This is a genomic window from Pseudomonas putida, assembly GCF_028682395.1.
GTDB classification, from domain to species: Bacteria; Pseudomonadota; Gammaproteobacteria; order Pseudomonadales; family Pseudomonadaceae; genus Aquipseudomonas; species Aquipseudomonas putida_AB.
The window spans coordinates 1-48,086 of the sequence record NZ_JANHLC010000016.1 but is presented as its reverse complement, the minus strand read 5'-3'; the positions used below and the strand labels follow the sequence as shown (position 1 = coordinate 48,086).

Below are 48,086 nucleotides of genomic sequence, written 5' to 3'. Positions count from 1 at the left end.
AGTCTCCACGGTCACGGCGGTGAACGTGTTTGCCGCCAGGCCCAGCTGGGTCAGACCAGTGCCCGAACTGCCGTTGGCCACGGTGAAGCTCTTGTTGGAGAACAGCGCCAGGGTGTTGTCAGCATTCTTGCTGGCGGTGACGCCAGTGCTCGCGCTGTTGATCGAGGAAACGATCGAGTCAGCAGTGTCGCCCTTCTTGAACTTCACTTCCACGCCATTGAGGATCACCGAGGTATCGGTGGTCAGCTTGGCCTGGGTGGTGCCCGATTGCAGACCCAGACGCGACAGCGCGCCCGGACCGTCAGTGGCGTCGGAACCGTTATCCAGCTTGATGGCTTTGCCGTCAGCGGAAGTCAGGACCAGACGACCGTCTTTCTCCGAAGCAGTCACGCCGGTGGCGGTGACGGTGGCCGGAGTGTTGATAGTGGTGACGGCCTGCGCCAGGGTCTGGCCGGCAGCGATGGTGATCTCAGTGCCATTGATGCTGACCTGAGAAGCCTTGGTCAGACCGGAGAACGCGGTCGCCGCGGTAGCGGTAGTCGGTGCAACTTCAACGTTGTCACCTTGTACCGAGAACGCCGTAGCCGACGTCATTTTGAGATTGCCACCAACGACTTCAGCCTTGACGCCAGTCGTGGCAGTCTGCCCGTTGATCAGGCCAGCAGCGGCCGTGATGTCGATGCCGGTACCGATGTTGATACCTGTGCCATTGACCGTCAGAACGCGAGCCGCGGTGGTGGTGGTATAGGCAGTAGTAGTGGCAAAGCCATTGACGAAGCTGCCTTCGCTACCGGTAACGTTCGCCGCCAGGGCTGTGGTGGTGCCAGCAGCCTTGGCTTCGCCATAGGAACCTTTCAGGCCAGTGGCGCTGATGTCGCTCATGCCGAACGAAATGGTTTCGTTGGCGTTGGCGCCGATCTGGAAGCCGACGTTATCGAACGAACCGTCCAGCAGTTTACGACCACCGAAGTTGGTGGTTTGCGAGATACGGGTCAGCTCGCCGGTCAGCGCGGTGAATTCCTGTTGCAGGGAGGTACGGTCGTCATCGCTGTTCGAGCCGTTCGCCGATTGCAGGGCCAGCTCACGCATACGCTGCAGGATGTTGGTCGATTCTTGCATCGCGCCTTCAGCGGTCTGGGCAATCGACACGCCGTTGTTGGCGTTGGCCACTGCAACAGTCAGGCCTTTGACCTGGCTGGTCAGACGGTTGGCGATCTGCATGCCAGCCGCGTCGTCTTTGGCGCTGTTGATTTTCAGGCCCGAAGACAGGCGGCTCATCGAGGTGCTGAGCGCATCGGAAGCCTTGTTCAGGTTCTTCTGCACGCCCAGGGACGTAATGTTGGTATTAACGGACAAAGCCATGACGAATCCCTCGTGGGTGGGTGCTGCGGCTTCCGGCTGGAGGGCAAACCCGACACATCCAGAAAACCTTCGTCACCTATATCGCCTAGAAAAAGCCTTTCTTGAGAGTTATCCCACTATCTTTTTTATGGCTACTCGCCATCAGCCTCCAAAAGCAGCCGTCGGGCCAAGCAAAACGCCCAGGTTTTCAAAGACCTGGGCGTTTTGGGACCGCTGTACGATGAGCCTGGGCTCAAGGCCGATAAATGACCGCCGAGCCCCACGACAGGCCGACCCCGAAACCGCTCAGCGCCACGCGCTGCCATTTCGAGTCGAGGACGTGGTGTTGCAACAACAGCGGAATACTCGAAGACACCGTGTTGCCGGTTTCGAGCATGTCCTTGATGAATTTCTCCGGCTCGCCCTCAAAACGCCGCGCCACCGCGTCGACAATGGCCGCACTGCCCTGGTGGATGCAGAAGGCGTCGATATCTTGCGGCTTGAGGTCGGATTCATCGAGTAACTGATGCAGATGCGCCGGCACCTTGAGCAAGGCAAAGTTGAAGACCTGGCGGCCATTCATGAAGAACACGCCGTCGCTGACCTTCAGGTATGGCGCACCAGAGCCGTCGGTGCCGAACTTGGCCTTGCCCAACTGCCAGGGGGCGTCTTCGCCCATCCAGGTGGCGGTAGCCGCATCACCAAAGAGCATGGTGGTGTTGCGATCCTCTGGATCGACGATCTTCGAATACGGATCGGCGGTGACCAACAGGCCGTTTTTCAACCCTGCGGCTTCCATAAAGCCCTTGAGGGCGTAGATGCCGTAGACATAGCCGGAACAACCCAGGGAAATATCGAACGCAGCGACATGCGTCGCCAAGCCCAGCTTGTCCTGAACAATCGCCGATGTGTGGGGCAAGCCCTCTTCATCGCCGTTTTGCGTGACCACGATCAGCGCATCGATGGACTCGCGCTTGAGTTCGGGGTTGTTGGCAAACAAGGCATTGACCGCCTCGACGCACAGATCGGAGGTTTCCTGGACCGCTTCCTTGCGCGGCAGGAACGCCGAGCCGATCTTGCCGAGAATAAACTCTTCATCCTTGGCGAACTTCGCACCCTGGGCGTAATTGTCCAGCCCGCCTTCTGGCACGTAGCTGGCGATGCTTTTTATGCCAATCATTGTGGCTTCCCAATACTGAATAACCGGAGGTCACCGCTCGCAAGATCGAGTGGTGCTGACAATGGGTGGATTGCGCCGCGTCAAAATGCGTCGCAGGCTCTTGCGCACACGCCGCAAAACGCCTGGCCGGGGCACCCGCCCGGCCATCCTTTTTCGCACGATACAGTGAAGATGCCCGTTGTGACTCATAGGTCACGCATTATGCGTCGCCCGCAAGAAACAATCAGCCATAAAGGCACGATCAAGCACTTATTGGATAACGAGGCAGACGGGCCGCAATCAAGCCCTGGAGGAAAAAATCGGTACTGCGAGGGGGCCTAGCGAGGAAAAACCGCCGGCACCTGGGTGCCGGCAGTCCAAACGGGCTTACATTTTGTTGAACAGGCTCAACTGGGAGATTTTGACAAAGGCCAGTTGCGAGGCCTGCAACAGCGATTGCTGGAACGCCAGGTCGATGGACGCCGTTGCGACATCGGTGTTGCCGATGGCGGCCTGGATGCTGCCATTGGCCAGGTCCAGACTGCTGTTCTCAACGCTCTGGATATCGATCGAGTTCAACCGCGCACCAATGGCGCCCTGCACACTCAGCACCTGCTCGCTGGCGTTGCTCAGATTGCCGATGGCCGAATTCAGCGCATCCTTGAGCTGGATCTGCGCCATCACATCGTTATCGGACGGGGTTTCCAGAGCCTTGCGCAGCTGGCTCAAGGTATCCAGGGCACTTTGGGTCTTGTGGCTGGAGGAGCCGATCACGAACTGATCACCGCCTTGCAGCGCCGCACCAAAATCGACTTTGACACCGTTGAAGGTCGCGGTCATGGAACCGGCTGGAGCCGGCGCCGGAGCCGCCGTAGCCGCGCCGCCGCCAATCGACTTGCTGGTGTCCGAATACGGCTGGGCATAGACCTTGTAGTCGGTGCCATTGGCGTCGAACTTGATCACCACGCCGCTGCTGGGGAAACCGTTGGTGTAGTCAGCCTTATTGGTGATCGTGGTGCTGGTGATCTGGGTGCTGGACGGGTTGCTTGGCGTGCGCGAGCTGTTGAAGCTTTCAGGCTTGGTCGCCAGGTTGAAGGTATAGCCGGCAACCTGCTCGTCGTTGGTCATCAGAACCGGATCGCCATTCGCATCAACCTTGGGCTGGTTCGTTACGGTATCGAACGCCTGGGGTGCAGGTGTCTTGAGCCGCAGCGTGATATCGAACTCGACACCGCGCAGGCTGATCTTGGAACCGCCTTCCTTGGTCGCATCGAACTTGCCGTTGCCAGAGACCTGGGAAGTGACGTCCTGGTTGTTCTTGTCAAAAATCTTGTATTCGGTGCTGCTGGTAAACGCCAGCTTATAGGGCTCGCCCTCTGCAAAGCTTTTGGTGTAAGCCGAGTTCGACGTCATCAAACCGGCCGACACCGATACCGTGCCATCGTTGGCCTTGGTAAGACCGGCAGGCGTGGCCGGCGTTGTATCGAATGCCGCCTGGGTCCGGCCCGAGTTGATCGCCGATTCCATCACGCTCTTGCCCGTGTCGTTGCTGGCCAGCGACAGGGTGTCGGACACCTGCAGGTTCAGCTGCATGTCGTCACCCTGGTAGGTGTAGGTGCCATCGTTATTGCGCACATACGGCGGCGTCGATGTCTTCGAGCCGGAAAACATGTACTGCCCCGAAGCATCTTTGCTGTTGAGCAGGCTGAGGATATTGCCTTCGATGTTGGACAGCTCTTCGGCAATCGACTTGCGGTCAGCATCGCTCTTGCTGCCGTCACCGGCGCCCAGTGCCAGCTCGCGGGCGCGCTGCAGGGCAGTATTAATGCTATCGAGCACGCTTTCTTCGTTGGCCAGGGAGTTCTTGAGGCTGCCCATATTGCCGCTGTACTGAGTCAGCATTTCTTTCTGCTGTTGCAGCATCAGCAGCTTGGCGGCGCCGACCGGGTCATCACCAGCGGTCTGGATCCGCACGCCAGAGGTGATCTGCTCGTTGGTCTTGACGATCGAGGAGAAATTGCTCTGGTACTTAGCCGCACTCGTATCGTAATACTGGGCTGTGGAAATACGCATCGTCGAAAACTCCCTTAAAGACTGTTGATCAGCGTGCTGAAGGTTTCTTGCGCGGCCTTGATGATCTGCGACGACGCGGTGTAGTACTGCTGGAACTTGATCAGGTTGGACGCTTCTTCATCCAGGTTGACCTGGGAGACCGCCCCTACCTCGGACTTGGCCCGCGCCAGAATGGCGCCGCTGGCCGTGCTGTCACCAATGGCCTGACTGGCCTTGGCGCCCACCTGCTCGACCAGGCGGCTATAGGCACCGCCCATGCTCATCCCGGCATTGCCATCGATCAGGCCCACCGTGGACTTGGTCTGCAAGCCGAGCAATTCATTGGCATTGCGGTTGTCTTTCTGGCCGTTGACGTTGAAGCCAACCTCGAACTTGTCGTTCTTGGACGGCGCACCACTGATGGTGGTGTCAAAACTGAAGCTCTGGGCTGGGGTCAACACCGCGCCATTGGCATCGCGCATCGGCACCTGGATACTCAGGTCGTTGCTCTGGCCCGGCACGATGGTCCCGGCCGCCGTAGCGATCTCGGTGCCGTTGTAATACACCTTGTACGGCTGGGTGCCGTCGGCGGCGACATCACCAAACACCAGGCTGACCGGCATCGAGTTCTTGATGCCCGCCTGCTGGGCAGCCAGCCCCGTACCGCCATAGATATCCAGCGGCACCGACAGGGACGGCTGGGTCATGGCCCCTGTACCACCATTGCCGGTGTTGGTGTTGGAAACCAGCGCGCCGGCAAAAGCGATCTTGTTCGAATCGGTCATCACCGTGTTGATGCTGCTCGCACCGGTGCGGGTCGGGACCACCTTGAAGGTGTCGCCGGCCGCCACGCCGCCGGGATTGCCTTTACCGTCCAGGGCAATCTTGAAACCGTCGATTTCGACCGGGTTGGCCGTGTCGTAAGGCCCCGTGAACACCTTGCCATCGGAACGCTTGACGCTGTATTCGGTGCCCGACGTAAAGGTCACTTCGTAGTCATAGGTGGTCAGCGCGCCGGTGTTGCTGATGGAGACGCTCAGGTTGTCGGAACCTGTACTGTTATTGGACGACGCCAGGCTGCGCTGGCTGATCGCCGAGGCGCTGTTGATGCTGGCGAACATCGCCGAGCCAAACTCGCCATTGGCATCGAGGCCCTGGCCCAACTGTTTGTTGATCTGGTCGGCCACCACCAAGGCGGTACGGCCCAGATCGTTGATGGCCGGGGTCAACACGTCTTCGCGATAGCGCAGCAGACCGCCAATCTGGCCACCGGAAATCACCGAGGTCACATCGGAGGAGTAATTGCCGGAGCTGACATGGATATTGTATTGGCTCTTATCGATCCCCGACGGGACTGCCGACATTTTGCTGGCGGTGCCGCCCAGGACCAGGGACTGGCCCGTCCCCAGGGACACATCGTAGCTGCCATTACGCTCCTGCACGGTCACACCGACCAGCTCATTGAGCGAGCGGACGGCCTCGTTACGCGCATCGAGCAGGTTATTCGGGCCGCTGCCGGCCGAGGTGGTGACCTGGGCGATCTGCTTGTTCAGGTCGGCGATGGACGCCGTCAACTGATTGACCTTGCCGGTCAGCGTGGTCAGCTGGCTGTTGATGCCCTCGTTCTGCTGTTGCATTTGCGAGGACAGCGAATTGAAACGGTTGCTCAGGGTCTGGGCATTGGTCAGCAGCAATTGGCGCGAGGCACTGTTGGTCGGGTCCGCCGCCGCTGTCTGGACCGAGGTGAAGAAACTGCTCAGGACCGCGCTGATACCGGTGGTACGGTCGGAAAACAGCTTGTCCAGCGGGTTGATCTGATCGAGGTACGCATTGGCATCGCTGCTCAGCGACGTGGTGGTCTGCAACTGGCTATCGAGAAAGGAGTTGTACACCCGACGCACGTCAGCCAGGGTCGTACCGCTGCCGATAAACACGCCGCCAGTGAGGTTCGAGGCATTGCTGCCTTGAATCGTTTGCTGGCGCGAGTAGCCCGCGGTATTGGCGTTGGCAATGTTATTACCGACCGTAGCCAACGACGCCGAACTGGCGTTGATACCCGACATCCCGATATTGAGCAGACTCATGATTCAGACCTTATAAATTCGTGGTAACGCTGGCCGCGGCGAAGTTCTCGTAACTCTTCATTTGCTTGGCAATCTGCGAAATCTTGCTGGCGTAATCCGGGTCCGTGGCATAACCGGCTTTCTGCAACTCGCGTACAAACTGCTCCGGTTTATCGGCCGACTTCAGTACATCTTTATAGCGATTGTTGCTCTGCAACAGCGTCACCAAGTCATGGAAGCTGTCCTGGTAGGAATCGTAGGAACGGAAGTCCGCGGTTTCCTTGACCATCTGCCCATTCTTGAACTCACTGGTAATCGCTCGGGCCTGGGCGCCCTGCCAACTGCCCGTGGCCTTGATGCCAAACAGGTTGTGGCTGCTGCTGCCGTCCTGCTGGCGCATGACCGATTTGCCCCAACCGGTTTCCAGGGCGGCCTGGGCCACCAGGTAATGCGCATCGATGCCAATACGGTCGGCGGCCTGCTGGGCCATCGGCAGCATGGTCGCGACAAATTCGTCCGGCGAACCAAATGCCTGCTTGGCCGGCGCCAGCGGCGGCTGGGCCATGGCGCGGCCGTAGATCTGCATCCGCCCGGCAGGGGCAGCAAAACTGCGTGCCGCCGGCCAGTCACCCTTGACCAGGCTATCGGCACCTCGACCCGGCACAGTGGCGCCCTTGAGCGCAGCCTGGCTGCCATCGGTCGACGGAACGATCCCGGCCAGCAGGCGATCCGTCAGCTTGCTGGGCAGCGACAAGCGCCGCTGATTGAGCAGCGCACGGTCGTTATGCAGCGCACCCTCGCCCGCCCCCACCGGCGCTTCCACCCGCGCCGCCCACAATGGCCGCTGGCCATTGGCACGCACAAACGGCGTGCCAGGTTCTGAACCGGTCACCGCCGCAACGCCGCTCACGGCGCTATCGGTGGTCGGCAACGCACTCTTGTGGCTGGAACCGTCAGCCGGCGTGCCTTTGTTTTTCGCCATCTGGCGCATCAACACATCGGCCAGGCCGATACCGCCACCCTGGCGCGACATCGTCACCGCCAGTTGCTGATCGTACATTTCCTGGTAGTGCTTGGCCGCCGGGGTATTGAGCGGGTTGTCCTTGCCCAGCACTTCGTTGGCAGAGCGCATGGACTTGAGCATTTCATTGAGAAACAGCGACTCGAATTCCTGGGCGACCTTGCGCATATTGGCGTCGCCGTCGCGATCACCGATCTTCAGGCTGTTGAGCCGATTGAGGTCGGTAAAGGCCCCCGAGTCGCCGCTGGTGGTCAGGCCACTTTTACGAATATCCATAGCGCTGGCCTCAGATCACGATCAGGTCGGCTTGCAACGCGCCGGCCTGCTTCAGGGCTTCGAGAATCGCCATCAAGTCGCCTGGCGCGGCCCCCACCTGGTTGACCGCCCGCACGATCTCGTCGAGCGTGGTGCCAGGGCCGAACTTGAACATCGGCTTGGCTTCCTGCTCGGCATTGACCCGCGAGCGCGGCACCACGGCGGTCTGGCCATTGGAGAACGGGCCCGGCTGGCTGACGATCGGGTCTTCGGTAATGGTCACCGTCAGGCTGCCGTGGGTCACCGCTGCCGGCGACACCTTGACGTTCTGACCGATCACGATGGTGCCGGTCCGCGAATTGATGATGACTTTGGCCACGGCCTGACCCGGATCGATCTCCAGGTTCTCCAGGATCGACAGATAGTCGACACGCTGGCTCGGGTCCAGTGGCGCGGTAACGCGAATCGAACCGCCATCGATGGCCTGGGCCACGCCCGGACCCAGCAGGTCATTGATTTTATCGACCACGCGCTTGGCGGTGGTGAAGTCGGAGCGATTGAGGTTCAGGGTCAGGCTATTGCCCTGGTTGAAACCACTCGGCACCGCTCGCTCAACCGAGGCACCACCGGGAATCCGCCCGGCCGACGGAACGTTGACGGTGATCTTGGAACCATCGCGCCCCTCGGCATCGAAACCGCCGACCACCAGGTTGCCCTGGGCGACGGCATAGACGTTGCCGTCGATCCCCTTGAGCGGTGTGAGCAGCAAGGTACCGCCGCGCAGGCTCTTGGAGTTACCGATGGACGACACGGTGATATCCACCAACTGGCCAGGCTTGGCGAAAGCCGGCAGATCGGCGCTGATCGACACCGCCGCGACGTTCTTCAACTGCACGTTGCCCGAACCCGGCGGCACCTTGATGCCGAACTGCGAGAGCATATTGTTGAAGGTCTGCAGGGTGAACGGGGTCTGCGTCGTCTGGTCGCCCGTGCCGTTAAGCCCGACCACCAGGCCATAGCCGATCAATTGGTTGGAACGTACACCGGAAATACTGGCGATATCCTTCAACCGCTCGGCCTGGGCGCCCAGGGCCGTCGACATCAGAAGCACGGCCGCCATCAGCTGCTTGAATTTCAACGTAATCACCTAGAAAGGGAACAGCGGGCTGAGGAAGAAACGGTCGAACCAGCCCGGCTGGCTCGCATCGGCAAACGAGCCGGTGCCGGAGTAGGTAATGCGCGCATCGGCGACCCGGGTCGAAGAGACGGTGTTGTCCGTAGCGATATCGTCGGCACGCACCAGCCCGGCGATACGCACCAGTTCATCACCGGTATTGAGGGTCATCCATTTCTCACCCCGCACGGCAATAATGCCGTTGGGCAACACATCGGCCACGGTCACGGTGATCGAACCGGTCAGGCTATTGCCCTGCCCTGCCTTGCTATCGCCCTTGGTCGCGCGCGAGCCACTGTAGCCGGCGTCCAAGGTCAGGTCGCCACTGCCCAGCGGGTTGTTGGTATTGACGCCGGCGCCGAACAGGGAAGTCAGGCCGATATTGGCATTGCTGTTCTTGCCGATGGCCGAGTTGGCGTTCTTGCTGGCCTGGGTTTTTTCGTTGAGCGTGATAGTGATGATGTCCCCGACCCGGAACGCCTTGCGGTCGCTGTACAGGTTCTGTTCGAAGCCGGCCTGGTAAATCGAACCATTGTTCGCCGCGGCGGGCAGCGGGGTGCGCGGCAACACCGGCGCGTAGTACGGGTCATTGGGCTTGGGCGGCGGCGCAACGCAGCCCGCGAGCACGGTAATCCCACTCAGTGCAAGAACAGAAAACAACCGATTCATGACCCTAACCTCACGGTGTTGCAGGCGCCCCAGAGAGCGCCCCATAGACTTGATTACAGATTCTGCGTAACGAACGAGAGCATCTGGTCGGCGGTGGAGATCACCTTGGAGTTCATTTCGTAGGCACGCTGGGTGGTGATCATATTGACCATCTCTTCCACAGTGCTGACGTTGGACGTTTCCAGGGTGTTCTGCAGCGTGGTTCCGAAACCATTGAGGCCCGGGGTGCCGATCTGCGGCGCGCCGCTGGCGGCGGTTTCCAGGAACAGGTTGTTGCCTGCAGCCTGCAGGCCCGCCGGATTGATGAAGTCGACGGTTTGCAGATTGCCGATGATCTGGGCGGCCGGGTTGCCGGCCACGGTAATGGAGACCGTGCCGTCCTGGCCGACGGTAAAGGTCTGCGCATCATTGGGCACGACAATCGCCGGCTCCAGGGTGTAGCCGTTGGCCGTCACGACCTGGCCTTCGGAGCTCAGATGGAAAGTGCCGTCACGGGTATAAGACGTCGTGCCATCGGGCTGCAGGATCTGGAAGAAGCCGCGACCGTTGATGGCCAGGTCCAACGGCTGCTCGGTGGTCTGCAGACTACCGGCACTGAAGTTCTTCTGGGTGCCGACAACGCGCACCCCGGTGCCCACTTGCAGGCCCGAAGGCAGCTCGCTGTCCTGGGTCGACTGACCGCCAGGCTGGCGTTTGATCTGGTACAGCAAGTCCTGGAATTCGGCACGATCACGTTTGAAACCCGTGGTCGAGACGTTCGCCAGGTTGTTGGAAATAACGGTCAGGTTAGTGTCCTGGGCAGACAGGCCTGTTTTGGCAACCCATAGAGCCGGAAGCATTCTGTTCTCCTCGAGCGCCTGTTTTACGGCGCTGGATGCTGGTAATTAGCTGATCTGCAAGACCCGAGCCATGGCCTGGTCGTCTTCTTTGGCGGTGTTCATCATCTTGATGTGGAGTTCGAACTGCTTGGACAAAGCCAGTACCGCGGTCATTTCTTCCACGGCATTGACGTTGCTGGCCTCCAGGAAACCGGAGACCACCTGCACACTGGCATCGGCCGGGGCGGGCTGGCCGTCCTTGGTATGGATCATGCCGTCGAGGCCCTTGGTCATATTCTTCAGGTCCGGCTTGACCAACTTGATGCGGTCGACCTCGGCCATGACACGCGGGCCTTCACCCATCGCGCGAATACTGATGGTGCCGTCCTGGCCAACTTCGATCTTCTGCTCCGGCGGCACGGCAATCGGCCCGCCATTGCCCATGATCGGCATGCCGTTGCCGGCACGGAGCATGCCCAGGGCGTCGACGTTCATGCTCGCGGTGCGCACATAGGCCTCACCGCCATCGGGAGTCTGTACCGCCAGCCAACCGTCACCGCCGACGGCGACATCGAGGTCGCGGCCGGTTTCGACCATGGCGCCAGGAGTGAAGTCAGTGGCCGGACGCTCCGACATGGCAAAGGCCCGCGCCGGAAAGCTGTCGCCGAACACTGGCATCGAGCGCGCCTGCTCGAGGTCACGCTGAAAGCCATTGGTGGAAATGTTCGCCAGATTGTTGGCATGAGCCCGCTGGGCCAGAGCATTCTGGCTGGCGCCGGTCATTGCCACATACAGGTACTTGTCCACGTTCCTTCCTCTTTCTGACGGACGTTTGCCGCCCAACGCTATGCTGGCAATGCCAGTAGCAATTTCTGCACCAACTCTTGAGAACCGCGTTTGCGCCCAGCAAATACGCGGGGTTCTGGGTGCCATAGAGGAATCGAGGAGGCAGGCAAGACGAAAAAACGGCGCACTTCTGCCGCTTGCGGCAAAAGCGTCCCCGCCGTCGCCGCTGGCTAGTGGTAATTGCTAAGGCCGACCGGCCGTTTTACTGGCGCTACGCCTGGCTCTTGCCCAGTTCGTATTCGCGTAGCTTATTGGCGATGGTGGTATGGGAGACGCCCAGGCGCTTGCCCAACTGCCGACTGCTCGGGTGCTCGGCGTACAAGCGCTCCAGCACGGCCTTTTCGAAGCGCCCGACAATCTTCTCCAGACTGCCCTCCAGGGAGAACTCCCCCAGCGGCTGGCGCACGCCGTAATCAGGCAGCCGGATGTGCTCGACCTTGACCGTCCCGCCGTCACACAAGGAAACCGCCTGGAACAGCACGTTCTCCAGTTGCCGCACATTGCCCGGCCAGTGGTAATGCCTTAGCCGCTCCAGCGCCGCCCCGGCCAGTTGGGGCAAAGGGCAACCGATCTGCCGGCTGGCCTGGTCGAGAAAGTGCTCGACCAGCGGCTCCAACCCATCCAGGCACTCGCGCAACGGCGGAATATGCAGCGACAGCACATTGAGACGGTGATACAGGTCCTGGCGGAACTCACCACGGGCACACAGTTCGGAGAGATCGACCTGGGTCGCACAGATCACCCGCACATCGAGATACACCTCCTCGTCGCTGCCGACCCGGCGAAAGCAGCCATCCTGCAGAAAGCGCAGTAACTTGACCTGCAAGCGCGGGCTCATTTCCCCGACACCGTCGAGAAACAAGGTGCCGCCTGCGGTCAGCTCCAACAGCCCCAACTTGCCTTCCGCCCGAGCCCCCTCGAACGCCCCCGGGCCATAGCCGAACAACTCGGTTTCGGCCATGGACTCGGGCAATCCGGCACAATTGAGCGCCATCAACGGCGACTGTCCACGCGGGCTGGCCAGATGGCAGGCGCGCGCCAACAGTTCCTTGCCCGTGCCGGTTTCGCCTTCGATCAGCAGCGGCGCATCGAGCGGGGCCATCCGCCGGGCTTCGCGCACCACGGCGGCCATCACCCGCGAACTCTGGAAAATACTGTCGAAGCCGCGCAACTCCTGCTTGCGCACGTTGTAGATCCGCTCGCCCACGCGGTCGGCACGATGCAGCGTCAGCACTGCGCCGGCCATCGCCTCGCTGTCGTCATGTTCAGATTGCAGTGGGGCAATATCCGCCAGAAATACGTCGCCCCTGACCTTGACCCGCAAACCATTGATCCGCGACTTGCTAGCCCGCACCAGCTCCGGCAAGTCGAAGCCCTCGGCATAGCGCGACAACGGGATACCCGGCACCTCGTCGACCCGTACCCCGAGCAACTGGGCCGCAGCCCGGTTGGCGGCAACAATGGAGCCGCCCATATCGATGGAGAGCACGGGGAACTCCAGCGCCCCCAACAAGGCATTGAGTTCCATATGCCGACGCTCGCTGGGCATCAGCCCGACACGTTTAACGCCAAACACGCCGGCGATGGTTTCGAACTTCGGCCGTAGAGCCTGGAACTGCAGGTTGATCAGGTTCGGGCAGTGTAGATAGATCGCATTGCCCTGATCGCCCCCCACTTCGCCACGCGCTACGTTGATCCCGTAGTCGACCAGCAGATTGAGGATGTCGCGAAGAATACCGATACGGTTCTGGCAGAGAACTTTGATGCGCATGGCAAGGATTCCGGGATAACGGACGCTACACACCTTGCCAATACCTTCTAGGAGCAAGCGTGCTCGCAAGCCCTGGTGCTCAGGTAAAGGGGGAATGTGGTCGGTACTTTTTTGTGCAGACGAGAGATTTCCGTAAACAATATGTTACGAACGGCGTCATATACAACCCCATCAACACGCCTTAGCGGCCCTTGCGTAACGTTTTATTTACAAATACCCACCTCTTTCACCGGCCTTTTGTGCCAGTACCTAGCTGCAACCGCGTGCGCCTCGGGTTATCACTTAAGCCATTGCAGCGCAGAACAAGAACGAGTTTCTCCAAAGGAGAGCAGCATGAAAAAGACCCACTACGTGGCCCGCGAGCCCGACGCGCAGGGGTTTATCGACTACCCGCCTGCCGAGCATGCGGTATGGAACACCCTGATCACTCGCCAATTGAAAGTGATCGAGAACCGCGCATGCCAGGAATACCTGGACGGTATCGAGCAATTGGGTCTGCCCCACGACCGCATTCCCCAACTCGGCGAAATCAACCAGGTGCTGGGCGCTACCACCGGTTGGCAAGTCGCCCGAGTGCCTGCACTGATTCCTTTCCAGACGTTCTTCGAGCTGCTGGCCAACAAGCAGTTTCCGGTCGCGACTTTTATTCGCACCGAACAGGAGCTGGACTACCTGCAGGAGCCGGATATCTTTCATGAAATCTTTGGCCACTGCCCGCTGCTGACCAACCCCTGGTTCGCCGAATTCACCCATACCTACGGCAAGCTCGGCCTGAGTGCGACCAAGGAGCAGCGGGTCTACCTCGCGCGCCTGTATTGGATGACCATCGAATTCGGTCTGGTGGATACTCCAAAGGGCCGGCGTATCTACGGTGGCGGCATTCTGTCCTCACCCAAGGAAACGGTGTACAGCCTCAGCCAGGAGCCGGAGCATCAGGCCTTCGACCCACTGGAAGCGATGCGTACACCGTATCGCATCGATATCCTGCAGCCGTTGTATTTTGTCCTGCCGGACCTGAAACGGCTGTTCGACCTGGCCCATGAAGACATCATGAGCCTGGTCGAGCGCGGTATGCAGTTGGGCCTGCACAGCCCGAAATTCCCACCGAAAGCCGCCTGAAGCGCCGCTTTCGAACGTCCCTGGAACCTTGTCGGAAGCTTTTTTATGAACACATTGAACCAAGCCCATTGCGAAGCCTGCCGCGCTGACGCCCCCCAGGTCAGCGACGAAGAACTGCCGGTGCTGCTCAAGCAGATCCCGGACTGGAACATCGAGGTGCGCGACGGCGTGATGCAGCTGGAAAAATGCTACCTATTCAAGAATTTCAAAACCGCCCTGGCCTTTACCAATGCCGTGGGCGACATCTCCGAAGCCGAAGGCCATCACCCAGGCCTGCTGACCGAGTGGGGCAAAGTCACCGTGACCTGGTGGAGCCACTCGATCAAGGGTCTGCACCGCAACGACTTCATCATGGCCGCGCGTACCGACGAGGTCGCCAAGACTGCCGAAGGCCGCAAGTGATGCATTTTCAAGCCATTACCCGGGTTCCGGGCGATCCGATCCTCGGCCTGATGGAGGCCTACGCCCAGGACCCCAACCCGAACAAGTTCGATTTGGGGGTCGGGGTCTTCAAGGATGCCCAGGGCCTGACCTCGATCCCGCGCGCGGTCAAGCTGGCCGAGCAATTGCTGGTCGACCAGCAGCCCACCAAAACCTATATCGGCGGCCACGGCGACAGCCGCTTTGGCACCTTGCTCAGCGAACTGGTGCTGGGCAACGACGCGCCGGCGCTCGCGGCCCGTCGCGCTGGTGCAACCCAGACCCCGGGCGGCACCGGCGCCCTGCGCCTGAGTGCCGACTTTATTGCCCAGTGCCTGCCCGGTCGCGGCATCTGGCTCAGCGATCCAACCTGGCCGATCCATGAAAGCATCTTTGCCGCCGCCGGCCTCAAGGTCGGTCACTACCCTTATGTGGGACGCGACAATCGCCTGAATGTCGAGGCCATGCTGGCTGCCCTCGAACAGATACCCCAGGGCGATGTGGTCCTGCTGCACGCGTGCTGCCACAACCCGACCGGCTTCGATCTGGCCCAGGCCGACTGGCTCAAGGTCCTGGACATTGTCCGCCGGCGCGAGCTGCTGCCACTGATCGACTTTGCCTACCAGGGCTTTGGCGATGGCCTGGAGCAGGATGCCTGGGCGGTCCGGCTATTCGCCGCGACACTGCCGGAACTGCTGATTACCAGTTCCTGCTCGAAGAACTTCGGTCTGTACCGCGAGCGCACCGGGGCGCTGATCGTCTGCGCGGCCGAGCATGAAAAGCTGCTGGATATCCGCAGCCAACTGGCCTCGATTGCCCGCAACCTATGGTCCAACCCACCGGATCATGGTGCCGCGGTGGTGGCGACCATCCTTGGCGATGCCGATCTGCGCGCCTTGTGGGTGAGCGAAGTCGACGCCATGCGCGCGCGCATCGCCCAACTGCGCACGGGGCTGGTCGAAGCCCTGGGGCCTTTTGGCCTGGCCGAGCATTTCAGCCATATCGGTGTGCAGCGCGGGATGTTTTCCTACACCGGGCTCACGCCGGGTCAGGTCCAGCGCCTGCGCGATACCCATAGCGTCTATATGGTCGGAACGGGCCGGGCGAACATCGCCGGTATCGACGCCAGCCGCCTGCCCCTGCTGGCCAAGGCGATTGCTGAAGTCTGCGTCAGCTAGCTGGCGGCACGGCGCCTGGAGGACCGCACCGCGACGCGTGCCCAACGCGGCGCGTGCGGCCCCAACCGCCCGGCAACAGCCCTAAGCGCGATAAAAAGTCTGTTTGTCATTTGCAGTGCTGTATCCTGCCCAAGCTTTTTAAAAGCGCAGAGCCATACCCGCTATTTAAAAACGACCTTGCGAGGAGCGAAGACGATGCACGAGATCCCCAACTTCCCCTATCCGAACCTGCAATCCACAGAGCAGGCAAACGCGCAACAAGCCAGCGCACAACCGGCAGAACCCAGCGAAAGCGCAGACAGCCAAACAGCCGACAGCGAAGACTGAAGGCCTCGTATCAGGCCATGGGAAAGCCGTGTTATGGCCGTTTTCCCATAGCCTGACAAAAACCGGACAGCCCATGACTGACACCTTCAGCCAGACCCAGGCCAGCGTTCTGATCGGCACCGCCGAAAAAATGATCGACATCTGGAACCGTCTCAGCCCGCAAAAGCAGGCCCTCTTGCTCGAACGCTTTGGCAGCCAGGAAAACGCCCTCGCCGCCCTGGTCACCACGCAGTTGCTGGCACCCGCCGCAGACTGACTGCCGCCACCTCGACCTGACGCGTCGTTACCCTCCCGCCGTTGCTCAAGCGCGGCTATCATAAGCCCCCTATCTTTCTTCGCGGCCGTGTTACCCATGCCTGAAACCCAGCGCCCCGCAGCCGTCACGCTGCAAGTCGTGTCGATCGTGCTCTTCACCTTTATCGGCTACCTGAATATCGGCATCCCGCTCGCCGTCCTGCCCGGCTACGTGCATAGCCAACTGGGCTTCGGTGCCGTGATCGCGGGCCTGGTGATCAGCGTGCAATACCTGGCGACGCTGCTCAGTCGCCCGTATGCCAGCAAGATCATCGACAACCTGGGCAGCAAGCGCGCGGTAATGTATGGCCTGGCCGGCTGCGGCCTGAGCGGGGTTTTCATGCTGGCGGCCGGCTTCTTACAGGCCACGCCACTGACCAGCCTGATCTGCCTGCTGGTGGGCCGCCTGGTGCTGGGCAGCGCCGAAAGTCTGGTCGGCTCGGGCTCGATCAGTTGGGGCATCGGCCGGGTCGGCGCACCGAACACCGCCAAGGTGATTTCCTGGAACGGCATCGCCAGCTATGGCGCTCTGGCCATTGGCGCACCGCTCGGTGTCTGGATGGTCGGCCAGTTGGGCCTATGGAGCATGGGCGTGAGCATTGTGTTGCTCGCGCTGGTCGGCCTGCTGCTGGCCTGGCCAAAACGTGCCGCGCCGATTGTCGCCGGCGAGCGCCTGCCCTTCATGCATGTACTTGGGCGTGTGCTGCCCCACGGCACCGGCCTGGCCCTGGGTTCCATCGGCTTTGGCACCATCGCCACCTTTATCACCCTGTACTACGCCACCCAGCAATGGTCGAACGCCGCACTGTGCCTGAGCCTGTTCGGCGCCAGTTTTATCGGCGCGCGGTTGCTGTTCGGTAACCTGATCAACCGCCTGGGCGGCTTTCGCGTGGCCATTGTCTGCTTGTCCGTGGAAACCCTCGGCCTGCTGCTGTTATGGCTCGCACCCACGGCCGAACTGGCACTGGCCGGCGCAGCCCTCAGCGGCTTCGGCTTTTCCCTGGTATTCCCCGCACTGGGCGTGGAGGCGGTCAATCTGGTCCCGGCTTCCAGTCGAGGCGCTGCGGTGGGCGCCTATTCGCTGTTTATCGACCTGTCCCTGGGCATTACCGGACCCCTGGCCGGCGCCATTGCCGCCGGTTTCGGCTTTGCCTCGATCTTTCTCTTTGCCGCGATCGCCGCCTTCTGCGGGCTGCTGCTGACCCTCTACCTGTATCGCCAGGCACCGCGCAACCGGCAGTTACGCGAGGGTTAGAAGTCGACCCGCCCGCGCCCGGCCTTGATATCGCCGCGCTTGCTCTTGCTCTCCAGCCGGCGCTTCTTCGACCCCAAGGTCGGCTTGGTCGGACGTCGAGCCTTTTCGACTTTGGCGGCGGCAATGATCAACTCGCTCAAGCGCTGTAGCGCATCCGTGCGGTTCTGCTCCTGGGTGCGATACTGCTGGGCCTTGATCACCACCACCCCGTCGCTGGTGATCCGGCTGTCGCGCAGGGCCAACAGGCGCTCCTTATAAAAAGGCGGCAGCGAGGAAGCCTGGATATCGAAACGCAAATGCAGGGCGCTCGACACCTTGTTGACGTTCTGCCCACCGGCGCCCTGGGCGCGGATGGCCGTCAATTCGATCTCGCTATCGGGCAGGTGCACGTTGTTGGAAATCACCAGCATTGAGGGGATCCACTGTCGGGGGCGTACAGGATACGCCGGTCAGCACCGGGTAAAAACAGAAAACCCGGCACAAGGCCGGGTTCTCTGTGGATTCGCCGTGACCTATTTGGCCAGGGCGAGTTGGGCGCTACGTTTGTTCTTGAGGGTATAGCAGACCCACATAAACACCAGCCAGACCGGAATCGCGTAGACCGAGATCTGGATCCCCGGAATCATTAGCATGATGCCCAGGATAAACACCACGAACGCCAGGCAGATCAGGTTGCCGTAGGGGTACCACAGCGCCTTGAACAGCGGCGTTTGCCCGGTGCGGTTCAGGTGCTGGCGGAACTTGAAGTGCGAGAAACTGATCATCGCCCAGTTGATCACCAGGGTCGCGACCACCAGCGACATCAGCAACTCCAGGGCATGTTGCGGCATCAGGAAGTTGAGCAATACCGCGATCAGTGTCACCACCGCCGATGCCAGGATCGAACGGACCGGCACGCCACGCTTGTCGATCTTGGCCAGTGCACGCGGGGCATCACCCTGCTCGGCCATGCCCAGCAGCATACGGCTGTTGCAGTAGGTGCCACTGTTGTAGACCGACAGGGCCGCCGTCAGGACCACAAAGTTGAGCACATGGGCCGCGGTATTGCTGCCCAGGATCGCGAAGACCTGAACGAACGGGCTACCGCTGTAGGCATCACCGGAGGCATTGAGCGTCACCAGCAGGGTGTCCCATGGCGTCAGGGACAGCAGGACCACCAGGGCACCGATATAGAAAATCAGGATGCGGTAGATCACCTGATTGATCGCCTTGGGGATCACGGTTTTCGGCTTGTCGGCCTCGGCTGCGGTGAAACCGAGCATCTCCAGGCCGCCAAAGGAAAACATGATGATTGCCATGGCCATGACCAGGCCGCCGACACCATTGGGGAAGAATCCGCCGTGCTCCCACAGGTTGCTCACCGACGCCTGCGGGCCGCCGCTACCGCTGACCAGCAGATAACTGCCCAGGGCGATCATGCCGATAATGGCCACGACCTTGATGATCGCGAACCAGAACTCCGCCTCGCCGAAGACCTTGACGTTGGCCAGGTTGATCACGTTGATCAAGACGAAAAAGGCGGCGGCCGATACCCAGGTCGGGATCTCCGGCCACCAGTAGTGCACGTACTTGCCGACCGCCGTCAGCTCGGACATGCCCACGAGGATATACAGGATCCAGCAGTTCCAACCCGACAGAAAACCGGCAAAGCCGCCCCAGTATTTATGGGCAAAGTGGCTGAAGGAACCGGCCACCGGCTCCTCGACAATCATCTCGCCCAACTGGCGCATGATCATGAACGCGATAAAGCCGCAGATGGCATAACCGAGGATCATCGATGGGCCGGCCGACTTCAGCACCCCGGCCGAGCCGAGGAAAAGACCGGTACCGATGGCGCCACCAAGGGCGATCAACTGGATATGGCGATTTTTCAGGCCGCGCTTAAGCTCGCCCGAATGGGAGGTTGGTCCACTCATTGAAAGGGTCTCACGCAAGGTTCGAAGATGTTCGTTCAGCGGCGCAGCTCAAGCACCTGGCAGTGCTTGTCAGCTCTTGAGCGCCGATCAACTCCCAGCGCGGGCACAGTGGTGTTTCAAGGATCATGCGTCACCTGCTTGTTTTTGTCCGTGACGAAATCGAACCCGCCACGCTTATGGCGCAACGGAGTTTACAAGGCGGATAGCCTTGAATTCATGGGGCGCAGGCGCCGGCTCTGGGTTGCCCGAAGGCAAGCGAAGATCACACTGCAGCCTGCGACCGACACGGGAATACGCGGATACGTACTCGAGTCACAGTCAAATCGCGGCGCATTGTACACCTGTGGCCAGCAACGGCCAGACACGGCGAAGCGCTCGATCCCGGTTACGAGGGCGAGGAAAAGAGAGGGGTAGAGCTTTCGGCGTACATTGCGCCTCCTTTTTTGTTGTCAGCCCGGCACGTCGGGCAGGCCCCATCACACCCCGGCAAGCGGCGTAAAACAAGCCTTCTGCGACATCGGGCAGGGATGCGCACCCGGTTTTTTGGAAGTATTTTTTTACACGCGCTCGAAGGCGCTTCATCACGCCGAATTGACTGACTTCAATGTAAAAATTTTCTTACAAGGCGGAAAGAATTCCTTCCAGACCGCCGCCATTCGTTGATCTCGTCAGTCACACCTGCCAGGCCGGCCATACGCCAGGCCAAAAAAAACGCCAACCCGCAGGTTGGCGTTTCTTGTCACGAGCGTACCGCGAAGCTTACTCCGGCTTGCGCCGTCCGAAGCCCGGGCGTTGACCCGCACCGGCCGGGGCGCCACGGCGCTTGCCCGACGGTGCGTCCTTGTCGACCAGCACAATACCCGGACGGGTTGCCTTGGGCTTGGCCGGACGCTTGGCTGTATCGGCCGGGCGATCGGCGACCGGCGTGCCGCGCGTCGAATCGCTGCGACCATTGGCCGGGCGCGGTGTACGCGGGGCACGGCTGCCGTCCTTGCCTGGCGCCGGCTTGCGCGAACCACGCTCGCCTTCTACCCGCGGCTCGCGGCTTGGACGCGGCGCGTCAGCCGAGGCACCGTTGGCCGGACGCAGGGTCCGCACGCGCTCGGTACGGGCCATTGGCCGCGACGATTTACGCTGCATACGCTCCAGCTTGTCTTTGCTCTTGGCATTGAGCTGGGGCATGGCGACCGGCGTCAGGCCCACTTCGGCGCTGAGGATATCCACTTCGTACTGGCTCATTTCGCGCCAGCGCCCCATCGGCAGGTCGGAGTTGAGGAATACCGGACCGAAACGCACGCGCTTCAGGCGGCTGACCACCAGGCCCTGGGACTCCCACAAACGACGCACCTCACGGTTACGTCCTTCCATGACCACGCAGTGGTACCAGTGGTTGAAGCCTTCGCCACCGGGTGCTTGCTGGATATCGGTAAAGCGCGCCGGACCGTCTTCCAGCACCACGCCCGCTTTGAGCCGCTCGATCATTTCATCGTCGACTTCACCGCGTACACGCACGGCGTACTCGCGATCCATCTCGTAGGAAGGGTGCATCAAGCGGTTGGCCAGCTCACCATCGGTGGTGAACATCAGCAGCCCGGTGGTGTTGATGTCCAGACGACCGATATTGATCCAACGCCCTTCTTTAGGCTTTGGCAGCTTGTCGAACACGGTCGGACGGCCTTCTGGGTCGTCACGGGTGCAGATCTCGCCGTCGGGTTTGTTGTACATGATCACGCGGCGAACCGATTCGGCTGCCTCTTCGCGCTTGATGACCTTGCCATCAATGGTAATGGCGTCATGCAGGTCGACACGCAGGCCCAAGGTGGCCTCCTTGCCGTTGACCTTGATACGGCCCTGGCTGATCCAGGACTCGACATCGCGGCGCGAGCCGACGCCGATACGGGCGAGAACCTTCTGCAGTTTTTCGCCTGCTGGGCCGATTTCCTGGCTGTCTTTCTGATCGTGGTCACTCATCTGGGCACCTCCCGGTGTGTCGATTCAGGCAATGGCCTGAGGGTCTGAAAACGGTTCCTGTGGCGAATGGATCGCCAAGGGGTCGCGAATCATACGCGCATGCGCGCACGAACGCATCAGAGACTAGACGCTGGCAGGGCGATCAGCGCTTTTTCCGCCGGCCGGTGGCCGCCAGTTGCAGCAGGCGTAGCTCGGCTTCAGCCAATACCGCACGCTTGTCCGCCTTGTCGAGTTTCTTCCAGGCCTTGATCTCGCGCTTGCTGCGCCCGCAGCCCAGGCAGATATCGTCCGCAAACTTGCACACGCTGATGCAGGGGTCCTTGCTCGACATATACAGACCTCGGTTTTTTGCCGATAACGACCGGATCAGTCGTCCAGCAGGCGCCGCTCATTTTCGATGGCCTCAGCCAGGGCCTGCGCTTCGGCCTCTTCATCACTGAGCTCGGGCTCCTTGGCGGCGGCATCCAGAGCCGCGACGGCCGCCAGCAACTGCGCCCGGGCCCGGGCGGCCTCGTCAAAAGTAGCCTGTGCGTCGGCGTAGGATAGCGCGCCTAGCTCCGATTCAGGTTCAGGTTCAAGCTCAGGTTCCGGTTCTAACTCTGGCTCCGGCTCCGGCTCCGGCTCCGGCTCCGGCTCCGGCTCCGAAAGCCTATCGACCGTTTCCGCGAACGGGCCCTCGCGCAACAAATCATCGAAATCGGTCTTGAGCCCCTCCTCCATCGAATCCAATTCAACCAACAGGGTATGGAAACTGGTTTCGTCTTTCGCCTCTTCCGGCTCGCCACTGGCATCGGCCAGGGCCTGCAGGCTGGCCGGGACCGGCGCATCATCGAAATCGAGCACTGGATCGGGCTCCAACTCGCGCAATTCGGCCAGTGGCGGCAGGTCGTCAAGGTTCTTCAAATTGAAGTGGTCGAGAAAACCCTTGGTCGTGGCAAACATCGCCGGCTTGCCGGGCACATCGCGGTAACCGACCACCCGGATCCACTCGCGCTCCAGCAGGGTCTTGACGATATGGCTATTGACCGCCACACCGCGCACGTCCTCGATCTCGCCCCGGGTAATGGGCTGGCGATAGGCGATCAGTGCCATGGTCTCCAGCATGGCCCTGGAGTAACGCTGGGGGCGCTCTTCCCAGAGTCGGCCGACCCAGGGCGAAAAGCGCTCGCGAATCTGCAGGCGATAACCCGAGGCCACTTCCTTGAGTTCGAACGCACGGCCTTCACAGGACTTGCCCAGTAGCGTCAGGGCTTTCTTGAAGACCGCCGGCTCAGGGCGCTCGCCTTCCTCGAAGAGCTCGAACAGGCGCTCCATCGACTGTGGCTTTCCGCTGGCCAGCAGAAAGGCTTCGAGCAGGGGTGCCAGCTCGCGGGGTTCGTTCAGATTCATTGATTCGGCTCGTTATTCGGCTCGCGCCCGCACATGGATCGCAGTAAAGGGCTCATTCTGCACCAGCTCGACCAGGGATTCCTTGACCAGTTCGAGAATCGCCATAAAGGTCACCACGACCCCCAAACGCCCCTCCTCTGCCGTAAACAGCTCGACAAAGGGCACAAAGCCACCACCTTTGAGACGCTCCAGCACATCGCTCATGCGCTCACGGGTGGACAGTTGCTCGCGACTGATTTGATGACTCTCGAACATATCGCCTCGGCGCAGCACCTCGGCCATCGACATCAGCAACTCGTCAAGGCTGACTTCGGGCAACAGCTTGCGGGCCCGCGCCTCGGGGGCGTCGAGCTTGGGCACCTGGACGTCGCGGCCAACCCGACTCAAGCCATCGATACCTTCGGCAGCCGCCTTGAAACGCTCGTACTCCTGCAGCCGCCGGATCAGTTCGGCGCGGGGGTCTTCTTCCTCTTCCTCGACGGTGCTCGAGCGCGGCAGCAACATCCGCGACTTGATCTCCGCGAGCATGGCGGCCATCACCAGGTATTCGGCGGCCAGTTCCAGGCGCACCGTCTTCATCAACTCGACATAGCCCATGTACTGGCGGGTAATTTCCGCCACCGGGATATCGAGAATGTCGATGTTCTGCTTGCGGATCAGGTACAGCAGCAGGTCGAGGGGCCCTTCGAAAGCTTCGAGAAAGACTTCCAGGGCATCCGGCGGAATGTACAGGTCCACCGGCATCTGCGTGACGGCCTGCCCATAGACCAGGGCAAAGGGCAGCTCCTGTTGCGCGCCGGCCTGCTCGTCGACGGTTTCGACCGCGGACATCTAGGCCTCGACCATAAAGGGCGCCGGGTCGCCACAACCGACCCGCACCACTTGCGGCTCGTCATCGGCCAGATTGATCACCGTGGACGCCTTGATCCCGCCAAAACCGCCGTCGATGATCAGGTCCACATGGTGTTCGAGCAATTGGCGAATTTCATAGGGGTCGCTCAGCGGCTCGCTGTCGCCGGGCATGATCAGACTCACGCTCATCAGCGGCTCGCCCAGTTCTGCAAGCAGGGCCAGGGCAATCGGATGGCTGGGAATCCGCAGGCCGATGGTCCGGCGCTTGGGATGCAGCAACAGCCGCGGGACTTCCCGCGTGGCGTTGAGGATAAAGGTATAAGGGCCCGGAGTATGGGCCTTGAGCAGACGAAACAGACCGGTATCGACCTTGGCAAACAGGCCCAACTGCGACAGATCGCTGCAGATCAGCGCGAAGTTGTGCTTATCGTCCAACTGACGCAAGCGTCGCACGCGCTCGATGGCGCTCTTGTCGCCGATCTGGCAACCGATGGCATAGGACGAGTCGGTCGGGTAAATCACCACCCCGCCCTTGCGGATGATCTCCACCGCCTGCTTGATCAGGCGCGCCTGGGGGTTTTCCGGATGAATCTGGAAAAATTGGCTCACATTTTCTACCTGTTCAGACGCATGCGGTTGGCTGGTCATGTGCGAAGCGACACCAAAGCGGCGGCAGGTCTTCGGGTAACGGACGGTATTCGCCGATCTCGGACCAGCCTCCAGGGCCATGAAAGTCACTGCCGGCGGTGACCAGCAGGCCAAACTCACGGGCCAGAATCGCCAGACTGCCCACTTGTTCGGCTGGCTGGTGCCCGTTGACCACCTCGATAGCGTGGCCTCCCGCTTGAATATAGTCGCCAATCAGGCGGCGGCGCTTGCTGCGCGTGAAATCATAATGCCATGGGTGCGCCAGACTCACCCAGGCCCCGGCCTCGCGCAGGGTCGCCACGGTGTCTTCGAGGCTCGGCCAATGCTGCTTGACGTCGCCCAGCTTGCCGGCACCCAGCCACTTGCGAAACGCTTCGGCGCGGTCTTTGACGAAACCGGCCCGTACCAGGTAGTCGGCAAAGTGCGGACGCGCGGGGGCGTTGCCGCTGTCGCCCAGTTCCTGCTGGATCGCTCGCGCACCTTCCAGCGCATCGGGCATGCCCTTGAGGGCCAGCTTGCGGCTGATTTCCTCGGCACGCAGCCAGCGACCCTCGTGCAACTTGGCGATGGCCTCGACCAGCGCCGGGGCCTCGATGTCGAACCCGTAGCCCAGGACGTGAATCGTCGCGCCGCCCCAGGTGCACGAAAGCTCGACCCCGTTCACCAGGCGCACGCCCAGGGCATTGGCCGCGGTACGGGCCTCTTCCAGGCCCTCGACGGTATCGTGATCGGTCAGGGCCAGTACCCGCACGCCGTGTTCGTAGGCACGCGCAACCAGTACCGCGGGCGCAAGGGCGCCGTCGGAGGCCGTGCTATGGCAGTGCAGGTCGATTTCCACGCAGACTATTACCTTTCGCTGTCATTGATGTTTGTTATTATGCCGCCACATCCTGCTTCTGGCTGCCACTGTGAAACAATTCATCGATTTCATCCCGCTCCTGCTGTTTTTCATCGTCTATAAAATCGAACCGCGGGTCATGGAGATCGCCGGCCACAGCCTCACCGTCGGCGGCATCTATAGCGCCACGGCCATGCTGATCATCAGTTCCGTGGTGGTCTACGGCATCCTCTTCATCAACCAGCGCAAACTGGAAAAAAGCCAGTGGCTGACCCTGATCGCGTGCCTGGTCTTCGGCAGCCTGACCCTGGCCTTCCACAGCGAAACCTTCCTTAAATGGAAAGCCCCGGTCGTCAACTGGCTGTTCGCCCTGGCGTTTGCCGGCAGCCATTTCATCGGCGACCGCCTGCTGATCAAGCGCATCATGGGGCACGCCCTGACGTTGCCAGACCCGATCTGGACCCGGCTGAACATTGCCTGGATCGTGTTCTTCCTGTTCTGCGGTGCGGCCAACCTGTTCGTCGCGTTTACCTTCCAGAGCATCTGGGTCGACTTCAAGGTCTTCGGTAGCCTGGGCATGACCGTACTCTTCCTGGTCGGCCAGGGCGTGTACCTGTCCCGTCACCTGCATGACGCCGACCCCACCACCCCGAAAACCGAGGACTGACATGCTTTACGCAATCATTGCCACCGACGTTGCCAACTCCCTGGAAAAACGCCTGACCGCACGCCCGGCGCATATCGAGCGCCTGCAACAGTTGCAGGCCGAAGGCCGTATCGTGCTGGCCGGTCCGCACCCGGCAGTCGACAGCAATGACCCCGGCGCCGCCGGTTTTACCGGGAGCCTGATCGTTGCCGAATTCGACTCCCTGAGCGCTGCCCAGGCCTGGGCCGAAGCGGACCCCTACGTCGCGGCAGGCGTCTACGCCGGGGTCCTGGTCAAGCCGTTCAAGCAAGTCCTGCCCTAAGCTCACCTCGCCCCCTCGCCACTGCGCGGGGGTGCGACGTTTCAGTTGCTCATTATTCTCGTTTGACGGCCGATAACCTGCAGAACAATCGATTGGAATCAGGAGTTCCGATGCGCCAAGGTCCGTTGTGTCTGCTGTTGGTTATGTTATCGATCGGGGCCACTGCCCAGGCCGAAGAAACGCCGCTCTCCCTGAGCGCGGGTAGCCAGATCACCGAATTGCAACAGCGCTTGAAGGAAAGCGAGCGTGTGCGCGAGGAGTTGAGCAAACAAATGCAAACCGCCGATGCCGAACGCGAAAGCGCCCAGCTCAGCCGGCTGCGCCAGGAAAACCAGCGCCTCAAGCTGCAGCTCAAGGAAGCCCAGGCGAGCCCCGTGCCGCGCCTGCTGACGGACCAGCAGCAATGGTTCATCATCGGCGGCGGCGTAGCGCTATTGGCACTGCTGTGCGGTATCTTCGCCAGTGGCGGACGTAAACAACGTCGGCAATGGCTAAATTGAGTGAGTCATGAGCGACCTGTTACTGATTGATGATGACCAGGAATTGTGCGAACTGCTCAGCAGTTGGCTAAGCCAGGAAGGCTTTCAGGTTCGCGCCTGCCATGACGGATCCAGCGCCCGCAAGGCGTTGGCCGACACCCCGCCGGCGGCGGTCGTGCTGGATGTGATGCTGCCCGACGGCAGCGGCCTGGAATTGCTCAAGCAACTGCGCCAGGACCATCCGGAACTGCCCGTGCTGATGCTTTCGGCCCGTGGCGAGCCGCTGGACCGCATCCTCGGCCTGGAACTGGGTGCCGACGATTATCTGGCCAAGCCCTGCGACCCCCGTGAATTGACTGCACGCCTGCGCGCCGTACTGCGGCGCAGTCACCCGGCCGCCGTCGCCAGCCAGATCGAGCTGGGCGACCTGGTCTTCAGCCCGGCACGTGGCGTGGTCAGCATCGATGAGCACGAATTCACCCTGACCATTTCCGAAAGCCGCCTGCTCGAAGCCCTGCTGCGCCAACCCGGCGAACCGCTGGACAAGCAGGAACTGGCGCAAATCGCCCTGGGCCGCAAGCTGACCCTCTATGATCGCAGCCTCGACATGCATGTCAGCAATCTGCGCAAAAAGATCGGCCCGCACCCCGATGGCCGCCCGCGCATTGTCGCCCTGCGCAGCCGTGGTTACTTCTACAGCCTCTAGCCTGCGTGCTCTACAACACCGTGAGTGTAAAGTCGGCGCAAGCACCTCTTTACCCAAGCTTTACCCTCGCTTGACCGCCGTTGACCTTGATCTCCCTAGACTGTGCTCATCCGGACTGACCGGAATCGAGATAAAGGAGATTTACCATGCGCAAGACTCTAATCGCCCTGATGTTCGCCGCAGCCCTGCCTACCGTTGCCATGGCCATGCCCGAAGGCGGCCAGATGGGCCCGCGTCACGGCGGCGATCGCGGCCACATGCCTTACAGCCAGCTGGACCTGAGCCGCGAACAGCGCCAACAGATCGGCAAGCTGATGGGCGAGCAAATGCACGAGCGCAAGGCACTGGTCGAGCAGTACCTGGGCAAACTCCCGGCCGCTGACCAGAAGGCGCTCAAGGACCAGATCAGCGCCAAGGAGCAGAAAACCCAGAGCGATATCCGTGCCCTGCTCAAGCCTGACCAGCAGAAGCGCTTCGACGACATCCAGAAAAAACAGGCCGAACGTCGCGCCGAGTGGACTGAATTCAAAGCCTGGAAAGCACAACAACCGCAAAAGGCGCAATAATCGCCTGATCGATGGCCCAACGACTTCTGGTCGTTGGGCTTTTTTCGTTTAACGAGGACTTTACGTGCGATCACTGTTCTGGCGCATCCTTGCCAGCTTCTGGCTGGCCATCGCCCTGGTCGCAGGGCTATCGATCCTGCTGGGGCATATGTTGAACCAGGACGCCTGGATCCTCAGCCGCCACCCGGGGCTCTCCAGCCTGGCCCAGGACTGGACGCAACGCTATGAGGAGCAGGGCGAGGACGCCGCCCAGCAGTTGCTGGAGAAGCGCAAGCGGCGCTATCACATCGACGTCCAGGTCCTCAATGAAAGCGGCGACCCGCTGGTACGCGGCACCTTCCCCCGCCGCGCCGCCGCCTACGAGGCCCGGCAGAACAACGACGATCGTCAGCTACCCTGGCGGCGCCTGACCGCCGAGTACACCAGCCCGAAAACCGGTGAAACCTACCTGCTGATCTACCGCATTCCCCACCCGGAACTGGACGCCTGGCACCGTGAAAGCCTGCTTTGGCCCTTGAGTGCTCTGGGTATCGCACTCGTGGTCCTGACCCTATTCAGCCTGTTGGTCACCCTGTCGATCACCCGCCCGCTCAGCCGCCTGCGCGGTGCCGTGCACGACCTGGGACAAACCACCTACCAACAGAACAGCCTGGCGCGCCTGGCCAATCGACGCGATGAATTTGGCGTACTGGCCAACGATTTCAACCGCATGGGCGCGCGCCTGCAAAGCCTGATTGGCAGCCAGCGCCAGTTGCTGCGCGATGTTTCCCACGAATTGCGCTCGCCACTGGCCCGGCTGCGCATCGCCCTGGCCCTGGCCGAACGGGCCGGCCCTGAAGAACGGGAACGCCTGTGGCCGCGGCTGATCCGCGAATGCGACCGCCTGGAGGATCTGATCAGCGAAATCCTGGCCCTGGCCCGGGTCGATGCCGACCAGGCCAGTGCCGAAACCGTCGACCTCGAGGCCTTGCTCAATAACCTGAAAAAGGATGCGCTCCTGGGTTCACCGGAGCAGGCGATCCACCTGGACCTCGAGCCGTCGCTGAGCCTCAAGGGCTGGCCGACCATGCTCGAACGCGCCCTGGATAATCTGCTGCGCAATGCCCAGCGCTTCAATCCGTCCGGGGAGCCGATCGAGGTCACCGCTCGCCGCCAGGGTGAACGGATTGAAATCAGCGTGCGTGACCACGGCCCTGGCGTCGAGCCCGAGCATCTGGCCCAACTGGGTGAGCCCTTTTATCGGGCCCCCGGGCAAAGCGCCCCCGGCCACGGCCTGGGCCTGGCCATCGCCCGGCGCGCGGCGGAACGCCATGGCGGCAGCCTGATCCTGGCCAATCACCCACAGGGCGGGTTTATCGCAAGCCTCGAACTGCCCCTGGAGCCCGGCATTCCCGGCTGACTCAGTGGCCTGGCCAGGCCGCGACAAAATCCTCGATGGCCGGGCGCGCCGGGGTCCGCAGTTCATTTTGCGGCGTACCCAGATACAGGAACGCAATCACCTCCTCATCGGCCCCCAGACCCAGCGCCTGGGCCACATGGGCCGAGTACGACAGCTCGCCGGTGCGCCACACGGCGCCGACGCCCTGGGCATGGGCGGCCAGCAGGATGCCATGAGCGGCACAGCCTGCCGCCAGCAGTTGCTCGGACTTCGGCACCTTGAAATGCGCTTGCAGGCGCGCAATCACCACCACCACCAGCGGCGCACGCAACGGCATTGCCCGGGCCTTATCGAGCGCTGCCTGGCTGACATCGACGCCGGCCAGTTGTACCGCCTCGGCCAGCACCTCACCGAACTGCTCACGGGCCGCACCTTCGATGGTCAGGAACCGCCAGGGCCGCAATTGGCCGTGATCCGGAGCGCGCAGCGCCGCGGCAAACATCGCTTCACGCTGGGCCGCAGTGGGCGCCGGGTCGAGCAGACGCGGAGCGGAAACACGGTTGAGCAAGTTGTCGAGAGCCTCCATCGGCCACCTCCTGAAAAAAAGTCCGGCTATTCTAGAGGTCCGGGCGCTAAATAGGCGCACCTTTTGCCAACCGTCCAGCCTGCCGACCAGAGCCAACACCCGGCCTGGAGCGCCGGCCCGCGACAGCCACCGTGTCCCGCCGGTTTACAAGCCCCGGGCCACAGGTAGAATGGCGCCCTTCCCTTTCCTGCCCGAGCGGATTTCATGGCGTTGCCGACCCTGCGGATCATCGGTTTCATTATCGGCATCTTCCTGATCACCCTGGCCATCAGCATGGTCATTCCCATGTTGACCCTGGTGATATTCGACCGAACGGGCGACATACCGTCGTTTCTCTGGGCGAGCCTGATTACCTTTGTCGCCGGCCTGGCCCTGGTCATTCCCGGACGCCCGGAACATGTGCACCTGCGCCCGCGGGATATGTACCTGCTGACGGTGTCGAGTTGGGTCGTGGTGTGCATCTTCGCCGCCCTGCCCTTCCTGCTGACCCAGCACATCAGCTACACCGATGCGTTCTTTGAAAGCATGTCGGGCATCACCGCCACCGGCTCGACGGTCCTCAGCGGCCTGGACAGCATGTCGCCCGGCATCCTGATGTGGCGCTCGCTGCTGCACTGGCTGGGCGGTATCGGCTTTATCGGCATGGCGGTGGCGATCCTGCCGCTGCTGCGCATTGGTGGCATGCGTCTGTTCCAGACCGAATCCTCGGATCGCTCGGAAAAGGTCATGCCGCGCTCCCATATGGTTGCCCGGCTGATCGTGGCGTCCTATGTGGGCATCACCGTGTTCGGCAGCCTGGCCTTCTGGTGGGCCGGCATGTCGCCGTTTGATGCGATCAACCATGCCATGTCGGCGATTTCGACCGGCGGCTTCTCGACCTCAGATCAGTCCCTGGCCAAATGGCATCAGCCAGCGGTGCACTGGGTGGCCGTTGTGGTGATGATCCTCGGTAGCCTGCCCTTCGCCCTGTATGTGTCGACCCTGCGCGGCAATCGCAAGGCACTGATCAAGGACCAGCAGGTCCAGGGCCTGCTGGGCTTGCTGGTGGTGGTTTGGCTGATTCTGGGCACCTGGTACTGGTGGACCACCAACCTGCACTGGCTCGACGCCTTGCGCCACGTCGCCCTCAACGTGACCTCCGTGGTGACCACCACCGGCTTCGCCCTTGGCGACTACAGCCTGTGGGGCAACTTCTCGCTGATGCTGTTCTTCTACCTGGGTTTTATTGGTGGCTGTTCCGGCTCGACCGCCGGCGGAATCAAGATTTTCCGCTTCCAGGTCGCCTACATCCTGCTCAAGGCCAACCTTAACCAGTTGATCCACCCCCGTGCCGTGATCAAGCAGAAGTACAACGGTCACCGCCTGGACGAAGAGATCGTGCGTTCGATCCTGACGTTCTCGTTCTTCTTCGCCATTACCATCTGCATGATCGCCCTGGCGCTGTCGCTGCTGGGCGTGGACTGGATGACCGCCCTGACCGGCGCCGCCAGTACGGTCTCGGGCGTCGGTCCGGGCCTGGGCGAGACCATCGGCCCGGCCGGCAACTTCGCCACCCTGCCGGACGCCGCCAAGTGGATCCTGTCCCTGGGCATGCTGCTCGGCCGCCTGGAGATCATTACGGTATTTGTGCTGTGTATTCCGGCGTTCTGGCGGCATTGAGTGCGCTGGCATTTTCCAGAAGCCGGGAGCGGTACTCGCCGGGCGTGACTTCAAACCAGCGGCGAAAGGCCCGGAAGAAATTGCTCGGGTCGGCAAAACCCAGCAGGTAGGCGATTTCCAGCAGGGTCATGCGCGGCTGCCCCAGGTACTGCTCCGCCAGTTCGCGGCGAGTATCATCGAGCAGCACCTGGAAACTGGTGCCCTCCTCCTGAAGGCGCCGCTGCAACGTACGCTGGGACAGATGCAGGGCCTGTGCGACCACCTCGCGCTTAGGCTCGCCCTGGGGTAGCAGCCGGCACAGCACCTGCCGCGCCTTGTGCGTGACACGCCCTTCGGAAAACCGCGCCAGGTATTCCCCGGCAAATCGATCATGTAGCAGGGCCATGGCCTCATTGGCCGTCGGCAATGGCGCCTCCATATCGGCCCGCTCGAAAATCAGCGCATCGTAGGGCGCGTTGAATACCAGCGGGGCACGGAACGCTTGCCGATAGGGCTCGATATCCACCGGCACACCGCCCTGTATCAGCACCTTGCGCGGTTGCAGGGTCTGCCCGCGCAGCCAGCTGCACAGCGCCAACGCGCAGGCCAGCGAGGCTTCGGCACTCTGGCGGGTGGGGGGCAGATGATCGCCATGCACGGTCAGGATCAGGGCATAGCCTTCGGGCAACAGACGAAAACTCAGGTCGGCACTTTCCGCGATGATCCGCTGATAGCGCACAAGGCGCATAAAGCCCTCGGCCAGGGTCCGGCTCGACATCAGCGCATAACCGGCCACGTGGAACGACGCCGGGCGAACGAACTTTCCCATGTTCAGGCCAATGGCCGGGTTACCGGACACCTCGACGGCCCGCTGCCAGAGCCGAGTCATGGAGTCCTGGGAAAAGCGCGCGTCGGGATCGTCCAGCGCGCGGTAATCGAGCCCGAGCTGGTTGAACAGGGCCTGACAATCCAGGCCATCCATTTCCAGCATCTTGACAATACCCATGGTCCAGCTTGCAGAAGTCGTTCGTTCGCTCATGGCGGTGTCTTACGTGATAAGCCGCGTACGGCGGTCAGTGCGCCAAAGGATACTAAAGTGGCGCCTATTGTCACTGGCCGTGACAGGTAATGACTCTAGACTCGAATAGGCTGCGCGTTGAACATCCTAAAAATACACCCCCTCGACCGAGGTGCTTCGATATGGAAAAAGCCAGGCATTTCAATAGCTTCGCCGAGTTCTATCCTTACTACCTGAGTGAGCATGGCAACAGCACCTCCAGGCGTCTGCATTTTATCGGCACCAGCCTGGTGATTTTTATCCTGGCCCTGGCCATCGGACGTGGCACCTGGTGGCTGCTGCTACTGCTGCCGATGGGTGGCTACGGCTTTGCCTGGGTCGGCCATTTCTTCTTCGAGAAGAATCGCCCGGCAACCTTTCAGCATCCTTTCTATAGCCTGCTGGGCGACTTCGTCATGTACCGCGACATGATCCTGGGCAAGGTACCGTTCTAGGCCACCTAGACCGGTTCGCCTATCGGCTCCTGTCCGGCTTTGCGCCGGGCTTCACGGGCCTGGGCGTCGGCCAGGCGGTAGAGCTCGATGGTACCGTCCCAATGTTCGATCAGCGCCGTGCAGGACTCGACCCAGTCACCGCAATTGAGGTACTCGACCTCACCGACCCGGCTAATCTCGGCATGGTGGATATGCCCGCACACCACACCATCGAGCCCACGCTTGTGGCACTCATGGGCGATGGCCTGCTCGAAGTCGCTGATAAAGCTCACCGCGGTCTTGACCTTGCGCTTGAGATACGCCGACAGCGACCAATAGCCATAGCCATAATGGGCCCGCCAGTGATTGAGCCAGCGGTTGAGGGTCAAGGTGAACTCGTAGGCCGAATCGCCCAGAAACGCCAACCAGCGGTGATAGCGGGTGATCACATCGAACTGGTCGCCATGGATCACCAGCAGTTGCCGGCCATCGGCGGTCCGGTGCACCGCTTCGTCGACCAACTGGATATTGCCCAGGATCAGCTTGGAGTAGCGGCGCAGAAACTCATCATGGTTGCCGGTCACGTAGATGACCTCGGTGCCGCGCTTGCTCATGGTCAGCAGGCGTCGAATCACATTGGTGTGAGCCTGTGGCCAGTACATGCCGCCACGCAGCTTCCAACCGTCGATGATATCGCCGACCAGGTAAATGCGATCAGCGTGGTAACCCTTGAGAAACTGCGACAGATGCTCGGCCTGACAATCCCGGGTGCCGAGGTGCACATCGGAAATCCACAAGGTCCGTACGCGCTGCTTACGGCTGGGTCGGGCAAGTTCCGCTCGGGTCATGGGCAATCTCCGGATTTTTTGCGAGCTTGCGCCGAGGCAATGAATCGCCCATGACAGTAAAAAGTCAGCCCGATGACAGCCGCTCCCCGGTCGCCGCCGGTGTAAACTGCCGGCTTGCCCGGGAGAACGCGATGAGCCCCATCCTCACGCTACGCGACTACAGCCATGAACTGATCACCCACAGCCACGACCACGCCCAGCTGGTTTTCGGCCTGAGCGGCTGCCTGGATTTCGAGGTCGATGGACGTGGCGGCCAAGTGCGCCAACAGAGCCTCATGGTGGTGCCCAGCGCGGTCCATCATGCCTGCGGCAGTGCCCAAGGCAGCCGTTGCCTGGTCCTCGATGTACCGGATGAAGACTGGCTCGTACATTCCCTGGGCGAGCATGCCGACGCCAGTCGGCGCCTGCTGGAACGACCCGGTCCCGTACTGCTGGACGCTGGCCAAAGCCAACTGGTGCAATGGTTGGCCCGTAGCCCTGTGGGAGATCGGGTGATTGCCCAGCAGGGCGCAGCGTTGTTGCTCGCCAGCCTCAACCATCGCGATGCTGGACCCCAGACGCGGCGTGCCCTGCCGCTGGCCGCCCTCGACCGCTATATCGACCGCCATGCCGCGCACCCGCTGCAGGTCGCCGATCTGGCGCGCATTGCCGACCTGTCCTGCGCCCGCCTGCACGCCCGATTTATCGCCGAATGCGGCCAGACGCCCATGGAGTATCTGCGCAGTCGCCGCCTGCAACTGGCCCTTGGCCTGCTGCGCGAGTCGAACCTGCCCATCGGTGAAATCGCCAGCCGCGTTGGCTATGGCTCGCAAAGTGCTTTTGCTGCTGCGGTCCTGAGGCAGTTTGGTCGCTCGCCCCGCCAGTTGCGCCGCGAGGCTGGCGACAAATAAGGCGAGCCACGCGACAGACAGTCGCGCGCGCCAGCCCCTAGACTGGCGTTCAGCTCGTCGTATTTCCCAAGGACTGCAATGACTCCGCGTACCGCCCTTGGCGCCCTGCATATTGGCGCCCTGATGTTTGGCCTGACCGGCGTGTTCGGCAAACTCGCCGCCGCCTCGCCCACTGTAATTGTGTTTGGCCGTGCGGCGTTTGCCGTACTGGCCCTCGCGCTCTTTGCCCGTTTCGCCAGCCGCACCGCCTGGCGTCGACTCCAGGCCACCGACTACCGTCGCCTACTGCTCAGCGGCCTGCTGCTGGCCGGGCACTGGATCAGTTTCTTCATCTCGGTAAAGACCGCTGGCGTGGCCGTTGCCACCCTGGGTTTCGCCAGTTTTCCAGCCTTTACCGTGCTACTCGAAGGGCTGATTTTCCGCGAACGTATCCGCGCCAATGAAATCCTGCTGGTGGCCCTGGTCAGTATCGGCCTGGTCCTGGTGACGCCAGCCTTCGACCTGGCCAGCGAAGCCACGCTCGGGCTGTTCTGGTCAGTGCTTTCAGGCCTGCTGTTTTCCCTGCTTTCGCTGAACAACCGTGCCAGCTCGGCACGCATTCCCCCCGTGCAGGCCGCCCTGTGCCAGAACGTGGTGGTCGGCCTGTGCCTGCTGCCGATAGCGGCACCGGAACTGGCCACGGTGCGCGCTCTGGACTGGCTCTGGATTGCCCTGTTGGGGGTGTTCTGCACCGGCCTGGCGCATAGCCTGTTTGTCGCCAGCCTGGCCGTGATCAAGGCTCGTACGGCGGCCGTGGTCTTCGCCATGGAGCCGATCTACGGCATCGCCATGGCCTGGTTGCTGTTTGGCGAAAATCCCACGCTGCGCATGCTGCTGGGCGGGGCGTTGATCATCGTCGCCATTGTCGTGTCCAGCCGCCTGGGTGGCAGGGCGAGCGCCAAGGCGGCGGCCAGCGCACATTAACCTCGATCGTTATGGCCCAGATCGCGCTCGGGGTCGATGCAGTCGCGAACCCGCTGTTTGAGCACCTTGGCCTCAGGGAAACCACCGTCGGCCTTGCGCTCCCAGATCTGCTCGCCATCGCAGGTAATGCGAAAAACCCCGCCGGTGCCCGGCTCCAGCGCGACCTGGCCCAGGTCGTCGGCAAAGGTACTGAGCAGTTCCTGCGCCAGCCAGGCAGCGCGTAGCAGCCATTGGCACTGTGTGCAGTATGTGATGACAATTTGCGGTTTGGCACGGCTCATTCAGGGCAATCTCCGGGGAAGGACGGCCGCTATAATAGCCGCCTTGTCGCCTGCACCGAGACTTCCAATGCGCGTTCTGCTGTCCTGCCTGCTGCTCTGCCTGTTGCCACTCCTGGCCCAGGCTGCCGAGCCTCCCCGCCCGAAGATCGGCCTGGTCCTGTCCGGCGGCGCAGCCCGTGGCCTGGCCCATATCGGCGTGCTCAAGGCCCTCGAAGAACAGGGCATCGCCATCGACGCCATCGCCGGCACCAGCATGGGCGCCGTGATCGGTGGCCTGTACGCCTCGGGCTACAAGATCGATGAACTGGAAAAACTCGCCCTCAACATCGATTGGCAGCAGGCACTGTCCGATGCGCCGCCCCGTGACGACGTGCCCTTTCGGCGTAAACAGGATGACCGCGACTTCCTGATCAAGCAGAAACTCAGCTTCCGCGACGACGGCAGCCTGGGCCTGCCCCTGGGCGTGATCCAGGGGCAGAACCTGTCGCTGCTGCTCGAAAGCATGTTGGCCCACACCAGCGACACCCGCGATTTCGACAAGTTGCCCATCCCCTTTCGCGCTGTAGCGACCGATATCGCCAGTGGCGAGAAAGTGGTGTTTCGCAAGGGCCACCTACCCCAGGTCATCCGCGCCAGCATGTCGATTCCCGCAGTCTTCGCACCGGTGGAACTCGATGGCCGGCTGCTGGTGGACGGCGGCCTGACCGACAACATCCCGCTGGATGTCGTCCGGGAAATGGGGGTCGACGTGGCGATTGTGGTCGACATCGGCACGCCCCTGCGCTCGCGCAAGCAGCTCAATAACGTGATCGATGTGCTGAACCAGTCGATCACCCTGATGACCCGCAGCAACTCCGACGAACAACTGGCCACCCTCAAGCGCGACGACGTGCTGATCCAGCCCTCGCTGGCGGCCTATGGCGTGACCGATTTCGGCCGGGCCCAGGACATGATCGACGCGGGCTATCGCGCCGCTCGCCTGCTCGAAGGGCGACTGGCACAGTTGCACCCGCAACAACCGATTGATGGCGAGTTGAGCACCGCCAGGACACCCGGCCAGCGCACGCCGGTGATCGATGAAATCCGCATCGAGAACGACTCCAAGGTCGGCGACTCGGTGATCCGCTACTACATCCGCCAGCATCTGGGCGAACCCTTGGATGTGGGGCGCTTGCACAGCGATATGGGCACCCTCTATGGCCTGGACTACTTTGAGCAGGTGCAGTACCGCGTGGCGCACAAGTCCGGGCACAACACGCTGATCATCAATGCCCGGGGCAAACGCAGCGGCACCGATTACCTGCGCCTGGGGCTGAACCTGTCCGACGATATGCGTGGCGACAGCGCCTTCAACCTGGGGGCCAGCTACCGCGTCAACGGTATCAACCGCCTGGGTGCCGAGTGGCTGACCCGGGTGCAGATCGGCGACCAGCAGGAGCTCTACAGCGAGTTCTACCAACCCCTGGATGTGGGCTCGCGCTACTTTGTCGCGCCTTATCTCAAGGCCGAATCCCAGAATGTCGAAGCGACTCTGGACAACGACCCCATTGCCGAATACCGCCTGGAGCGCTACGGCTTTGGCCTGAACCTGGGTCGGCAGATCGGCAATAGCGGTGAGATTCGCTTCGGCGTGGGCGAGGCCTGGGGCAAGGCCGATGTGAAGATCGGCGAGCGGGATTTGCCTCGAGTCAGCTTTACCGAGGGCTTCTACGAGCTCAAATACTCGTTCGACTCGCTGGATAACGTCTACTTCCCCCACTCCGGTGAAGATATCGGCCTGAGCCTGCGCGAGTACGAGCCGGCGCTGGGCTCCGATCAGCGCTACCGCCAATGGGAGTTCAAACTGAACAAGGCCTTGAGCGCCGGCCCCAATACCTGGATTCTCGGCGGCCGCTACGGGCGCACCCTGAACGATGCCGAAGTGGTCACGTCCAGCTTCCTGCTCGGCGGCGCGCGTCAGCTCTCGGGCTTTCGCCAGGACGCGCTGTCCGGGCAGAACGTCAGCCTGATGCGCGCCGTCTACTATCGCCGCCTGACCCCTCGGGCCTATCTGCCACTGGATTTCCCGCTCTACCTGGGCGCCTCGCTGGAGCGCGGGCGGGCCTGGAACAACGACAACGAATTCGACAGCGGCTATATCAATGCCGCCAGCATCTTCCTCGGATTCGACACGCCGTTGGGCCCGCTGAACTTCAGCTACGGCTTCAACGACGATAACCAGAAGGCGCTTTACCTCAACCTCGGCCAGACGTTCTAACCCGGCGTAACGCGTGCTCAACGCCATGCAAAACGCCGCGCTCCAGGGCGCGGCGTCTTGGCTTACAAGCTCTACCTAGCGCAGGCTGGACAGCAGACTGCGCGCGACCTGTTTCAGCGGCTCGGGGGCTTCCTCAAGCAGCTCGTGCAGCAGCTTCTGTGCCCCTGGCGAATCACCCTTGGCGATGCAGTCCTGTGCGGCTTCCAGCTTGTCTGCGGCCAGTTGCTCACGCTCCAGCGCTTCGAAATCCATCGCCTGGGGCTCATCAAAGGCGAATGCCTCGGGATCGTCCTTGAAGCCATCGAGGAAGTCGTCATCCAGTTCCTCGCTGGCCAGGCCGCTCACCTGGGGTTCAGGCTCGGCGAAATCGCTGAGGAACTGTTCCTCGGGCATCTCCAGGACCTGTGGCAATTCCTGCAGATTGGAGGCGAATGGCGGCTCGCTCACCGGCGCCACCTCGGCCTGCGCCGGTGGGGCAGCAGCCATGTCCCGCGATGCCGGGGTATCGAAGGGGCTGACCAGATTCCAGTCCGCATCCATCGACAGGTCATCGAGGTTGAGCTGGAACTCGTCAGCCGCTGCGGGTGCCGCCACCAGGGCAGCCGCCGCCAGGGGCGCAACCACGGGCGGTGCGGCATCGGGAACACTGGCCAGCTTGGGATAGCGACGACGTATTTCTTCCAGTTGCCCGGCATCGAAACCCTGGAGCAGCAAGTGCTGCTCCTGGACCGCATAACCGGCAGCGTCCCCTTGCTGGGCCAGCACTTCGAGCAGGCGCACCCGCAGGTCAGTGCGCTCGGGCTCCTTGCTCAGGGCCTCGCGCAAAATGGCCTGGGCCTCGGTGAAGCGGCCGTAAGCGATATAGATCCCCACACCTTCCAGGGCATCAGGGCTTTCGCCGGGCTCGGAGCGTGGTGTGGCGTTGGCCGCTGGCGTTGGCGAAACCCGCGGTTCGACACGTTGGGCCACAGGCGAGGGCGCAGCAGCGACCACCCGACTGACCATGGCCGGCGAGGTGGGCGGCTCAGGCGTCAACGGTAAAGGCGACGGCTCGAAGGCGCGACGGCTGCGACGCAGGTACAAACCCAGGGCCAACAGCAGCAATAGCACGGCCAGTGCCGCCAGCAGCAGCAAGCTGGAACCACCGGTATCAGTGCTGACCACGACCGGCGGTGTGGTACTGACCGGGGCTTGAGGTACAGCCGCCGGCGCGCTGGCGGGTGCAGCCTTGACTTCAGCCAGTTGCGTCTGCAACTCGACCACCTGTTTCTGGCTGCCGAGAATCTGTTCGTCCTGCGCCTGGACCTTGGCCTGCAATTCAGCCAGGGCCTGCTGCAACTGCTGGTTTTCCAGCACGCTGGCGGCCAGTTGCTCGGCATTCTGCTCGGCCTGCGCCGGGGCCTGGGAGGCGGCCGTGGCTGCACCGCCCGGCTGCACGCTATCCGGCAGCAACAGGCTCTGGCCCACGATCAGGCGCTCGCTGCCGGGGTTCAAGGCACGAATGCCACGCATCAGTTCGCTGATCGACGCCTGGCTGCCGCCGTTGCTCAAGCGCTTGGCGATCGACCAGAGGTTATCGCCCTGGAGCACGGTATAACGCTTGCCTTGCGAAGCCGGCGGCGGCGCACTGGCCAGCGGCTCTGCCCGCGACACCGGGTTCGCGGCCGAAGCCGGGCCGGTCGGCGTGGGGCGCGGCAGTGCCACGGTGCCCGGCGGATCCAGCAGCACAGTGTATTCGCGCAGCAGATTGCCGTTGGGGCGGTTGATCTGGACCAGGAAATTCAGGAAAGGCTCGTTGACCGGCTTGTTCGACTCGACCCGGATAAAACTGCGATTGCCACGCAACACCGGGGTAAAGCGCAAGTCATTGAGAAAGAACAGGCGCTCGACGCCAGCCCGCTTGAACTCTTGAATATCGGCCAGGGTGACCGACAGCTCATCGTCCGCCAGGTCACCGGGTTCAATCAGGGCGATCTCGGCCCTGAACGGCTGGTTGAGCGCCGATTGCAGGGTGATATCGCCCAATCCCAGCGCCGAGGCCCAGGCGCAGTAAAAGAATGAACCGCAAGCGGCGGCCAGCGCCCAGCGACGGGCCTTGATCGGTCGAGTCATCCCTGGGGAAAAACGCAACACGGACTGCAAACTTTCGAGCATGGGCATCCCTTAGCTGACCGAAATCCACGTGATCCACAAACAATATCGTAGTGCCATTAGCGTATCGAGGTTTTATAGAAAACAGCCTGTCTATCAACCGGCACTATCGGCAAGCAGCCTTCGGGTAAACCTTATAGTCTGCCTGCCGTTGTTTCTCAAAAAGGCCGCGCTTCAGGACTTCTCCAGATTCGCCAGAATCCGCGCATGCACGCGCATGCAGATCCGCAATTCTTCTTCATCGACGCCGACGAACACTTCCTGGCGCAATGCATTGGCAATCGCTTCGATCTTCTCGATCAGCGGCAACGCCGGTGCGCACAGGGCAATCTTCTTCGCCCGCCGGTCTTCCACCACCGCATGCCGCTGGACCAGGCCCTGGGCTTCCAGACTGTCGAGCAAACGAGCCAATGTCGGCCCTTCGACGCCCACGCTCTTGGCCAGCTCGCGCTGGGTCGGCGGCTCCTCGAAACGGGCGAGATGCAACAGCACCAGCCAACGGGCCTGGGACAGGCCAAGACCCGCCAGGCGGCGATCCAGCTCAGCACGCCAGCCTCGGGACATATGGGCCAGTTGCATGCCAAAGCGGTGTTCATCGGTTAACGGCATAGGAAACTCATGATCAGGCTGAAATAGACAAAACTAATTATTAGCCAGCTAAGCATGGCATCTGCCTATAGGCAAGCGTCGCGACGCCTTAAAACAACAGATGTCGTAAATGACCTCTCAAATTTCGAACTCCGATTGCAATGCCGCCCGAACACAGTACAAAACGCCTTCCGGAACCCGACCCGCGAACTGCTCGGCAATGGCCGTCACCGCCGGCAACTCGCCCTCACCGTCGAGGAAGGCATCCTGCACTTCACCGAGCAAATCCTCGGGCAGGTCCAGGGCCTGTTCCAACGACAACTGCTGGCGGCCGATGGCCTCGGCCAGCAGTGTGTAGACGTTTTTTTCCGAGCATTGCAACTGGCCGGCGATCTGCACGGGCGTCATACCGGCGCGCGCCAGGCTGATCAATTCGTGGCGAAGATCGGCCACCACCTTCGGCGCTTCGCCCTGGCCGCCGAGCACTTCGAGGAAAGCCTCGCCATAGCGCTCCAGCTTGCGCGCACCGACGCCGCTGACCGTCGCCATTTCGGCCAGGGATCCGGGCTGGCTGCGCAACATTTCCAGCAATGTCGAATCGGGGAAAATAACGTAGGGCGGCACGCCATGCTCTTCCGCCAGCTTGCGCCGCAGGGCCCGCAGGGCTTCCCACTGTTCGCGCTCCTCGCCCCGCACCAGTTGGCTGGCCGGGCTGCCGGAGCTGCTCTTGACGCTGGTTTGCGGCTTGAGATCGCGGCGCAGTTCCAGGGTGACCTCACCGCGCAGTAACGGCCGGCAGATGTCGCTCAGACGCAGGCCGCCATAACCCTCCAGGTCGATATCGGCCAGGCCCCGGGCCACCAACTGACGGAACAGCGAACGCCACTCCCCTTCGGAGCGCGCCTTGCCGATGCCAAACACCGCCAGGTGCTGGTGGCCAAAGCTGCGGACCTTGTCGTTTTCCTTGCCCAGCAGCACATCCACCAGATGACCGACGCCGTAGCGTTGCCCCGTCCGGTAGATGGTCGACAAGGCCTGGCGCGCTGGCTCGGTGGCATCCCAGGTCTGCACCCCATCGACACAGTTGTCGCAATGGCCGCAGGGCTGAGGCATGTCTTCGTCGAAATAGGCCAGCAGGGTTTGCCGGCGGCAGCGGGTTTCCTCGCACAGCGCCAGCATGGCATCGAGCTTGTGATGCTCCAGGCGCTTATGGCGCTCGTCGCCCTCGGAACTCTGCAGCATCTGCTTGAGCATCAGTACGTCTTGCAGGCCGTAGGCCATCCAGGCATCGGCCGGCAGGCCATCACGCCCGGCCCGACCGGTCTCCTGGTAGTAGGCTTCCAGGGACTTGGGCAGGTCCAGGTGGGCGACAAAGCGCACGTTGGGCTTGTCGATGCCCATGCCGAACGCAATGGTGGCCACCATGATCAGCCCTTCCTCATTGAGGAAGCGCTTCTGGTTGGCCGCACGGACCTCACTGGGCAGCCCGGCATGATAGGGCAATGCCGGAAAGCCCTGTTCGCAGAGAAAGGCTGCGACTTCATCGACTTTCTTGCGTGACAGGCAATAGACGATCCCCGCATCGCTGCGCCGCTCCGACAGGAACGCGAGCAACTGTTTGCGCGGCTGCTCCTTGGGCACGATGCGATAAAAGATATTCGGCCGGTCGAAGCTCGACAGGAAACGTTCGGCGTCTTGCAGATGCAGGCGGTTGACGATTTCTTCGCGCGTACGTTTGTCGGCCGTGGCGGTCAGGGCAATACGCGGAACCTGCGGGAACATCTCGGCCAACTGGCCCAGTTGCAGATACTCCGGACGGAAATCATGCCCCCACTGGGAAACGCAGTGCGCTTCATCGATGGCAAACAGGGCAATCTCAAGACTCTGCAGAAAGCCCAGCATGCGTGGCTGGACCAGCCGCTCGGGGGCCAGGTAGAGCATTTTCACCTCGCCGCGCTTGATGCGGGCGGCGAGATCACGCTGCTGCTCGGCGCTCAGGGTCGAGTTCAGGGCCGCTGCCGCGACGCCCAGTTCCTCGAGGGTCGCCACCTGATCGTCCATCAATGCGATCAACGGCGAAACCACCACCGCCAAGCCTTCACGCAGCAATGCCGGGACCTGGAAGCACAGGGACTTGCCGCCCCCGGTGGGCATCAGGACCAGGGCATCACCGCCGCCGGCCACGCGCTCAATAATGGCACCCTGGCGACCACGGAAGCTGTCGTAACCAAAGATATCCTTGAGGACGCGTTGAGCCTGTTCGAGCATCGGTAACTCCAAAAATCAGCGAAACGCCCCGGTAAAGACTGGTCGAGACTGACGCACTTGCCGGGGAAAATTCCGTAAGCGCACGTTACTCGAACCACCACACACAGGTGGGGCATCACAAAACGCGGCAGTATACCCGAGCGCCCACCGCGACAGGGCGGCCGCGACGAACCGTCTGGTGCAGCGATATCTGCGCTGCGGCTGGGCACGAGGCTCAAGAAGGCCTAGAATTCAGCATCGTTTATTCCCAAGGTAGCCCTTCAATGTCCTTCGCTGAGCAACTAACCCGCCTGCAAGCCTTCCTCGACGCCGACGAGCTGCATGAAGAAGCGCTGGACTACGTGGCCGCTCACGGCTACCTGACCGCCCTCTCGATCTGTGCCGAGACCGTACCCGATCGCGAATGGATCGACGCCCTGTTCGCCGAAGAGCCCCACTACGCCGATGCCGCCCAGCGCGAGGAAATCGAAGCCACCCTGATCCAGCTCAAGGCCCATATCGGCCGCCAGTTGGCTTCGGACGAGGAATTCGAACTACCGTGCGACCTCGACCTCGGCGACGATCCGGATGATTCCGAACTGCGCGGCTGGTGCATCGGTTTTATGGAAGGTGTGTTCCTGCGCGAAGAAGCCTGGTTCGAGACCGCCGAGGAAGAAGTCAGCGAAATGCTGTTGCCGATCATGGTCGGTTCGGGCCTGTTCGACGAGCAGCCTGAGTTTGCCGATATCGCCGGCGACGCCAACCTGATGGACGACATGATCGTGCAGATCCCCGAAGCGCTGACCGCGCTTTACCTGCTGTGCAACGCCCCGGACGAAAAGCCGGCACTGCTCAAGCCACGCCATCACTGAGTCCGCGTGACGTCCAGATCGTCTACCCAGCGCCCTCTGGTACTGCGCTACGCCCTACTGGCCATTGGCTGGTTGAGCGTGGCGCTGGGGGTGATCGGGATTTTTCTTCCGGTGTTGCCCACCACTCCTTTCCTCCTCCTGGCCGCTGGCTGCTTTGCCCGCAGTTCGCCGCGTTTCTATGCGTGGCTGGTGGGTCATCCACGGCTTGGCCCATGGATCCGCGACTATCTCGATGGCCATGGCATCCCCCTCAAGGGCAAGGTCTACGCCATTGGCCTGATGTGGCTGAGCATCGGCCTTTCCTGCTACCTGGTCCCTCTGCCCTGGGCACGCGGCTTTATGCTGACCAGCGCGGTGCTGGTCACCCTGTATATCCTGCGCCAGAAGACCCGCTGAGCCGAACGCCAGGCGGCGTCGGCCCAAACGCAGGCTCGCTGTCAGACCGTATCCACCTTCAACGAATGATCGTTGAGCATGCCATTGATAATGGTCGCGGTATCCGCTCCGGCAGCAATCACCCCGCCCGAGCCCGGCGTCACCCCATAGTGCGTTGCCAAACTGACCCCGGCCAGATCGATGGTCTGGGTCGGCGCTGCCCCCGCTACCGAACTGATATCAATGGTCGAGACCAACGTAGCGCCGCTGCCGGTCACCTTGAAGTGCAGGTAGTCGTCCAGCGAAGCCGAACTGGCGTTCTCCCCTTGTAGCAGTTGGGCAAGGTCGAGCTTGTCGGTGCCCAGGCTGAAGTCCGTCACCAGGTCGTGCCCACTATTGCCTTGCAGCCACTGGAAGGTATCGGCTCCCGGACCGCCGGTCAGGGTGTTGTTACCCATCCCGCCAATCAGCAGGTCATCGCCACCGCCGCCAATCAGGGTGTCATTGCCCAAACCGCCACTCAGCACATTGGCATTGTTGTCGCCGGTCAGGGTGTCGTTGTAGTTGGAACCGATCAGGTTCTCTATCGACACCAGCGTATCGAGCCCCGCACCGACAGTATTCTGCTGGCCAACATGGCCCAGATCGACCGTCACCCCGGCCGTGGCATTGAGGTAGCTGACCGTGTCGTTGCCCGCCCCGCCATCGAGCAGGTCGTTACCCGAGCCACTGAATAGCAGGTCATTGCCATTGCCGCCGTACAGGCTGTTGGTGCCGCTGACCACACTGAGGACATCGTTGCCGTCATTGCCGTTGAGGATATTGTCGCCCGGCGCCGCCAGCAGCACGTCATCGCCCGAAGTCCCCGTCAGCGTGTGCCCGGCCTGGTAGGTGATGCTGATCGCCGCGCTGTCGCTGCCGCCATGGCTGTCGTTGGCCGTATACGTACCGCTGTAGTCGGGCGTGCTGTCCGCCGCGTCGGCATAGTTGACCGTCATGGTCAGTTGATAGTTTTCGGCAGCATTGCCCACCTGGGCATCTGCCAGGTTGGTCAGGTGGATTCTGTAGGTCCCATCCTGCAAGGCGGTGAACAGGCCGCCATCGGCAATCGCCGTGTAGGCAGTGGCAGCACCAACCGTAGGAACGTATTGCCACTCCATGGCCAGGTGTGAGGCGGCCAACGAGTGATCGAGGGTCAATGTTTCGCCCTGCTTGAGCGTGACGGTAATCACATCCTGCGCGTTGGCCGCCGCGCCGTTGACCGCCCCCAGATAGCCGCTGACCACCGCCACGGCTGTCATCATGGCGCTGTTGCTGGTAAAGGCGCTACGCGCCACGGTAAGCGCCTGGTTGGCGGAACTGTTGCCGGGGCCGGCAAATCCGGGAACCGTCGTGGTGCCAGTGAATTCGGCGCCTCTGGCAATCCAGCCAGTATTGAAGGTCGTGGGAGCGGCATTCAGTGGATCGCCATTCGGGTCCGTATCATTGGCCAGCAACAAGGCTGCCGGCACATTGATATTGGCGGCCAACAGGTTGGTGATGACATGGTCATCGCCCGCCACCGGCGCTGCGTTGGGATTGACCTTGATCACCAGTTGCGCACCGCCCAGGTCGCCGTCGTTATCGACCAGTACAAAGCCGATATTTTCCGTGACCTGAACGCCGCTGACTTTCGGTGGCGTGTAGATGTACTCGCCCGTGTCCATATCGACAATCAGGGTGCCACCACTGCCGGTGGTGATGGTGATGCTGTTGCTCACGGTATCGAAGGTGCCTGTGCCCGTACCGCCGGCGACGGTCATACCGCCCTGGTTACTGTTGGCCGTCGGGTCGAACGTGTAGGTAATCCCCCCCACCACCAGCGATTTGACAAAGCCGCCATCGGCGCCAAACGAGCCGTCGGTCAACAGGCTGCCCGTCACCGGTGCGCCTTGCACGGTGCCTGCCAGCACCGAGTTGAGTTGGTTGAGATCGGTGACGACGACCGAGTTGGTGTCGGTATGAGTACTGCCGTCGTAGGCCAGGGGGTTGAGTGCCGCGCTGTTGACCCCGGTACCCAGCCCGATGGCATAGGACTTGATTCCGTTGGCATCGAGAAAGGCTTTCCAGGCGGTCTCATCGGCGGTACCGATTTCCTGCCCGGCAGTCGGGACGCCATCGGAGAAGAAATAGCCGACATTTTGCGCCCCCACCAGCTTGCCGCTGGTGCCAAAGGCTGTCTGCGCGGTCGCCACTGCCGCGTCGTAGTTGGTGTTGCCGCCGGCCGTCAGGCCATTGACGATAGTCTTGGCGGTGGCGATATCGACCCAGGTTGAAGTGCGGTCGGTGGCATTGGTGCTGAATGTCACCACCTGCACCTTCACATCCCCCATGTCATCGTACTTGTCCAATAGCGTGCTGATGGCCTGCTTGGCCAGTGCCAGCCGACTCAAGCCGGGCACGCCCGAGGCATCGGCCATGCTGCCGGAGACATCGATGATCAGCAGCAGATTCGAATCCACTTCCACCGTGGTGACCGAACGTTCACTGGCCACGGCTTTGGGTACGTCGTCGACAATGCTGATCACAATGGTGCTGTTCACCGTATTGCCCAGGGCATCGGTGGCCTTGTAGGCAAAGCTCTCGGTCAGCACATTGGGACCGTCATTGGCACTGGGTGAAGTCTTCGGTGCCGAGGTCAGGGTGTAGGTGTAGGTGCCATTGCTATTGAGCAGGATCTGCCCATAGCTGCCGGTGGCACTGCCCACCAGGGCAAAGGTCAGCGGGCCCGTACCGCCCGTAGCCGCGCCGACCAGGGTGCCGCTGGCGGTTTCGCCCGTGTTGCTCGGGTCACTGCCAATGACCGTACCGGCGGCCAGGTCCTGGCCGTCCTTGCTCAGGTCGAGGGCCTTTTCGTACACCGTAATATCGCCATCGGGCACCGCCTTCAGGCCGCTGTCGGCAACATTGATGGTCAGCGTGGTGGTACTCAAATCACCGTCGCCATCGCGAATCGTGTAGGTGAACACATCACTCGCACCGGGCGGCGTTACCGCGTTGGGGTTGCTGTGATAGACCGCAACGCCAGCCGCATTGAGCGTCAGCGTGCCGTAGGTGCCGGTAATCGTGGTATTCAGGCCAGTGCTGACATTGGCTGTCTGGCTACCGGCCTTGACGCCGATCACGGCCGCACCATCGGCCCCCAGAATGTCGTTACCCAGCACATTGGTGGTGACGGTGTCGCCCTCTGTGACCTGAGCGGTATCGGCCTTGGCGGTGGGTACATCGTCGACGATGCTGATCTGGATCGTGCCGGTGACCGTATTGCCTACCGCGTCGGTGGCCGAGTAAGTGAAGGTCTCATTGAGGGCGATATTGGCGCCGTTATCACCGTTTGGCGTGTTGGTTACCGGCGAAGTCAGGGTGTAGGTGTAAGTGCCATTGCTA

At 61.9% G+C, this 48,086-nt stretch carries 45 protein-coding genes; 19 read left to right on the top strand and 26 right to left on the bottom strand.

Going from position 1 to position 48,086, the window contains the following annotated elements; genetic code table 11:
• From NPS46_RS24565 to NPS46_RS24520, 10 genes are all read right to left on the bottom strand, one after another.
• Positions 1–1,362, bottom strand: a 1,362-nt coding sequence (locus NPS46_RS24565; protein WP_274111858.1) for a flagellin hook IN motif-containing protein, incomplete at its 3' end; no start/stop codon positions are given.
• A gap of 232 nt (positions 1,363–1,594) precedes the next feature.
• A complete protein-coding gene (locus NPS46_RS24560; RefSeq protein WP_274111856.1) occupies positions 1,595–2,521 on the bottom strand; it encodes a ketoacyl-ACP synthase III in 927 nt (308 codons plus the stop codon).
• A 366-nt stretch (positions 2,522–2,887) separates the two neighbouring features.
• Positions 2,888–4,573 (bottom strand): flagellar hook-associated protein 3, encoded by a 1,686-nt coding sequence (locus tag NPS46_RS24555; RefSeq protein WP_274111854.1) that lies wholly within the window; start codon positions 4,571–4,573, stop codon positions 2,888–2,890.
• A gap of 14 nt (positions 4,574–4,587) precedes the next feature.
• Positions 4,588–6,636 carry a flagellar hook-associated protein FlgK gene (gene flgK, locus NPS46_RS24550; RefSeq protein ID WP_274111852.1) on the bottom strand — a complete coding sequence of 683 codons (2,049 nt, stop codon included), beginning with the start codon at positions 6,634–6,636 and terminating at the stop codon, positions 4,588–4,590.
• 10 nt (positions 6,637–6,646) lie between these two features.
• Entirely contained in the window at positions 6,647–7,912 is a 1,266-nt protein-coding gene (flgJ, locus tag NPS46_RS24545; protein ID WP_274111850.1) for a flagellar assembly peptidoglycan hydrolase FlgJ, read from the bottom strand.
• A gap of 10 nt (positions 7,913–7,922) precedes the next feature.
• On the bottom strand, positions 7,923–9,011 hold the full coding sequence (locus NPS46_RS24540) for a flagellar basal body P-ring protein FlgI (protein WP_274111862.1): 1,089 nt from the start codon (positions 9,009–9,011) through the stop codon (positions 7,923–7,925).
• A 27-nt stretch (positions 9,012–9,038) separates the two neighbouring features.
• Entirely contained in the window at positions 9,039–9,734 is a 696-nt protein-coding gene (flgH, locus tag NPS46_RS24535) for a flagellar basal body L-ring protein FlgH (protein WP_274111848.1), read from the bottom strand.
• Positions 9,735–9,787: 53 nt separating this feature from the next.
• On the bottom strand, positions 9,788–10,573 hold the full coding sequence (gene flgG / locus NPS46_RS24530; RefSeq protein WP_274111846.1) for a flagellar basal-body rod protein FlgG: 786 nt from the start codon (positions 10,571–10,573) through the stop codon (positions 9,788–9,790).
• Between the two features lie 45 nt (positions 10,574–10,618).
• Complete coding sequence (locus NPS46_RS24525; RefSeq protein WP_274111844.1) at positions 10,619–11,359, bottom strand: flagellar basal body rod protein FlgF; 741 nt, start codon at positions 11,357–11,359, stop codon at positions 10,619–10,621.
• Positions 11,360–11,609: 250 nt separating this feature from the next.
• Positions 11,610–13,169, bottom strand: coding sequence for a sigma-54-dependent transcriptional regulator (locus NPS46_RS24520; protein WP_274111842.1), 1,560 nt, complete (start codon positions 13,167–13,169; stop codon positions 11,610–11,612).
• Between the two features lie 333 nt (positions 13,170–13,502).
• Between NPS46_RS24520 and phhA the strand changes: the two genes are divergently transcribed.
• The 6 genes from phhA (at position 13,503) to NPS46_RS24490 (ending at position 17,762) form a co-directional block, all read left to right on the top strand.
• Positions 13,503–14,288, top strand: a complete 786-nt coding sequence (gene phhA, locus NPS46_RS24515) for a phenylalanine 4-monooxygenase (RefSeq protein WP_274111840.1) — start codon at positions 13,503–13,505, stop codon at positions 14,286–14,288.
• Positions 14,289–14,333: 45 nt separating this feature from the next.
• Positions 14,334–14,690 carry a 4a-hydroxytetrahydrobiopterin dehydratase gene (locus NPS46_RS24510; RefSeq protein ID WP_274111838.1) on the top strand — a complete coding sequence of 119 codons (357 nt, stop codon included), beginning with the start codon at positions 14,334–14,336 and terminating at the stop codon, positions 14,688–14,690.
• Positions 14,690–15,886: an amino acid aminotransferase gene (locus NPS46_RS24505; RefSeq protein ID WP_274111836.1), complete on the top strand. Its 1,197-nt coding sequence runs from the start codon at positions 14,690–14,692 to the stop codon at positions 15,884–15,886. Before NPS46_RS24510 ends, NPS46_RS24505 begins: the two co-directional genes overlap by 1 nt.
• Positions 15,887–16,081: 195 nt before the next feature.
• Positions 16,082–16,213, top strand: coding sequence for a hypothetical protein (locus NPS46_RS24500; RefSeq protein ID WP_274111834.1), 132 nt, complete (start codon positions 16,082–16,084; stop codon positions 16,211–16,213).
• Between the two features lie 73 nt (positions 16,214–16,286).
• A complete protein-coding gene (locus NPS46_RS24495; RefSeq protein ID WP_274111832.1) occupies positions 16,287–16,469 on the top strand; it encodes a hypothetical protein in 183 nt (60 codons plus the stop codon).
• A gap of 96 nt (positions 16,470–16,565) precedes the next feature.
• On the top strand, positions 16,566–17,762 hold the full coding sequence (locus NPS46_RS24490; RefSeq protein ID WP_274111830.1) for an MFS transporter: 1,197 nt from the start codon (positions 16,566–16,568) through the stop codon (positions 17,760–17,762).
• On the opposite strand, the gene arfB is transcribed toward NPS46_RS24490, so the two are convergent.
• The 8 genes from arfB to NPS46_RS24450 form a co-directional block, all read right to left on the bottom strand.
• The gene (arfB, locus tag NPS46_RS24485; RefSeq protein ID WP_274111828.1) at positions 17,759–18,172 is read right to left on the bottom strand and encodes an alternative ribosome rescue aminoacyl-tRNA hydrolase ArfB; all 414 of its coding nucleotides are present in this window, start codon (positions 18,170–18,172) and stop codon (positions 17,759–17,761) included. The two genes, NPS46_RS24490 and arfB, sit on opposite strands and share 4 nt — an antisense overlap.
• Positions 18,173–18,274: 102 nt before the next feature.
• Positions 18,275–19,678: an amino acid permease gene (locus NPS46_RS24480; protein ID WP_274111826.1), complete on the bottom strand. Its 1,404-nt coding sequence runs from the start codon at positions 19,676–19,678 to the stop codon at positions 18,275–18,277.
• A gap of 759 nt (positions 19,679–20,437) precedes the next feature.
• Entirely contained in the window at positions 20,438–21,649 is a 1,212-nt protein-coding gene (rluB, locus tag NPS46_RS24475) for a 23S rRNA pseudouridine(2605) synthase RluB (RefSeq protein WP_274111824.1), read from the bottom strand.
• A gap of 142 nt (positions 21,650–21,791) precedes the next feature.
• Complete coding sequence (locus NPS46_RS24470) at positions 21,792–21,980, bottom strand: DUF1289 domain-containing protein (RefSeq protein WP_274111822.1); 189 nt, start codon at positions 21,978–21,980, stop codon at positions 21,792–21,794.
• 35 nt (positions 21,981–22,015) lie between these two features.
• On the bottom strand, positions 22,016–23,038 hold the full coding sequence (gene scpB / locus NPS46_RS24465; RefSeq protein ID WP_274111820.1) for an SMC-Scp complex subunit ScpB: 1,023 nt from the start codon (positions 23,036–23,038) through the stop codon (positions 22,016–22,018).
• Positions 23,039–23,050: 12 nt separating this feature from the next.
• Positions 23,051–23,749, bottom strand: coding sequence for a segregation and condensation protein A (locus NPS46_RS24460; protein WP_274111861.1), 699 nt, complete (start codon positions 23,747–23,749; stop codon positions 23,051–23,053).
• A gap of 120 nt (positions 23,750–23,869) precedes the next feature.
• Positions 23,870–24,499 (bottom strand): L-threonylcarbamoyladenylate synthase, encoded by a 630-nt coding sequence (locus tag NPS46_RS24455; protein WP_274111819.1) that lies wholly within the window; start codon positions 24,497–24,499, stop codon positions 23,870–23,872.
• Between the two features lie 13 nt (positions 24,500–24,512).
• Positions 24,513–25,376, bottom strand: coding sequence for a PHP domain-containing protein (locus NPS46_RS24450; RefSeq protein ID WP_274111818.1), 864 nt, complete (start codon positions 25,374–25,376; stop codon positions 24,513–24,515).
• 70 nt (positions 25,377–25,446) lie between these two features.
• Between NPS46_RS24450 and NPS46_RS24445 the strand changes: the two genes are divergently transcribed.
• The 6 genes from NPS46_RS24445 to NPS46_RS24420 all read left to right on the top strand — a co-directional run bounded on the left by NPS46_RS24445 (position 25,447) and on the right by NPS46_RS24420 (position 29,494).
• Positions 25,447–26,043 carry a septation protein A gene (locus NPS46_RS24445; RefSeq protein WP_274111817.1) on the top strand — a complete coding sequence of 199 codons (597 nt, stop codon included), beginning with the start codon at positions 25,447–25,449 and terminating at the stop codon, positions 26,041–26,043.
• A 1-nt stretch (position 26,044) separates the two neighbouring features.
• Complete coding sequence (locus NPS46_RS24440; protein ID WP_274111816.1) at positions 26,045–26,344, top strand: YciI family protein; 300 nt, start codon at positions 26,045–26,047, stop codon at positions 26,342–26,344.
• A 110-nt stretch (positions 26,345–26,454) separates the two neighbouring features.
• Positions 26,455–26,844: a translation initiation factor 2 gene (locus NPS46_RS24435; RefSeq protein ID WP_274111815.1), complete on the top strand. Its 390-nt coding sequence runs from the start codon at positions 26,455–26,457 to the stop codon at positions 26,842–26,844.
• 7 nt (positions 26,845–26,851) lie between these two features.
• Positions 26,852–27,529 (top strand): response regulator transcription factor, encoded by a 678-nt coding sequence (locus NPS46_RS24430; RefSeq protein WP_274111814.1) that lies wholly within the window; start codon positions 26,852–26,854, stop codon positions 27,527–27,529.
• 146 nt (positions 27,530–27,675) lie between these two features.
• Entirely contained in the window at positions 27,676–28,095 is a 420-nt protein-coding gene (locus NPS46_RS24425) for a Spy/CpxP family protein refolding chaperone (RefSeq protein ID WP_274111812.1), read from the top strand.
• 64 nt (positions 28,096–28,159) lie between these two features.
• A complete protein-coding gene (locus tag NPS46_RS24420) occupies positions 28,160–29,494 on the top strand; it encodes a sensor histidine kinase (protein ID WP_274111810.1) in 1,335 nt (444 codons plus the stop codon).
• A 1-nt stretch (position 29,495) separates the two neighbouring features.
• On the opposite strand, the gene NPS46_RS24415 is transcribed toward NPS46_RS24420, so the two are convergent.
• Entirely contained in the window at positions 29,496–30,059 is a 564-nt protein-coding gene (locus NPS46_RS24415) for a nitroreductase family protein (RefSeq protein ID WP_274111808.1), read from the bottom strand.
• 204 nt (positions 30,060–30,263) lie between these two features.
• Here NPS46_RS24415 and NPS46_RS24410 point away from each other — a divergent pair, with 204 nt between their 5' ends.
• Positions 30,264–31,718 carry a TrkH family potassium uptake protein gene (locus NPS46_RS24410; protein WP_274111806.1) on the top strand — a complete coding sequence of 485 codons (1,455 nt, stop codon included), beginning with the start codon at positions 30,264–30,266 and terminating at the stop codon, positions 31,716–31,718.
• Here the strand turns inward: NPS46_RS24410 and NPS46_RS24405 are convergent.
• Complete coding sequence (locus NPS46_RS24405; RefSeq protein ID WP_274111804.1) at positions 31,675–32,736, bottom strand: AraC family transcriptional regulator; 1,062 nt, start codon at positions 32,734–32,736, stop codon at positions 31,675–31,677. The genes NPS46_RS24410 and NPS46_RS24405 overlap by 44 nt on opposite strands.
• 161 nt (positions 32,737–32,897) lie before the next feature.
• Between NPS46_RS24405 and NPS46_RS24400 the strand changes: the two genes are divergently transcribed.
• On the top strand, positions 32,898–33,209 hold the full coding sequence (locus tag NPS46_RS24400) for a DUF962 domain-containing protein (RefSeq protein ID WP_274111802.1): 312 nt from the start codon (positions 32,898–32,900) through the stop codon (positions 33,207–33,209).
• Positions 33,210–33,214: 5 nt separating this feature from the next.
• Here the strand turns inward: NPS46_RS24400 and NPS46_RS24395 are convergent, their stop codons facing one another.
• Positions 33,215–34,036, bottom strand: a complete 822-nt coding sequence (locus tag NPS46_RS24395; protein ID WP_274111800.1) for a UDP-2,3-diacylglucosamine diphosphatase — start codon at positions 34,034–34,036, stop codon at positions 33,215–33,217.
• Positions 34,037–34,167: 131 nt separating this feature from the next.
• Between NPS46_RS24395 and NPS46_RS24390 the strand changes: the two genes are divergently transcribed.
• Entirely contained in the window at positions 34,168–34,926 is a 759-nt protein-coding gene (locus tag NPS46_RS24390) for an AraC family transcriptional regulator (RefSeq protein ID WP_274111860.1), read from the top strand.
• Between the two features lie 78 nt (positions 34,927–35,004).
• The gene (locus NPS46_RS24385; RefSeq protein WP_274111798.1) at positions 35,005–35,889 is read left to right on the top strand and encodes a DMT family transporter; all 885 of its coding nucleotides are present in this window, start codon (positions 35,005–35,007) and stop codon (positions 35,887–35,889) included.
• On the opposite strand, the gene NPS46_RS24380 is transcribed toward NPS46_RS24385, so the two are convergent.
• Positions 35,886–36,170, bottom strand: coding sequence for a SelT/SelW/SelH family protein (locus NPS46_RS24380; RefSeq protein WP_274111796.1), 285 nt, complete (start codon positions 36,168–36,170; stop codon positions 35,886–35,888). The genes NPS46_RS24385 and NPS46_RS24380 overlap by 4 nt on opposite strands.
• Before the next feature lie 67 nt (positions 36,171–36,237).
• Between NPS46_RS24380 and NPS46_RS24375 the strand changes: the two genes are divergently transcribed.
• Positions 36,238–38,427: a patatin-like phospholipase family protein gene (locus tag NPS46_RS24375; protein ID WP_274111794.1), complete on the top strand. Its 2,190-nt coding sequence runs from the start codon at positions 36,238–36,240 to the stop codon at positions 38,425–38,427.
• A 75-nt stretch (positions 38,428–38,502) separates the two neighbouring features.
• Here NPS46_RS24375 and NPS46_RS24370 read toward each other — a convergent pair whose 3' ends face one another.
• From NPS46_RS24370 to recQ, 3 genes are all read right to left on the bottom strand, one after another.
• Entirely contained in the window at positions 38,503–40,581 is a 2,079-nt protein-coding gene (locus NPS46_RS24370; protein WP_337994242.1) for a FimV/HubP family polar landmark protein, read from the bottom strand.
• Positions 40,582–40,752: 171 nt separating this feature from the next.
• Positions 40,753–41,187: a MarR family transcriptional regulator gene (locus NPS46_RS24365; protein WP_274111790.1), complete on the bottom strand. Its 435-nt coding sequence runs from the start codon at positions 41,185–41,187 to the stop codon at positions 40,753–40,755.
• A gap of 117 nt (positions 41,188–41,304) precedes the next feature.
• Complete coding sequence (recQ, locus tag NPS46_RS24360; RefSeq protein WP_274111788.1) at positions 41,305–43,434, bottom strand: DNA helicase RecQ; 2,130 nt, start codon at positions 43,432–43,434, stop codon at positions 41,305–41,307.
• A 263-nt stretch (positions 43,435–43,697) separates the two neighbouring features.
• On the opposite strand from recQ, the gene NPS46_RS24355 reads away from it, so the two are divergent.
• Positions 43,698–44,285, top strand: coding sequence for a YecA family protein (locus NPS46_RS24355; RefSeq protein WP_274111786.1), 588 nt, complete (start codon positions 43,698–43,700; stop codon positions 44,283–44,285).
• Between the two features lie 6 nt (positions 44,286–44,291).
• The gene (locus NPS46_RS24350; RefSeq protein ID WP_274111784.1) at positions 44,292–44,681 is read left to right on the top strand and encodes a YbaN family protein; all 390 of its coding nucleotides are present in this window, start codon (positions 44,292–44,294) and stop codon (positions 44,679–44,681) included.
• 41 nt (positions 44,682–44,722) lie between these two features.
• Here NPS46_RS24350 and NPS46_RS24345 read toward each other — a convergent pair.
• Positions 44,723–48,086, bottom strand: a 3,364-nt coding sequence (locus NPS46_RS24345) for a beta strand repeat-containing protein (RefSeq protein WP_274111782.1), incomplete at its 5' end; no start/stop codon positions are given.

What these genes read in the sequence shown, in the direction of transcription:
- NPS46_RS24410 (WP_274111806.1), top strand. Translation starts at nt 30,264, where the DNA reads ATGGCGTTGCCGACCCTGCGGATCATCGGTTTCATTATCGGCATCTTC.
- NPS46_RS24385 (WP_274111798.1), top strand. Translation starts at nt 35,005, where the DNA reads ATGACTCCGCGTACCGCCCTTGGCGCCCTGCATATTGGCGCCCTGATG.
- NPS46_RS24560 (WP_274111856.1), bottom strand. Translation starts at nt 2,521, where the DNA reads ATGATTGGCATAAAAAGCATCGCCAGCTACGTGCCAGAAGGCGGGCTG.
- NPS46_RS24395 (WP_274111800.1), bottom strand. Translation starts at nt 34,036, where the DNA reads ATGACCCGAGCGGAACTTGCCCGACCCAGCCGTAAGCAGCGCGTACGG.
- NPS46_RS24390 (WP_274111860.1), top strand. Translation starts at nt 34,168, where the DNA reads ATGAGCCCCATCCTCACGCTACGCGACTACAGCCATGAACTGATCACC.
- NPS46_RS24505 (WP_274111836.1), top strand. Translation starts at nt 14,690, where the DNA reads ATGCATTTTCAAGCCATTACCCGGGTTCCGGGCGATCCGATCCTCGGC.
- NPS46_RS24415 (WP_274111808.1), bottom strand. Translation starts at nt 30,059, where the DNA reads ATGGAGGCTCTCGACAACTTGCTCAACCGTGTTTCCGCTCCGCGTCTG.
- arfB (WP_274111828.1), bottom strand. Translation starts at nt 18,172, where the DNA reads ATGCTGGTGATTTCCAACAACGTGCACCTGCCCGATAGCGAGATCGAA.
- NPS46_RS24425 (WP_274111812.1), top strand. Translation starts at nt 27,676, where the DNA reads ATGCGCAAGACTCTAATCGCCCTGATGTTCGCCGCAGCCCTGCCTACC.
- NPS46_RS24380 (WP_274111796.1), bottom strand. Translation starts at nt 36,170, where the DNA reads ATGAGCCGTGCCAAACCGCAAATTGTCATCACATACTGCACACAGTGC.
- NPS46_RS24555 (WP_274111854.1), bottom strand. Translation starts at nt 4,573, where the DNA reads ATGCGTATTTCCACAGCCCAGTATTACGATACGAGTGCGGCTAAGTAC.
- NPS46_RS24430 (WP_274111814.1), top strand. Translation starts at nt 26,852, where the DNA reads ATGAGCGACCTGTTACTGATTGATGATGACCAGGAATTGTGCGAACTG.
- NPS46_RS24495 (WP_274111832.1), top strand. Translation starts at nt 16,287, where the DNA reads ATGACTGACACCTTCAGCCAGACCCAGGCCAGCGTTCTGATCGGCACC.
- NPS46_RS24500 (WP_274111834.1), top strand. Translation starts at nt 16,082, where the DNA reads ATGCACGAGATCCCCAACTTCCCCTATCCGAACCTGCAATCCACAGAG.
- NPS46_RS24480 (WP_274111826.1), bottom strand. Translation starts at nt 19,678, where the DNA reads ATGAGTGGACCAACCTCCCATTCGGGCGAGCTTAAGCGCGGCCTGAAA.
- flgJ (WP_274111850.1), bottom strand. Translation starts at nt 7,912, where the DNA reads ATGGATATTCGTAAAAGTGGCCTGACCACCAGCGGCGACTCGGGGGCC.
- NPS46_RS24375 (WP_274111794.1), top strand. Translation starts at nt 36,238, where the DNA reads ATGCGCGTTCTGCTGTCCTGCCTGCTGCTCTGCCTGTTGCCACTCCTG.
- recQ (WP_274111788.1), bottom strand. Translation starts at nt 43,434, where the DNA reads ATGCTCGAACAGGCTCAACGCGTCCTCAAGGATATCTTTGGTTACGAC.
- NPS46_RS24400 (WP_274111802.1), top strand. Translation starts at nt 32,898, where the DNA reads ATGGAAAAAGCCAGGCATTTCAATAGCTTCGCCGAGTTCTATCCTTAC.
- NPS46_RS24490 (WP_274111830.1), top strand. Translation starts at nt 16,566, where the DNA reads ATGCCTGAAACCCAGCGCCCCGCAGCCGTCACGCTGCAAGTCGTGTCG.
- flgG (WP_274111846.1), bottom strand. Translation starts at nt 10,573, where the DNA reads ATGCTTCCGGCTCTATGGGTTGCCAAAACAGGCCTGTCTGCCCAGGAC.
- NPS46_RS24510 (WP_274111838.1), top strand. Translation starts at nt 14,334, where the DNA reads ATGAACACATTGAACCAAGCCCATTGCGAAGCCTGCCGCGCTGACGCC.
- NPS46_RS24435 (WP_274111815.1), top strand. Translation starts at nt 26,455, where the DNA reads ATGCGCCAAGGTCCGTTGTGTCTGCTGTTGGTTATGTTATCGATCGGG.
- NPS46_RS24355 (WP_274111786.1), top strand. Translation starts at nt 43,698, where the DNA reads ATGTCCTTCGCTGAGCAACTAACCCGCCTGCAAGCCTTCCTCGACGCC.
- flgK (WP_274111852.1), bottom strand. Translation starts at nt 6,636, where the DNA reads ATGAGTCTGCTCAATATCGGGATGTCGGGTATCAACGCCAGTTCGGCG.
- NPS46_RS24370 (WP_337994242.1), bottom strand. Translation starts at nt 40,581, where the DNA reads ATGCTCGAAAGTTTGCAGTCCGTGTTGCGTTTTTCCCCAGGGATGACT.
- flgH (WP_274111848.1), bottom strand. Translation starts at nt 9,734, where the DNA reads ATGAATCGGTTGTTTTCTGTTCTTGCACTGAGTGGGATTACCGTGCTC.
- NPS46_RS24540 (WP_274111862.1), bottom strand. Translation starts at nt 9,011, where the DNA reads ATGGCGGCCGTGCTTCTGATGTCGACGGCCCTGGGCGCCCAGGCCGAG.
- NPS46_RS24520 (WP_274111842.1), bottom strand. Translation starts at nt 13,169, where the DNA reads ATGCGCATCAAAGTTCTCTGCCAGAACCGTATCGGTATTCTTCGCGAC.
- phhA (WP_274111840.1), top strand. Translation starts at nt 13,503, where the DNA reads ATGAAAAAGACCCACTACGTGGCCCGCGAGCCCGACGCGCAGGGGTTT.
- NPS46_RS24365 (WP_274111790.1), bottom strand. Translation starts at nt 41,187, where the DNA reads ATGCCGTTAACCGATGAACACCGCTTTGGCATGCAACTGGCCCATATG.
- rluB (WP_274111824.1), bottom strand. Translation starts at nt 21,649, where the DNA reads ATGAGTGACCACGATCAGAAAGACAGCCAGGAAATCGGCCCAGCAGGC.
- NPS46_RS24405 (WP_274111804.1), bottom strand. Translation starts at nt 32,736, where the DNA reads ATGAGCGAACGAACGACTTCTGCAAGCTGGACCATGGGTATTGTCAAG.
- NPS46_RS24470 (WP_274111822.1), bottom strand. Translation starts at nt 21,980, where the DNA reads ATGTCGAGCAAGGACCCCTGCATCAGCGTGTGCAAGTTTGCGGACGAT.
- NPS46_RS24440 (WP_274111816.1), top strand. Translation starts at nt 26,045, where the DNA reads ATGCTTTACGCAATCATTGCCACCGACGTTGCCAACTCCCTGGAAAAA.
- scpB (WP_274111820.1), bottom strand. Translation starts at nt 23,038, where the DNA reads ATGAATCTGAACGAACCCCGCGAGCTGGCACCCCTGCTCGAAGCCTTT.